Raw genomic sequence first — 56,959 nt, 5'->3', positions numbered from 1 at the left:
TTCGGTGTGTGCCGCCAGGTCCGCGACGGTCACCCCCGGCCGCCTCGGCCGCACTGGGCGGCGACAATCGTGACACGGCATCGAGGAGGACGAGGAATCGCCGGAACGTCACCGCGAGGGCAACCGCCTGCGCGGCCCGCCATGCGACGCACGCACCGCACGACACTGACCCGGCCACCGACGTGACACCGGGGCTTGCCGCCGGCGCCCCGGCCCCGAGCAGAGACAGGAGACCGCCAGTGACCGCCATACCCCAGGACCGCGACTGGACCCGTATGCAGCGCGCCGACTTCGACGACTCCGCCCCTCTCGACCTGGTCGACGAGGCGGTGTGCCGCCCGGTGCCCGCCGTGCCCGACGAATGCGGGACACAAGCACTGTTCGGGCAAGACCCCGAACCCGAGCGCCCGCACCGCGCCCGCACGCCGGCCCCGGCTCCCACCGAGAACGCCGACACCTTGTTCTGAGGGGGACGTGACCGCGTTGCACGGCCTACTCGTCCTCGGTCGCCGCCCTCGCGGTCGCGGCTGCAAGGTGCAGCCGCGCAGGTCTGTCGGCCCGGCCACGGTGTAGTCACCGGTTGCGGTTCCGCAGGCGGGGGCTCCCCTGAGTCTGTCGCCGCACCGCCCTCCCAAGGGATGCCATCAGTGCCGCAGAGGAAAGGTGCCGTTCTCCACCACACAATCGGCAGATTTCGCTGCGGCGTACTCGCCGCGCGCTCGGAGGTCCTCTTCGCTCGCGGCGGGGTGGAACGGGGCCGTGGCCGGTGCGGGCCAGAATTGGATCAGATGGCGTTCTCCGTGATCACCGATGCCGGGTTCGGGGTCGTCGGCATGGCAGTAGAGGCGCATACGCACCGAGCGGTCCCCGTCGAGCAGGGGCTGCAACGGGAGAGGGCGTCGGTCTTCCGGCCAGGCGTCACTGACCTCGCCGGGGTCCAGGGTGGCGAGGTGGATGCCGTCGTTCTCGGCCAGCAGGCTGATCTCTTCCGCGGGTTCCCACTCGCTGCCCGCTTCGGGGGCGGGCCGGCTGTCGTGGATCTGGATGACGAGCTGCAGGGGCCCGGTGTCGGTGGTGGGCAGGACCACGGCGCTGGACGTTCCGGAGGGCCCGCAACGCCAGCCGTAGGGCATCTCCTCCGGGTAGTCGTCGTGCTCGGTGAAGCCGATGAGGTATCCGCTCTCACCCAGGTCGACGGTGAACACCGCTTGACGGACCAGCATGGGCAGCTCCCGTTCCCGCAGCGGAGGTGCTCCTGCCCGAGGCGGCCGGTGAGGAGCACCCGTGGTCCAGTACAGGATGGTGCGGCTTGACAGCGGGCTCCCACGCCCTGGGCATGGGAGTGACGGGCCGTTGGACGGACGTCCCGCCGGAGGGTCGACCGTACCGGTCTCGCGACAAGGCGTCAGGATGTCGGCGGGGCCTGCCTGCCAGAGTGCCGGTCGGGGTCGGTGGCGGACCGCAGCGCGGCTCGGTGTGCCTCCCAGTCGGCGTGGCCGCCCTCGCCCATGACACCGGTGCCGGCCGCCAGGTCGGCGGTCGACGTGCGGCGCAGCTCGCGGCGGGCGATACGGGCGACCAGGGCGGGAAACAGTGGACGCAGAGGCTGGCACCAGCGCAGCCAGGGCGGTGCGTAGACATGGGCGGCGCGCCGGGCGATGCCCGTGGCGAGCCATTCGGCGACCTGTTCGGGGCTGTGCACGCGGCGGGCGAAGTCCGGTTGGCGGGCGCGCAGGGCGCGTAGCACCGGGTGGTCGTCCAGGCCGGTGAGCATGTCGGTGCCGGTCCAGTGCAGGTAGGCGATGCCCACGGCGATGCCGTCCGGTTCGACCTCGCCCCGCAGCGCCTGCGCGAAGGACTCCGCGCCCGCCTTCGACGCGCAGTACGCGCTCATCAGGGGCGCCGAGCCGAACGCGGCCGTGGAGGCCACCTGGAGGAAGTAGCCCCGGGTGCGCGTGAGGTGCGGAAGGAAGGCGCGGGCGGTGTTGGCGGAGCCGACGAGGTTGACGTCGACGACGCGCCGCCACAGGTCTGCGTCGGTGAGGCGGAAGGGTCCGCCTGCCGCGATGCCGGCGTTGGCCACGACCACGGAGGCGGACCCCAGTTCGGCGGCCACCTCACGTGCGGCCTGGTCGAGCGCTTCCGGGTCGGTGACATCGGCCTCGGCGCAGAGGGTGGGGCCACGGAGCGCGGACGCGGCGGTCCGCAGGGTGTGCGCCTCGCGGCCGAGCAGGGCCACCGCCATTCCCTCGCTGGACAGGCGCCGCGCCAGTGCCGCGCCGATCCCGCGGGCAGCTCCGGTGACGACAGCGACGCGGCCGCGCAACGGGGCGTCAGGGGCACTGCGTGCGGAGGTCTTGAGGGGGCGGGGAGTCATCGGGGGTACCTCTCTTTGCGGTGTCGGGCCGAGGTGGCGCCTGGGGCCCGCGGGGTTGCCGGCGTGACCCGTCATTGCTTTCGGTGGCACGCGTCGCTCGTGATGTGCCCAGGGTGTGCCGCAGCCGAGCCTCCCGTGGGACGACGGAGGTGCTCAGCACCGCCGCCGTGTGGCTCGCACACGTCGGCACCGCCGCCGTGTGTGGCTCGCACACGTCGGCACCGCCGTCGTGTGCGGGTGAACGGGGCCGCCGTGGCAAGCCTGAGGCTCAGCGTTGTCCCGGGGGTCGGCGGCTTCCGGTACCGGCGGCGCCCTCGTCCGCCCTCAGCGCGGCCATGGACGCACCGCCGCCGCCCGGTGCGGGGGTCGCCGCACGCCGGGTCCGGGCGGCCGCCCGGACGATGTTGCGGGCCATGCCGCCGAAGACGACCGCGTGGAAGGGTGAGACGCCCCACCAGTACAGGTGTCCCGGAAGCCCCCGCGGGTGGAACAGTGCGCGCTGACGGTAGCGGACCGGCCCGTCCCCCTCGCGCTCCACGCGCATCTCCAGCCAGGCCAGGCCCGGCAGCCGCATCTCGGCACGCAACCGCAGCAGACGTCCGCGTTCGATCTCCTCCACCCGCCAGAAGTCCAGCGAGTCCCCCACGCGCAGCCGCCGGGCGTCGCGCCGTCCGCGTCGCAGGCCGACGCCGCCCACGAGACGGTCGAGCCAGCCGCGCACCGCCCAGGCCAGCGGGAAGGAGTACCAGCCGTTCTCCCCGCCGATACCCTCGATGACCTCCCACAGCGCCTCGGCCGACACGTCGGCCTCGCGCTCGCGCACGTCCGTGTAGAGGCTGCCGCCCGCCCAGTCCGGGTCGGTGGGCAAGGGATCGCTGGGGGCACCGGGTACCGACGCAGACGACCAGCGGGTGGCGACCTGTGCCTCGCGGACCCGCTGGAGGGCGAGGTCGACGGCACGGTCGAAGCCTCTCGGGTGACCGGGCGGGCTGGGTACGTACCGTTCGATGTCGTTCTCTCGGCACACCACCTCGTGCCGCAGCGACTCGGTGAGCGGGCGCGCGATCGAGGCCGGGACCGGGGTGACCAGGCCCACCCAGTGGCTGGACAGTCCGGGCGTCAGCACCGGTACCGGCACCACCAGGCGGCGGCGCAGTCCGGCGACGGCGGCGTACCGTTGCATCATCTCCAGGTAGGTGAGCACCTCGGGGCCGCCGATGTCGAAGGTCCGGTTCACGTCGGCGGGGAGTCGCGCGCAGCCCACCAGGATGCGCAGGACGTCCCGTACGGCGATCGGCTGGATGCGGGTGTGGACCCAGCGCGGGGTGACCATCACCGGCAGCCGCTCGGTGAGGTAGCGCAGCATCTCGAAGCTCGCGGAGCCGGAGCCGATGATGACGGCGGCGCGCAGCACGGCCGTGGGTACGCCCGAGTCCAGGAGGATCCGGCCGACCTCGGACCGGGAGCGCAGGTGGGGCGACAGTTCCTGCTCGGGAACGCCGGGTGGGGTCAGTCCGCCGAGGTAGACCAGGCGGCGCGCGCCGGCCCGGCGCGCCTGCTCGCCGAAGATGTGGGCCGCCTCGCGGTCGGTGCGCTCGAAGTCATGGCCCGTGCCGAGGGCGTGCACCAGGTAGTAGGCGACGTCCACGCCCGCCATGGCCCGCGCCACTGACTCGGCGTCGGTGACGTCTCCCTGTACGACCTCCACCCGGTCCGCCCACGGGTGGTCCCGCAGCTTGCGCGGGGTCCGTACCAGGCAGCGCACCCGGTATCCGGCGTCCAGCAGTTCCGGCACCAGCCGGCCCCCGATGTAGCCGCTGGCACCGGTGACCAGACATGTCGCGGCCTCGCCCGCATCCTCCCGGTCCCCGGCTCCGGTCGTCTCCTCCTCCAAGGGGAACCGCCTCTTTCCAGTGTGATGTCGGGTTCGCCCGCTCGCGTCCCCTGCCGTCCCTGCGTGTCTCTACCTTGCTCTACCGTGCCGCCCGCGCCACCGGATGCACGGAACGGCCGTGGCGATCGGGTGACCTCCGCCCCGGCGAGCGGCCCGCGGCGGTGCCCGTGCGGGGCCTTGTTCAGCGGAGCCGGGCGGGCTTGCTCCCCGTGCCGGTCGAGTGCGGCGTGGCGGCGCCCCTTGCGGCGAGCGGCAGGAGAGGGGCGTACCAGCCGACGGCACCGTCGCCGCGGGCGGCGGACGAACAGACGGCGTGCAGATAGGCGCACAAGCGGCGCACGCGTCCTTGACAAACGGCGTACTGGGCCCACGGGACCTAAACGGCCCGGCACCGGGGAGGCCGACGGCTGACTGCGTCACCCAGTACGGAGCGGACGATCGCCACGGGCCGACCAGCAGGCCCGGCCCAGCGCGGGGCCGCTTTCTCAGCCGAGGTGCTTGCTCGCGAGAGCGCGTGAACCGCCGGCGGGGGTCTTCGAGAGGGCGCGTACAGCGCCGGCGGGGTCGACGGTGGCCAAGGAGCCGGTCGATCACTGAGCCGGGCATGGCTCCGGCCCGGGGCGCGGCGGTCGGCGGGCGGCACGACAGAGGTGCGTTCCGTAGCGCACGGCTCCGGTCTCCGATCGCCCCCGGTCGATCACGGCGCCTCCCACCCGGCGGCTTCCGTGCACCCGCAGCCCGATAGCATGTTCGATCCAACGGTGATCACTTCTATACCTACATCAGAATTCATGCCATATACCGCGAAAAGCCTGCCAGTTCACCCCATATCAATTCGGCCAGACAATTGACATCTCGAACATCTTGGAAGCTCCCCCGAATAAGCGGGAGAAGGATGCCCGCCGGGTGGCGTCTACCCCGTGCGCCGCTGTGGGCCACGGCTGGTCTGGCGGCACTCGGCTGCCTCATCGCGCTGGAGGTCGTCGCGCGTCGCTCCGCCGGCGTACCGGGGCCGTTGACCGAACAGGCCAGAGACACGATATTCGCCCCCAAGCCGGGACCGCTGTACGGCGGCCTGGCCTTGATGATGGTGGTGCTCACCTGGCGGCAACGGTTCATCGCCGCGGGTCTCGCGATCGGCATCGACGTGGTCTTCGCACTGGTGCGATGGGCGATCGACGCCGAGGTGGCCGACGGCCATTCCTTCGGCAACGGCGCGTTGTGGGTGATGCTGGGCTACGCGGTCATCGCCGTCACACGCCGCAGCGGTCGGGAACGCGTCCTGCTGTTGAAGGGCGTCGGACTCGGTCTGCTGCTGGTGATCGGCCGCCAGACCGGCGACAGCTGGCTGCTCATCACAGCGAAGACCCGCCCGGCCGTGCTGGATCAGTACCTGGCAACCGCCGATCATGCACTGGGCAACCCCTCGTGGCTGGTCGGCAGGATCGTCGGGGCCACCGACCCTGTCGGCACCGGTCTCCTCGGCCTGGTCTACGCGCAGCTCGCGGTGGCCGCGGTCGTGGTCGCGCTGTACCAATTGCGCAAGGTGAGGGCCGAAGGCCGCTTCCCGCGCCACCACTTGGTGCGTACCTTTCTGCTGATCGGGCTTCTCGGGCCGGTGATCTACATGCTCTTCCCGGTGGTGGGACCGGTCTTCGCCTACGGCCCGGGCGCCTCCGGCACAGGCGGTGTCCAGTGGGCGGCGGCCAACCTGTGGCCGCACACCGCGCCGCCGATCAGTGCCCCGCACCCGATGCCCTACGACGGGATCACCCCCCGCAACTGCATGCCCAGCCTGCACACGGCATGGGCCACCGCGATCTTCATCCACACCCGCACGGGCCCTCGGATACTGAGGTACGCGGGCACGTTCTGGCTGATCGCCACACTCGGCGCAACGCTGGGCTTCGGCTACCACTACGGCACGGACCTCGTCGCCGGTGTGGTGTTCGCGCTCACCGTCGAGGCGGCCTTGCGCTCGTCCGACCGCGGCTGGGACCGGTCGGGAATCCGGCTCGTCGCTTACGGGACGGTGGTCTTCGCCACCCTTTTGGTGTCTTATCGCTATCTACCGTTGCAGATGGCCGAATACCCGTGGGTGTGCGGACCACTTCTCATACTGGCGATGGGCTCCGTGGTCTACGGCTACGTATACGTAGCCGGTCTCCGGCAGCCGACGGCCGCACCGGCACGACTACCGGAAGCGCAGCCCGAGCCGGTCTGAGATGTCTCACCAGGTGTCACCGCGGAGGCCCGCCGCCACCCGGCCGAGAGAATGCGGGAGCTTCGCCTCTCCCCGGATCCCGCGGCAGGCGTGCGGCAGTTCGCCTGGGCCCTGCCGGCCGCGTGCTCGGCAGGCGCAGACGCCCGCCGGCGGTGTGCGGCACGCGGCGCTGTTGCGACGGATGGCGGGTGCTGGGGCGTTGTGCCGACGGTGAGCGTCCGTGCGCCCGGCACGCTCTCTGCCCGGCGGGCTCGTGGGGCGCGCACGGTCGACGGTGTGGGGACTTCATGGGAAGCGTGTGCGGGCCGCGGGGACGGCACGGACTGCCCGAACGGGGAGGACGAGGTCCTGGTGGACGGGGTGCGGTGCGAGGAGTGCTTGTACTACTGGGAGCTGGATGCGACGGAGCCGGAGCGCCGGCTGGTGACGGATGACGGACCGACCCGGCCGACCGGGGGCTCGCGGGAAGCCGGGCCGGGAACAGCGGCGTAGCACTCAGGCCGTTCCGGCCTTGCCCGTCCTCTTCCGGAGTGCGCGACTGCGGGCGGCTGCGGGTCCGGAAGAGAAAATGGATCCGTGGACGACAGGGCAGGACCGCAGGCGCGACGCGAAGATGCCGAGAGGGCCTGTCGGCGTCGGCCTCGCCCGAGACGCCTCCGGCCGCCGACGGGCCCGCTGCACGCCGGCACGGCGCCCGTCCCGACCTCTCCCCCGCTGATACCGCCCTCCTCGCCCCCTCCCCCGGCTGATGCCGCCCGCTGGTGCCCGGCGAACCGACCGCGAAGCACGTGCGGTGGACTCCGGCCGTCGAAGGACCGGCCCGCACCACGCGGTGCCCCGGTCGGCCATTCCTGCCCGAACTCCTCCTTCACGGCGGTCCAGGTGTCCGGGCGGCGGACGGCAGGTGCCACCATGCGGCCACGCCCACCGGACCATTCGTCATCGAACCGGCCGCAGGTCGATGTCACCGCAGCCGCGTCACCCGTTCCCATGGGGCCACCGCAAGTCCTTCGCGTCCCTGAGCGCGCGTCGGCCGGCGGACGCCTCCTGCCGAAACCGGGGTCTGAGCCGGGAGGAAAACCGATCGGGGCCGGGTGCCGGGGTCGGTGTCCTCAGAGCCAGCCCCGTCGTGCCGCCTGGACCCCGGCCTGGAAACGGGTCGTGGCGCCCAGTCCGGCCAGCAGGGCGGAGACGCGGCGGACGACGGTGCGGCGCCCCACCCCCAGGTGCCTGGCGATCGCGTCGTCGGTGGCGCCGCTGGCCATGAGGGAAAGGATCCGGCGGTCCCGGGCGTCGATCTGCGTACCGGTACCCGCCGCCGACACGGGGACGGCCAGTCGCCACAGCGACTCGAAGACATGGGACAGCGCTTCGAGCAGACTCGACAGGCGGACCACGAGGGACACGACGGCCTGCCCCTTGTCGTCAGCGTCTGCGAGCCCAGCCGGAGCCGATCCCCGCCACGTGCAGCGCCAGAGCGGTCAGCCCCAGCAGCATCACGTTCGTCGAAGAGAACACATCGTTGGTGCTGAGGTCCGCTGCGTTGATCAGGAAAGACACGAAGAACAGTACCGCCGCGACTATGCCGAGCATGAAACGAGCTCCTCTCGAAGGGGTGAAGCCCGTATGCCCGGCCACCGCCCCCGTAGACGTAGGAAGGCTGCACAGCCCGGTTCCCCTGGCTCTATCGGTGAGTCCTGACACCGGTTGTCGATCGGCGGCGACACGGCCCGGCCCGGCACGAGCGGCTCTCACCCCGCACGCAAGGGCCCGGACGGCCACCCGCTATCGCGGTGCGATGGATGTGACCCAGTCTTCGACGGTGACCACGTCTGCCCACTGCGGGAACAGCTTCTCGGTGAGCATCCGGTGCACTTCGGGGTCGGTGTCGAGGCAGGCGTCCGTCAGGACGGTGAGGCCGAAGTCGAGGTCGATGGCGTGCCACAGGGTGGACAGCACCACAGCGCTGGTGGCAATGCCCGTGAGAACAAGGCTGTTGATACCGCGAGCCCTGAGCACCAAGTCGAGGTCGCTGCCCGAGAACGCGCTCCCCCGCCTCTTGGTGACCACGACGTCGCCCTGCTGGGGCGCGACGTCGTCATGGATCTCGGTGCCGGGAGCCCCCTCGGTGAACAGGCCGGCCCGCACGACGTTGGTCATCACCTTGTTGCGGGGGCTGACTTCTGGATCGCCCGGCCGTAACCCGAGGACCACGTAGATCACGGTGATACCTGCGGCCCGGGCACCGTCGATCGCCCTGCGCAAGCGCGGCAGATATCCGGAACCGTCGTCGGCGATGGCCACGACGTCCCGTTGGACGTCCATCACCAGAAGTGCGCTGTTCGCCATGCCGGCCGTCCCTTCTCCGTCGGGTGACGGGAGCGAGTCTGGTGGATCGACCGAGCCGGGGTGGAGGTTTCGGAGATCACCCGAGCGTCGCGCCGCAGCGCGCCCACGGCCGGTGCCGGTTCTCATCGACGTTTTCTCGCCCTGTGAGCACCGAGTGCTGTCCGCACTCGGTGAGCGGATCCGGTGCAACTGCCGCACGGCCCGCAGGGACATGACCGCGCTCGGTCTCCGGTGCCCTGCGCAGCCCTGTGCCCCCGGGCTCGTATCGTTCAGCGGCCGGGGAGTTCTGTCCTGCCGTACCGCTCACTTTGGCTCCCGCTGCACGACGCGTCCCTCGAAGTCACGCCGCACCGCCGCCCCGTCGTCCTCGACCAGCCCCGCGCCGTCCGGAAAGTCCAGAACCGCACCGCAGTGATCGCACAGTCGCCCGTCTTCGGCCGGCGTGCCGCACGCCTTGCAGAACCGGTTGCCGTCGCTGCCATCAGGCTTCTCTGTCATGACTCTCCCCAATAGGTCGGGCTGTGTGTTCAGACGGTGATGAGTGCCGGGTACCCACGGCAGGTGGAGGAAGCCGAGGCGTTCGCAATCGGCCTCACAGGCATCCACCAGCGGCTGAAGCCACTCCCTCGGTGCCCAGAGGGGTCGCTACTGAGGACACGACCTGGGGATGACCACACGAGCAACTGCACGGACGAGGCCCGGCGCAGGGACGGGAGGGTGACCGCCCCCGACGAAGACGCACCCGTCGGTGTCGCGCATCCGGGTCATGGCCTGCTCGGCGTCCATACGGCACTCCCGGGTGCCGTCCACACTGTTCTGCTCGGCGACGCGTCCGCGTCGAGGAGGCCCTCGGCCTTGGAGCCGAGTCCGGTCAGGCGGGCCGGTGCAGTGCCGGTGCGGCCCGGCGAGATTGTCGACACCGGAGTGGTCAGGAACCGGCGCCGGTGTAGCGGCGTACCGGGCCGTGGCAGCCGAAATCGCCGCGAACGCTGCGCCGGTGGTCTCGCGCGCACCGCGAGTCCGCCCGGCGCGCGGTGGGTTGTCGCTCAGGCGGGTCACTCCTCGTACTCGTCGCCCCGGCCGGCCCCGAGAGGCGTCTCGCCCCGTGCGTAGCCCCGTACCCGTCCGCCGTACTGCACCGCGGGTCCTCCCGGCCCAGCACGCACCGGTACCACCCGGCCTCGTCCCGCTCCGGTTCCGCGACTTCGCAGCCCGCCTCCACAGCCGCAATCCTTGCCGCCGTGGAGGCCATGCTGTGGCAGGCGGCGGCGGATCGCACCACGGCGATGTGCGGCGAAGCCCTGTGGTGGCGCTGTCGCCGGGAGCTGATGGGCGACTTCGCCGTTCCGGCCCCGGGCGTCCGCACATCAACTCATGCGCGACGGACGCCTGGTGCCCCCACGCCGGCATCCGGCCCCCGCCTGCACGAGAACGGCCCGCTGGTGAACGACGCCCGCGTGCCCTGAGCCGGCTGCGGCTCCGGGTCGCGGCTCGGCGCTGGACTCTCCCACGGGGGGAGGGTCCACCATGACGGCATGCAGGACGGACTTCTCACCATCGGGCGCTTCGCCCGGCTGTGCCGCCTCAGCGTGAAGCAGCTGCGGCACTACGACGACCTGGGGCTGCTGCCTCCCCGCCACGTGGACGCCGGCTCCGGCTACCGCTACTACGCGCCGGAGCAGGCGCGCGACGCACTGACGATCGCCCTGCTGCGCGAAATGGATCTCCCGCTGGCCGTCATCACCCGGGCCCTGGCTGCCGAACCTGAGGGCAGGGCGCGAATCCTGGGCGGTGAGCGGGACCGGCTGGCCGAGCGGATCCGCGCGGACAGGGCCCGGCTGGAGGTGCTGGAGCGGCTGGCGCGGGACGGCTGGCCCCGCTACGAGGTGACGCTGGGCAGGGAGCCGGAGCGACACCTGGCGGTGGTGCGCGCGGTGTGCACCCCGGCGCAGATCGGCACCACCGTGCAGGAGAGCATGGGCCGGTTGCTGGCCGGGCTCGGCGAGAGGGGAATCGCGGGGCGGTCACCGCTGTGGGGGCTGTACCCGCTCGACCTGGAGGAGCGGATGGAGATCGGCGTCGGAGCAGAGATCCCGCGGGGGGTCGGCGTGCCCGGCCTGGGATGCGAGGCGCTGCCCGGCGGAGCCGTCGCCGAGACCCTGCACATCGGGCCCTACGCCCAACTGCCTCTCGCCTACCACGCACTCTTCGCCGTCGTCCACGAGCGCGGCCTGCGCCCGCTGGCACCCGTGCGCGAGGCGTACCTCGTCGGGCCGGCGCAGGCGCCGCCAGGAGAGCTGACGACCCGCCTGATCGTCCCCGTCGAGGAGAGCACGGCATGACCACGGTCACGGACATCGACACGCGCGGCATGCGGCACTGCGAGACGACGGCCCTGGGGGTGCTGCTCAGGCACCAGGGACTCGACCTGTCGGAACCCATGCTGTTCGGTCTCGGCTCCGGCCTGTCCTTCCTCTACTGGGACGGCAGGACCATGGGCTTCCCCTTTCTCGGGGGACGGGTCAAGCCCTTCGACCTGACCAGGAACCTGGCCGGCAGGCTCGGACTGGAACTGCTGGTCCAGGAGACCACCTCCCCGCGCAAGGCATGGGGACACGTGACAGCCGCCCTCGACGCCGGCCGCCCGTTGGGACTCCAGCTGGACAGCTACCACCTGGACTACTTCGACTCGAAGGTCCACTTCGGCGGCCACATCGTCGCCGTGTACGGCTACGACGACGACAGGGCCTACCTGGTGGACACCGGCCAGCAGGGCGGGGCGGTCTCCGTCAGCCTGGCCGGCCTCGCCCGGGCCAGGGAGGCGCGGGGCCCGATGACCGCCAGGAACCGCTCCTTCACCCTGACCGTGCCACGGGGGTTTTCCGCCCCGTACGGACAGATCGTCCCCGCCATCACCGCGTGCGCCGACGCGTTCCTGAATCCGCCCATCGCCAGCCTCGGCCACCGCGGCATCGAGAAGGCCGGCCGGCTGGTGCGCACCTGGCTCCAGCGCACCGACGACCCACAGCGGGACCTGCCCCAAGCCGCCCTGCTGATGGAGAAGGCCGGCACCGGAGGCGCCCTGTTCCGCAACCTCTACCGCGACTTCCTCGCCGAGTGCACAGAGCTGCTGAACAGTCGCCACCTGCGCACCGGCTACACGCTGTACATCGAGGCGGCCGCCCTGTGGACGCACACGGCGGCACTGATCGCGAAGGCCGGTGAGACGGGCGACGCCCAGTGCCTCGACCAGGCCGGCTCGGTCCTCGGCGATCTCTCCCGGATCGAACGCGACGCCATGCGTGCGCTGAGCCGTCTGGAGAGTGAGCCCCCCGCGTGAGCCGGCCCTGACGCACCGGCCCGCTCGCCGCCACGGGGGCCCGGGCAGGAGCCCCGAACGGCCAACGGGGCGGGGGTGGCCAGGTGGCGCAGGGTGATCGGGACGTCGTTCTTCAGCGGCGGCCGCTCGGCCGGTGGCAGGGGACTCGATCGGACCGCGCAGGCCGATGCGGACTCGGGGTGGTCAGTCCTTCACCGGCCACTGCAGCGGCTCGCTCGTGAAACCCTGGCTCAGTTCCACGGCGGCTGCTTTCTGCCCCTCCGGGATGAGGAAGACCTGACAGATCTTCTCCGACTGCCCCGCCTTCAGCGGCTTGTCCCGGTCGAAGGCCGGGCAGTCGGGCCACTTGGCCTGACCCATCAGGACGATGAGCGCCCTGGTCCGCTGGTCCTTGTCCGTGCGGACGATCAGGTCGTCGTCCATGTCGCCGACGGCCATCGGCTTGCCGCTCTTGTGCGCGAGGGTGGCCCACACGTACACCGGGATCTTGGGGTCGTCGTTCTTGTCCCGCTGCAGACCGGATTTCTCCATGTCGGCCTTGGTTCCGGTCGTCACCTTCGTGGGAGTGACCGTGAACGAGGCCCCCTTGGAGCTCTGCATGGTGCTTTCCTGCGGAGGGCTCGCCTCACCCAGGCGGTAGGTGGACTTGTCCTCCTTCGCGTCCGCCGACGTTGAGGCCGTACCGGCCTGTCCCTTTGCGGAGCCGCTGTCGCTGCAGCCGCTCAACGCCACGGTCAACGTGAGGCCGCACAGGGCAGCGTGTACCGCACGAGACATTCTGCGCATACGTGGTTCCCTTTCCCCGTCTGTGTCCGGCGGCGAGGGAGTCCCGCTCGTCGGACATGCATCGGGTCCGATCTTGGCAGAGCAGAGCCGACTGCTCAAAAACGGGGGGTGTGAGCAGGGCGGTGGCGGCAGGGCCACGGGCCGGGGGCTGCGCCAGGCAGGGGCCTGGTTCGTGGCTTCTTCGGCCACGGGCCGGGGTCCGCGTGCCGGATCGAGGCTGCTCTGCCTGGATGCCTGATCGGTGTCCATGACGTCCTGGCCTGCGAGGAGTTGCCGGTCAGTCGGGGCCGTGCAGCCTGCAGACACGGTACCGCTTCGTCAGGGGCGTCGTGCTCCGGAGGTACCGGTCGTTCCGCGCGTACACCCGGGCCGAGCCGACCATCGAGTGCCACAGGTACTGGTCGGTCGGAGGCGACGGATTCGAGTCGCGTTGGCGCGAGGACCTTCACAAGCGCACCCGGGAAACCCAGGCCACTTCGACAGGAGCAGCGGCCGGCCCTCCGAAGCCCTTCGACGGGCCGTCAGGAGGCCGACAGGCGTCCCGATGAACGTCACCCGGCGGCAGAACCCCAATCTCACACAGCCCCACGGAACCGGACGGCGTCGGCCTGCGCGGCGCCGCTCGCCGGGCCGGTGCTCTACGCCGTGGACGCCGGCTGCGCGGGGGGTGTGCCGGTCGTCCGGAGCAGGAGCAGGGCGATGTCGTCGGTGTGCCGGCCCTGGGGCCAGCTGTGGTGCACCAGGTTGTCGATCAGCCGGCCGAGATCGGACACATCGGTGTGGGCGAGGTGGTCGGCGAGGTCGGCGGTGGTGTCACCGCTTTCCTGTCCGGGGACTTCCACGAGTCCGTCGGTGTAGAGGGCGAGCAGGGTGTTCACGGGCAGCGGCACGGTGGTGGAGGGATACAGGGCGTCGGCGTGGATGCCGAGCAGGGGGCCGGGGTCGACGGCGACGGGGGCGGTACGGCCGTCGGGGCGGCGCATGAGTGGCGGAGCGTGCCCGGCGCTGGCCAGAGTGAGCTGATGGCCGGTGAGGTCGAGATGGGCGTAGAGGCAGGAGACGAGGAGGTCGGGTTCCACATCGGTCAGGACCCGGTTGGTGCGGGCCAGGACCTGGTCGGGAGCGGCTCCGGCGGTGGCATGCGCGTGGACGGCCGTGCGGACCTGCCCCATGAGCGCCGCCGCGGCGGCGCTGTGTCCCTGCACATCCCCGATGACGGCCGCGGCGGTGTGGTGGTCCAGCCGGATGACGTCGTAGAAGTCGCCGCCGATGTCCATGCCGTGGCTGGCGGGAAGGTAGCGGGCGGCCACGTCCAAGCCGTCGATGCGGGACAGCCTCCGGGGCAGGAGCGCCTGCTGCAGGTCGTGGGCGAGCTGGTGTTTGGCGTCGTAGAGGCGGGCACGGTCCAGGGCCTGGGCGATCAGTCCGGCCAGGGAGGTCAGGACGGCGCATTCGTCGGCGGTGAAGATGTGGGGCCGGTCGTAGGAGAGGATGCAGCAGCCCACGGGCCGCCCCGAGACGACCAGTGGCAGGAACGCCCACGCCTGTTTGCCGCTGATCTTCGGTGCCTGCGGGTAGCTGCGGGCCATCACGGCCGGATCGGCGAAGAAGGAGGGCACGCCGCTGGCGATGACCTGTCCGGCGGGGGTGATACCGGTGTCCAGCGGCAGGCCGTCGAGGTATTCGATGACCTCGGGCTCGTACCCCCTGTAGCCGGTGATCTTCAGTCGGCCCGCGTCGGCGACGGAGAGCACCAGGCCCTGGGCGTCGAAGGCGGGCAGGATCTCGGCGGCCACCAGGTCGACGACATCGCGTACGCCCACCGCCTCGGTGAGGATCGCCGACAGGTGCATCAACTGGTACAGGCGGCTCAGCCCGACCGGTGCACTGGCCGTGGGGGGCCTGATGGCCGCCAGGGTCGGTGGCCGGTCGGCGAGCGCGGTCTCGATGACGCGCACGCTGATTCCGTCGTGACCGGGGAAGAGGTAGAAGTCCAGCCAGGTACCCGGCGGGCGCAGGGCGTGGAAGAACACAGGCTCGTGACTGAGGAGTGCGGTCTGGTACTTGTCCCCGTACACCGGGTCGTCCAGCCAGGGCAGGGCCTGCCAGGGCAGCCGGCCCAGCAGCGAGCCGGCGTCGCGGTCCAGCAGGCGGGTGGCTCCCGAGGTCACGAAGACGATCCTGCCCTCGGTATCGAGGGCGAGGCTGCCTCCGGGCAGGCGTTCGGCGAAGCCGAGCGCGGCCTGCGGGGCACGGACGTGCAGGCCGTGGACGTGCGCCACGCGCGGCTGCTCGGGGATGACCGGCGGCTCACCGGCGGCCCTGAGCAGGCCGCTCATGCGGTGGGCTGCGTGCTCGATGCGGGCGCGTTCCCGGTGGCCTGCGCGCGGAGAGCGGCCGGCGGGCCACAGCAGCAACAGGGCACCCCGGCAGGCGCCCGGTCCGGTGACGGGTGCGGCAGCCATGCAGAACCGGTAGGGCAGCGCGGCCGCCGCGCGCGGATAGCAACGGGCCAGTTCTTCCAGGCCGCCGACCCACACCAGGCGGTCCTCGCGTACGGCGTCGGCCACCGGATCCCGGGCGGCCAGCGCGATGCGCGTCCAGGGCTCGGCGTACTCGGGAGGCAGGCCTCCGGTCACCACCAGGCACAGCGCTGTCTGCTGGACGTCCAGCAGGTAGACGCCGCCGCCCGCGGCCCCGGTGCGGCGCACGGCCGTCACCAGCGCTTCGTCCAAGGCCTGATCCGGCGACCTCGCGGCGGCTCGTTCACCGTTGCGGGACATCGTCCGGCCCCGGCCGGGGTGCGAAGGTGTGCCCGCGGGCGCAGCGGGCACGGGCAACCCCGCCGCTGGTGCACGGCGCCCCGCCGGCCTGCGGCCTGCCGGCCGGCACCGCCGGACGCACCAGATGCTCCTCGGAAGGGCGGATGCGGGTGGCGGCCGCGCACTGGGCGGCCTCCTCCGGCGCCCTTACGTCACCGGCGACCATGCCGGTCTGGTCGCGCTCAACCTGCGTCGGGGGCACCGAACGGCCGCGGACCGGGGTGCGCCGGGCGGCCCGCGCCTTGCTCCACCACCGCCGGGCCCGCCAGAGCGCCTGCCCGTTCGGGGCCCGCCAGACCGCCTGCCCGTTCGGGGCCCGCCAGACCGCCTGCCTGTGCCGAGCCGGCCGGGCCGCCTGCCGGTGGTGCCCTGTGTGGCGGTACCGGCGGCCGGCACCGACGGAATCCGCAAGAGCTGTCCCGCACCAGGTGCGGCGTGCGTCACCCATACCAGGACACTACGCCCGCGCAGCGACGACAGCGCCCCCAGCAGCCTCGGTGGAGAAGCACTCCCAGCGGCGTCGGCGCGGAAAGGAAGCGGGGAGACGGTTCGGCGCCGCGATCGGGGTGGGTGGACATGACGGCCGGCACATCGCCGGGGCTCGCCCCGCAGCCCGGACATCGAATGCGACGGCGAACGGCCCGGACAGGCCGCCGTACACGAGGCCGCCGTGCGCGAGACCCGGCTCCACCGTCCCGACGGCCCACGGCGGCGAACACCGGTTGTCACACCCGAGACCGGGCTCACCGGGTTCACCAGGCTCATCTGCCTGTCTTCCGGGGGGCCGGCCGGCGGCGTGGCGCCGCGTCTTGCCACTCCAGGAGCAGCGCACCGGGATTCCCACGTTTGCATGAGCGCTGACGGTGCAGACGAGGAGCTAACACGGTCTTTATACAGCGAGACGGAGACACATCATGGGCATCATCGCGTGGATCATCATCGGCCTGCTCGCCGGCGCCATCGCCAAGGCCCTCATGCCGGGCAAGGACCCCGGCGGCATCATCATCACCATGCTCATCGGCATCGCCGGCGGCCTGCTCGGCGGCTGGCTCGGGAAGGTGATCTTCGGCGTCGACTCCGTCGACGGGTTCTTCGAACTCTCCACCTGGATCGCCGCGATCGTCGGCTCCCTCATCCTGCTCGCTCTGTACCGCCTCATCACCGGCAACCGCCACTCACACCGACACGCGTGACCCACTGACGCGCGCATACGGTCGAACGTCGCTGAATGGCTCCCCCCGATCCTGCGAGGGGAGCCATCGCCGTGTCGGAGCCGACCGGGCCGCGGGGCGTCCGCCGAGGAACACCGGACCGCAGGACGTCCGGGGAGGAACACCGCTGTACGACCGGCCGACGGACGCGGGCGCGGCCGCCCCTTCCCGAACACGGACCCTTGACACTTCGAACTCGCGGCGATCGCCATCGTTGCGACACCCATGTTGTTCCGTGAACCCAGGATGGTGAGCCGTCCGCATCTCGCCCGGCTGCAGGAGTCGGCTCACTGCCCGTCGGTGGAAAGCTCAGCGTATGGGCAAGACTGCACTGATCGTCATCGACATGATCAACACCTACGACCACAAAGACGCCGACCAGCTGATCCCCTCGGCAGAACCGGTCGTAGCGGTATTGACCGAACTACTGCGGCGCGCACGCGATCGCGGGGTACCGGTCATCTACGTCAACGACAACTTCGGAGAGTGGCGCTCACACCACGGTGAGCTGCTGGAGCGGGCTCTGGCCACTCCCCACGCCGATCTCGTCGAGCCTGTGAAACCCGACGCGGACTCGCTCTTCGTACTCAAGGCCCGGCACTCCATCTTCTTCGAGACACCGCTGCACTACCTGTTGCAGCAACAGGGTGTCGACCGTCTGGTGCTCACGGGGCAGGTGACCGAACAGTGCGTGCTGTACTCAGCCCTCGATGCTCACATCCGGCACTTCGACGTCGTCGTTCCGCATGACGCCACCGCCCACATCCACCATGACCTCGCTCAGGCGGCGCTGCGCATGATGGAACGCAACATGGGGGCACGCGTGTGCGAAAGCCGGGAACTCTGGGCTTGAAGCCGGGGTGCCAGGACCGATGGCGTGGTCCTCACCACCCCGCACGTCACCCCGGTCGCGGTCCGGATACGACGCCGGCACTGCGGGAACTGCGCCCGCCGATCACCGTCAACTGGTTGTCCGCCGCGGCCCGCGGGGTCCGCCACGGAGTGCCCCTACCCCTGCACTCCGGGGCGGAGGGGGCCAAGGACACTGGCCGTCCCGGGCCGCGCGGCGGCGGCACGTTCTCCGGTTTCACGCCGCGTGCCGCTGCGTCCAGGGCGGCATCCTCCGCGTGCCCGAGCTGCGCGGGTGTCACCGCCTGGTGCTCGCCGAGGCTCCGGTCCGGCCCCGCATCCGACTCAGCCGAGCCGGGCGCAGGCTCGGCGGCCGTAGCGCTCGCTCGCCCCCCGTCCCATGGCGCCCTCGCGCAGCGCCGTCTCCGTGACCTGCAGGACGCGTGGGGCGGTCGTCAGTTCTGGGTCAGCCGACCGATCTCCTGCGGGTCCAGCCCGGTGAGCTGGACGATACGGGGAGCGGGGATGCCGGCTTGCAACGCCCGGTGAACCAGGGCCTCCCACCCGTCGGTCGCGTCCCGGAAGTCCGAGAGTTGCCGTTCCATGTCGGTGATGGACGCAGGCGCGCACGCTTGCCGTACGTGCACCGCCTCCTCCTCGCTCAGGGGGACGGGCAGCCGCTCCGCGTCCTCAGGGATGAACATCTCCGCGTCGGCCGGAAGGATTCTGACCTGCTCCGAGGAGGCCTGCACATCATGGGCGGAGAGCCAGCCGTGAACGGCCGGAGTCTCTGCGCACTCCAGGGGACCGACCGCGGCCATCGCCGCCCCCAGCAGCGGATGGCGGTCGGGAAGGAGAAACAGGTACGCGTCGTCGGCCATCGGGCGGTGGTGCCTTCCTGATCGTAGCGGCGGGGGCACTGATGCTATCGCTCACGCTCGGCACCGGCCGCCTTGGCACGGCACCGGGTCTCCACGACCTGAGAAGAGTGGCGAGAGGCGTAGCAGCGCACCCATCGCCTTGCGTCTTCGGGCAGCTCTGTGACCGACGGCCGCGGAGCAGTCGGCGACGGGCCGAGGGTCGGGCAGTGGCCGGCGCCGGTGATCGGTCAGCGGACTCGTCATCGCTTTCGCCGCGTTGCTTTTGCCGCGCTGCTTTTGCCGCATCGCTTCGCCGAAGTAGCGGGCGAAGAGGATCCGGTCGCCGCCGACATGGGGCAGCCCCCGCCGGGCACGTTGGTTCTCGGGCTCTACTGCGGCCCGCAACGATCCGTCCTCATGGTCGAAGGGAAGACACGACGTGTTCGTCGACAGTGAATCGGCAGCCCCGGAGGTTGTCACCACGTCTGACGCGACAGCACGCAAGCAACGGCTGCGCCGCCGTCTGGAGCGGCTGATCGGTGTGGCTGCCACCGAAGGCAACGATCTTCTGCCCCTGCGCAACGGCGACGAGATCTTCCCCGCCATGCTCAGGGCGATCCAGTCGGCCCAGTACACGATCGACATGATGACGTTCGTGTACTGGCGTGGCCAGATCGCCCGGGACTTCGCCGTCGCCCTCGCTGATCGCGCCCGGGCGGGAGTACGCGTCCGTCTCCTGCTGGACGGCTTCGGCGCGAAGGAGATAGAGCAGCGGTTGCTGGATCTCATGGACGAGGCCGGTGTGGAGGTGGCCTGGTTCCGCAAGCCCGCCTGGCTGTCACCGTTCAAGCAGAACCACCGTTGCCACCGCAAGGCTCTCATCGTCGATGAGCAGACCGCCTTCACCGGTGGCGTCGGAATCGCGGAGGAATGGTGTGGTGACGCCCGCAACCCGGCGGAGTGGCGCGACACCCACGTCCAGGTGCGCGGACCAGCCGTGGACGGTATCGCGGCCGCGTTCGCGCAGAACTGGGCCGAGTGCCACGACCAGCTCTACGACGATCGCGACCGGTTCGTCGAGCACGCGCAGGCCGGCTCGTCGGTGGTCCAAGTCGTACGCGGCTCGGCCAGCATCGGATGGCAGGACATGCAGACGCTCATCCGCGTCATGCTCACCTCCGCCGAGGAACGCTTCCGCCTCGCCACCGCCTACTTCGCTCCCGACACCTATTTCATCGATCTGCTGTGCCGGACCGCCCGTCGAGGGGTGCGTGTGGAGATCCTGCTTCCCGGCCCGCACACCGACCAGCGCGCCTGCCAGCTCGCCGGCCAGCACTACTACACACGGCTGTTGAAAGCGGGCGTGCATGTCCGCCAGTACCAGCCGACCATGATGCACGCCAAGATCATCACCGTGGACTCGGTCGCCGCCCTGATAGGTTCCACCAATTTCAACCGCCGGTCCATGGACCATGACGAGGAGGTCATGCTCGCGGTCCTGGACGAGGCCTTCACCGCCGAACTCGACCGGGACTACGACGCCGACCTCCAGCGCAGCGTCGACATCGACCTCACCCGATGGAGACGGCGGACCATGCTCCAGCGCGCGAAGGAGGCCGCCGTCACTCCGATCCGGCATTTCCTGTGACGCGACATCTGCCGGGCCAGCCGCGGACGCCTGACGGACACGCCCCTCGATCGGGCTCTCCGCGAAGGGTGTCCGTCCTGCGGCCGACGCACGCTCGTGACCGGCCGGCCCGACGTGATCTTCAAGAACCGGACGGCATGCCGCGCACCTCGATCAACGATCGCGCCACCTGACCGTCCACGGCAGCGAAGACCGCCGACGCACGCATCGCGTCCTGAAGGGACGCTCCACCGCCACCCCGGCCCGCGAGCACGGGTGTCGGCCGCGGCGTCCTTCGCATGGCCGTCGCCGATCTCAGGCCGGACCGCCCCGCGATCGAGCAGCAGGACGTCCCTGCTCCGGTGCTACCGGTCACCTCGACAGGCCGGGCCGGGTCGCCGACGTCCCGCCGACGTCCCCCGCACCACCGACCTGACACCCGTCGAGCGAGTCACGCTCGATCAGGGGGCCGTGCGGCGCGGCCAAGGCCATACCTGCGTGTCGGCACCGCCCGGCTATCCACCGCCTGCTCCTGACTCGCTGTCAGCCCCTGGAAGCCGGCCCGGCCTCCCCCGGACCCCCCTCCCCGGCAATCCCGGCCCGGCGCACAGCTCGTCGCGCGTACGAGAAACGGGCGCAGCACGCTCATGCCGCCCGGCCGTGTTCCACCTCGCCGACAACTGCCGTACCGATGTCCTCCGAGCGCAGGGTGGGTCATCGTTCGATGTGCTCGCGGATGGCGAGGACTCCGAGGGCGAGGGGGTGGGTTCGGGTTCCAGGAGGCGGGAGACCATCTCGATGTAGGTGCCGGAAGTGGTACTAGCCACCGACAGCCAGGAAGTCGCTCAGGCGGCGGTCCAGGGCGGGGGAAGCCGCAGGGGGCAACGCGTGATGGGAGACGTCGGGGACCACGACCGTCTGCACGTCGCGCAGTACCTCCTCCGCCCTGGCCGCCACCGCGCGGGCGTCGTGCGTCCCGCTCCGTGCGGCCACGGCCAGCAGGACCGGCACGTCGAGTGCCCGCAGCGCCTGTGCGTCCGGGCGCGGCCCGGTCACCGGCCTCAGCGCCGGGAAGCCCGCCGCCGCCTCCTGCAGGCGCACCGCGTCGGGGTCGAGCCCCGCTCCCCCGGTCTCCCACTCCAGAAACGCCCGCACCCGGCGCGGGGTGGGCCGCAGCAGCATCGGCAGGGCGCGCAGCAGGTACGCCGCCCGGTACCCGCCGAAGCACTGGGTCGGGTCGAGCAGGAACAGCCGGCGGACGCGCGCGGGGGCGTGCAGGGCGTAGCGCAGGGCGATCCACCCGCCGTACGAATGACCGCCGAGGTCGACGCGGCTGTTCCCACCTGTGCCGTCACCGCCGGAAACGCGCATCCCGCCGGAACCACGCGGCCCGCCGAGCCCCTCGCGTCTGTCGTGTTCGTCCAGACCGTCCAGGAGTGCGTCGAGCCAGGCGTTCAAGTCGGCGGCCGTACGGGGATGACGGCCGGCGGCCGGTTCGCTGCGCCCCGGCGCGCCGATCAGGTCGGCGGCGTACACCCGGTGCGTGCTCGCCAGCCGGGCCGCCTGCGCGTACCAGGACGCCGAGGTCGCTCCCCCGCCGCCGGGCAGGAGCAGGAGCGGCGGGGCGTCGCGGGGACCGCAGGCATGGACGTACGTCGTGCCGAACGGGGTGGGGATCCGCAGGACTTTCCGGTCGCCCGGCCAGCGGGCCATGACCTCGTCGTACGCCGCGTGGAAGGCGTCGCCGTCGTACCCAGCCATGAGTCCCCCTGGACAGCACTCGACATTACCTCGCTCAGCGAGATATTTTCTGCCAAGATACTCGGTGATCGAGACATCTGCCAGGGAGGAGGCGCTCGTATGACCGACGGGGACGGCGCGGAGCCGGGGACCGTGATCGTGCACCTGCTGCGCGCGACGACGGCCGAACTGGCGCTGCACACCGCCCGGTTCGCCGATCGCCACGGCATGCACGCAACGGACGTGCGGGCCCTGATCGCGCTGATGGACGCGGCCCGGGCGGACGAGGAGATGACCGCCGGGCGGCTCGGGGCGGCGCTGGGGCTGAACTCGGCCGGGACGACCGCGGTGATCGACCGGCTGGAACGGGGCGGGCACGTGCGGCGGGTGCGGGGGCGCGGGGACCGCAGGACGGTGGTCGTCGAGGTGGAGGAGCGGGCCGTCGAACTGGGCCGGGCCCACTTCGGGCCGCTGATCCAGCGGGTGGCGGAGCTGTTCGAGGGTTACGACGAGCGGGAGCGGGCGGCGATCCGGGGTTTCCTTGAGGCCGTACGGGAGACAGCCGCTGCGGAGGCCGACTGAGCGGCGGGGCCCGTACCTCCGGGTAGCGTCTTGTCGAGTCGTACGCATTCGGTTTTCCACGCCCCGGTGGCCGATGAGAACGGATGGTTCCCGGTCGTGCTGTTCTCACCCGGGTCGGGCGGAACCCGCACGCAGAACACCGCCTGGGCGGAGGAACTGGCCAGTCACGGCTATGTGATCGCCGCCCTGGACCACCCGTACGACTCCGCCGCCGTCGTCCTCACCGACGGCCGAACGAGTCACACCGAGACCGTCTCCACCGGCGGCCGGGACAAGGACGACAAGCTGGCGGTCGGCCGGACGGCGGTTCGGGCAGCCGCCCTCAGATTCGTCCGACCTCAGATTCGTCCTCACCCAGCTGGACCGTCTGGGCCGAGGTGAGACCCGCGACCCGCTGACCGGACGCCTGGACACCAGCCGAGTCGCGGTGACCGGCCGCTCCATGGGTGGTGACGCCGCCTTGCAAGCGGCCCGGCAGGACCACCGGTTCGACCGTCGCGGTACTGGACTTGAGGGCCTTCACGAGACGGGGAAGCAGCCCGGGTCGGTTGCGGGGGTGATGGCCTGGGTGAGGCTACCGGCTCACGATTCCCGGCGCCGCACACCTCGCCTTCATGGACGGCCCCTGTACCTGCCGCCCGTGTCCTCGACAGTCGGCTCCATAAGCCGCACCGAGAGCCCGCACGTGGTCGCCACGACGCCTTCCTGGACACCACCCTGCGGCACAAACCAGGTGATCTCACTGACGTTCTCTCGGCTTACGGCGACCTCAGCGTCTACCCACCGGGCAACTACCGCTGGTCAGCTTGCCGTGGCGGCCGACGGCACGTCCGTGCCCCGCCCGCCGAACCACCGGCGTCCAGTGGTGGGGAGGTGCGGCCCGGCCCGGCACTGGCCCCAGCGTTCGCCGCGCTGCCGGTCCGCCGGCCTCGTCGGCCTCCAGTCCGGATCGACCGCCGCGCCTCGGCCGTCCGGCCGGGTCGCCTCACAGACCTGGAATGTAGGGCGCGATGCCCACGATGAAGATGTCGCGGTGTCCGTTGTCGGCATGGTCCGCGAGGTGGACGGGGGCGACGTAGTGGCTGACACTGTGGTCGTGTACGCCATATCCGTCCAGCGGCTCGCTCAGGACGAAGCGGGCGTGGATGTCCCCCGGGGCCACGTCACCTGGTTGCCGGCCGGCGCAGTCCGGGGTGGCGATGACGTTCTCCCCGCCGGTGATGCCACGGCGGTCGATCAGGTGGGCGAACGTGCACAGGGCCGGGGAACCACCGTCCTGGTGCAGACAGTTGGGTGAGGACACGGCCACATGCGCCCTGTCCTGAACTGCCAGCCTGATCATATGGACGGCGAGGTAGACGGGTGCTGTGCGCAGTTGGTCCAGCCAGAGTGCTTCGACAAGATCAGCGCGGATGATCGCCCGCACCAGCCGGTTGTCCTGCAACGCCGGGGTGAGGTCGGGCAGTTTCCGCCGGGCGTCGGGGAACTCCGGATTGTGCTCGTCCTGCCAGAACTCCGAGACGGTGCCGTACTCGTCGTCGGGCGTGCCGGGGACGAAGGACAACTCGTCGGTCCACGGCAGGTAGACGGCGTGCGAGTAGCGACGAAACCGGTTGGACTCCGGTGCGTGCGGATCCCGGGGCAGGCTTTCGAAGGCGTCAGCGAGCTGGGCTAGTTCCCCTTCCAGCTCTACCCTGTCGATCCCGAGGTCCGCAGCTCCCAAACGGGCATAGCCGTCGCGGCGCAGTTTTCCCGTGCCGGGGAGCTCGGCAGCGCCGAGGCGTCTGTCGGCCGACTGAGAGCTCGGAGTGGGTCGGGGGGAAGCGGATCCGGTGGTGCCGGATCGGGAGAACGGGTGGGGGGCGCCGTCCACAGGGTCCTCCAAACGTGGTGCCGGGTCGGGTCGGTCGGTTGCTGCGTATCGTTTCCGCCCCCTCCTAGTCTGCTGTCCGTGTACCGCCCTCGTGACCGCCCCGGACCGGGCCGTCGCCGGGAAGCATCCGGGGCCGGGAAGCATCCGGGGTCTTGCGCCGCTTCGGTGGCGGATGGACTCAGCCGGTGTCCGGCTCGCGGCGCACTGGGTACGTTCATGCCGTGGGTGGTGTCCGGTCGGGGGGTGGGGCGGGACCGGAGCGGTCCGGGGAGTGCAGGATGGGCTGTCCCCCTTTCCGGCCTGTGTGGCAAGGCTCTGGGCCGGCGGCGGATACGATCAGGTCGTCCACGACGTGCTGGAGACCGCCGAGACGGTACGCGGCACGCTGGCGGTGGGCACCTGAACCGCGGGTGGCGAGTCGGTCGAAAAAGGCGCTGACCTTGGCAGTGTCACCCAGTTCGTCGAGAGCTTCACGGATGTGGTGCAGTAGCCGGCCCGCGCGTTCGGGTGCGGGCAGCATCGTCCCGGACAGCGCGTCCAGACCGCGCCCCGACCAGCCGTCCCGGGTGCTGTACCAGTAGGCGCCGCGCAGCAACTCGCTGGTGGACCGGGGGCCGGGGTCGCCTCGTTCCACCAGGCGGGCGGACGTTACGACCAGGGCGCGGACCACGGCCGCCACCGCCACGGAGTCGGCTGGGTCGGGGGGCACATCCATGCACCGCACTTCCAGGGTCGGCAGCCGTGGGTGCGAGCGGATGTCCCAGAACGGGAGGTCGGCGAAGGACATCGCGCCTGCTTCGGCCATCGCCGCGGCGGTACGTCGGTAGTCGTCGAAGGACTCGGCATACGGAGGTGGTCCCAGGCTCGGGATGCGCAGGCGGAGCACGGAGCGCCAACTCGCGTACCCGGTGTCACGTCCATCGTAGTAGGGGGAGTTCGCAGTCATCTCGATCAGAAGAGGCAGCCAGGGGCGGAGATGGTTGCCGACCTGGGTCGCCACGTCGCGGTCCGGGAGGAACACGTGGACGTGCAAGGCGCAGAGCGCGAAGTCGTCCATCAGCGACCGGTACAGATCCACACCGGCCCGGTACCGGGGATGATCACCCACCGGTGCGCTGGTGCCGCCGATCACCGGAGTCCCGGAGGGGCAGATCCGTAGGCCCTCCTCGACCGCACAGGCCGCGACCACCGCGCGCAGTCGCACGAGCTGGGCGTGCAGCTCGTCCGTGTCCGTGCACGGCGGGGTACGGATTTCGACCTGCAGGTCGGTGAACTCACCCGCGACCAGGTCCCCGAGTTCCGAGGCGGCCCGGGCAGCCACCAGCGGACCGGCGCCCACCACGGCGCCCGTGTCAGGGCGCACGAGGAAGAACTCCTCTTCCACACCAACGGTTGGCGCCCCTCGCCCAGACCGCCGGCGACCCGGCGGCGCACCGGGAGCAGCCGCGCTTTCACCGTCCACAAACCCACGCTACGTCGCTGCCCGTCGCGTGACCTCGTGTGAGGGGCCGTTCTGGTGAACGGGGCGGTCGGGCGGACTGGAAGGCGCGGTCAGGAAGGCCCGGGCCACGCCCCGGGCGGCGCCCAGGGGCGGCGGACACGGCGACGCGACCGCTCGTCCTCGATACCTACAGAACTCCCCCGCATCCCCGATTGTCGCAGGTCACGGCGCCTAGGCGAGCGGTGCGACCGGAACGGTGGCGCCGAACGCGGCCCTCTGCAACGCCGTGATGCGTTCGATGACGATCCCCAGGAGCACGGCCGCCGCGATCATGAGCGCCTCCGCCACCATGAGGAGGGCCATCGACCCCGGAGCCGCCCGGCCCGCCACCACCAGCACCACCGCGTGTGTGACCCAGGCGGCCCACCAGAGGTTCACCAGCGTCGTGTCCCGCTTCTGCCTCCACGACACGGAGCTCGCTCGCCCGATGTCCAGAACGAACCGGCGCGGAACGAAGAAGTTGACCACCGGTATGAACCAGGCGCCGATTACCCAGCCCCAACCCGGTACCGAGGCCCGAGGGTCCAGCTCCTGGGCGTTGCGTCTGGCCCAGGTGAGCCACAAGAGAAACGACAGGATCGCAAGAGTCATCAGATAGAGGAAGATCGTGGAGAGGAATCCCGACTTGTGCAGGGATGCATCCGTGGGGTGCAGGTAGTGATCCCGGACCGCCCCCGCGCGGAACACGTCCGCCACGGCGGCTGCCACTATCGCACCCTGTGAGCAACGGGCAAGGATCCAGGGGGTTCTGCGAGCGGTACCTGTCATCGTCCTCAACCTGTTTCGGAGACGTGTGCGGCCACAGCGGAGGCCGAGGCGGAGTGATCATAGGCTCTGGTTCGCCGCGTGCGTGTGCGACCATCAGGCGGCGCCGGGATCCCGAGACCCCCGTTCGCGTCAACACCCCGGGCGTCTGGAGGCGGCCCTGGACGGCCCTCTCGTCCTCTCACCGCCGCGCTCGCGATCGTCATCGCGCTGCGGGCGACGGCCCTGCCGCGCTCGACAACTTGCCGCACCTCTCTGGGAGCCGCGGATCACTCCGTCCTGCACCGGGCGCAGAAGCACTGGTGGATGACGAACCCGGCGTCTCTGGTGTCCCTGTCGTCCTACCAAGTCTTGCCACGCTTCGTGAACGGCCCGGACTGCCAGTGCGCGGCCACTCCCGGAGTGACCGGTGCCGCACCCCTCGAAACCGCCGCAGCACAGGCAGGGTGGGCCTGGGATCGCAGGCGATGGCCAGTCGTCTACGGCCCTTGGGGCGCCTCGTGCCACAGCTTGTCCGCCGGGAGCATGTTGATGTGTTCGTGGGTTACCACGCGTTCGGACTGCAGGAATCCGACGACGCCTGCCTTGATCTGGAGTTCCCGGACGAGTTCGACTTCGGTGCGTTCCTGAGCACCCATCCCGGACGCTTGGACATCACCAGCGCCGGACACACCCACACCGCCTCTGTCACCGTCGAGGTATGGGACGGACCCGCGCCCGTGATGCATGGCCCCCTGTCGTGGCGGGAGCGGCCCGGGCCGCTCCCGCCTTGGCGTGGCCAGCCCCCCCCCCCCCCCCCCCCCCACGACGCGGAACAGCCGATGATCTCGGCAGATCCGTCACCACCTGCACAGCTCCTGCGGACGAGGCAGGCGCGGCGACTTCATCCTCAGGGGTCCTGCCCGGCCCCGGCCGGGAGGTGCCGTCGGCCGAAAGGGCCACGGCCGACGGCTTGGGGTCAGTGGCCGCCGCTCGGGGGCTCGCATCCGGTGCCGTCGGGGTAGCCGCCGAAGGCGTCCGCCTTTGTGAAGTCCCTGCTCATCGTGCCCTCCACACACCAGGGAGAGGTGCCGATGTCGACGAGGAAGCCCACTGCGGCGGCCCCGTCCTGATACGCCCGCACCTTGTCCGCGGAGTAACCGAGGCCGGTGAGCGCGACCCGGACGCTGTCAGGGGTGAAGTCGCCGCGCCGGCGCAGTGGTGCGAGCGCCGTCTCGATGCGCCCGACGGCGGCGAGTCCGTCGCATCTGCTCTTGCCGTGGAGCGGCAGGGGGTCTCTGAAGCCGTGGTTCTCGGCGTAGTGGTCGGTCGGCGGCACGGCCGAGCCGGAGGTGGGGGCGGTCGTGGGAGGCGTCGGCCGGGGGCTCTCTCCGGGGCAGCGGTAGTCCTGCGCAGTATTCGGTGTCGATATCCCGGTCGGTGTCGGGTGCGTGCGCCGGTACGCCTCGACGGGGTTATCCGCCCGCTGTGTCCCGCATCCCGTCGCCAGCAACGCCACCGCTGCCCACGACAGCGTCCCGAGCCCGGCTTTCGTCATCCTCGATGTCGTCATGCCCTGATCCTTCACCACGGCCTCGATCGGGGCGGGCGGCGGGGGCGGAGACGTAGTCGAGGAGGACGTCGACGAGGCGGGCTGCGGGGAAGCTCCGGCGGGCTCACCGCCTCCGGTGCCGCACGCTGCTCACAGAACGCTCCCGGCGTCCCCGGCAGCGCCGAGAGCAACGGCGCCTTCGGTTCTCAGGTCCGCCTCGCCGACTTCGACCGCGTCCGCAAGGCAGACCTCGCTGTCGGCCCGGTGTCCGGCGCGTCAGCGTGGCACGGGGCCGCCGGCGTGTCTGCCCGGGGCCTCACGTCGTGACCCGCGGCCGGTGGCCCCGCCGCGGGAGCGGTAGACGACGTAGGGACGGGTCGCGTAGCCGACCGGCACGGCGAAGGCGTGGACGAGGCGGCTGAACGGCCACAGCGCGAACAGGGCCATGGCGAGCAGGGCGTGCAGCTGGTAGACGAGCGGTGCGTGGGCCATGGCCGGCACGTCGGGGTCGAGGGCGAACAGGCTGCGGAACCAGACCGCGACGCCGAGCCGGTAGTCGTAGGGGTTGGTCGCCGACGACGCGGTCGCGGTGAGGCCGGCCAGTAGCACGAGGGTCAGGAGCGGGTAGGTCACCTTGTCGCTGCGGCTGGTCGCGCGGCGTACGGCCGGGACGCTCAACCGGCGGTACAGCAGCAGCGCGAGCCCGGCGACTGCCGCGACGCCCGCGGTGCCGCCCATGGTCAGGGCCACCGCGTGGTACTGCTCCTCGCTGATCCTCAGCCGCCGGGTAAGGGCCTCGGGGACGAGCAGGCCCATGACGTGACCGCCGATGACGAGGAACAGCGCGTAGTGGAAGAGCGGCGCGCCGATGCCCAGCAGCCGGGACTCGTGGAGCTGGCTGGAGCGGGTGGTGAAGCCGAAGCGGTCGTAGCGGTAACGCCAGGCGGTGCCCGTGACCATGGTGGCCAGGGCGAGGTAGGGCAACACGCCCCACAGTGCGATCTCCAGGTGGTTCATCAGCGGCGGGCTCCTTCGTCGGCCGGCGCGTGCCGCAGGGGGTACGGGACCGGGCCGGGGTTCGCTTGGGGAGGCGCGGGGGGCGGCGGCGCGGCGGGGAGGGTGGCGCGGACCGCGTCGATCACGTCGGCGTAGGGACTGCCGTGCGCGGTGAGGCCGCGGGCGAGGAGGTCGAGGGCGCCGCGGTGGTCGAGGAGCGCCGCCCGGCCGGCGTCCGGGCAGCGCGCGGCGAACTCCAGCAGGGCGGGCAGGTGGTCGGGGAGTTCGCCGTCGGCCGGCTCCCAACCGTGCTGGCGGTAGCGGGCCTTGAGCGCGGCGAGTGACGCGCCCCGGCGGCGGGTGTCGCCGTCGGTGTAGTGGGTCAGGTGGAGGGTCCGGCGGCGGCTGCGGTCGAAGGTGGTCACGTAGCGGGCGGCCAGGTCGAGCAGCGGGACGTCGGCGGTGCGGCGGCAGAAGCGCAGCAGCAGATCCGTCTCCGGGCCGGGCAGCGGAGCCAGCGCCTCGGCGACCCGGGCGCGCCGGTCCGGCCAGGTGCTGTCGGGGTAGTGCAGGAGCAGGGAGGCGGCCTGGTGGACCGCCCGGTGCAGGCTCACCGCGGCCCTGCCTTCCGGGCGGGGAAGAGTCCTGTGGGCCGGCCCCGCCCGTTCCAGTTGAGCAGGTTGACCCGTCCGCGCAGCGCGCCGTCCGTGCCGGCGCCCGCGGCCGCCGGGACCGGCGGGGCGTGGAAGGCCGCCGCTGCGTCGGCGCCGTACATGCCGGGGCCGCCGTCGTGGTCCAGGCTGCATCCCGCGTCGGCCCGGTCGTCCGGGTCGGCACCGGCGACGTACGTGGTGGGGACGACGTAGCGGTCCTCGTACTTGGCGATGGCCAGCAGCCGGTACATGGCTTCGAGGGAGCGCTCGTCCATGCCGACGGCGGCGGCGATGCCCGGGTCGCGGGCCTCGCCCAGGTTGATCCGGCGCATGTGTACGCGCATCGCCGCCAGCCGGCACAGCGCGGCCTCCACGGGGGCGGTGTCGCCGGCGGTGAACAGGCCCGCCAGGTACGCCAGCGGGATGCGCAGGGAGTCGATCGCGCCGAACAGCGCCGCCGGGTGCTCGCCGTCGTGTCCGTCGCGTGTGAGGGCCTCGACGACCGGGGACAGCGGGGGCACGTACCAGACCATCGGCATCGTGCGGTACTCCGGGTGCAGCGGCAACGCGATGCGGTAGGTGCTGATGAGGTCCCGGACCGGGGAGCGGCGGGCCGCCGTGATCCAGTCGTGCGGGATGCCGGACTCCTCGGCGGCGCGGACGACTTCGGGATCGTGGGGATCGAGGAAGCAGCCCAACTGCGCCTCGTACAGGTCGCGTTCGTGCGGTACGGCGGCGGCCTCGCCCACCTTGTCGGCGTCGTAGAGCATCACGCCGAGGTAGCGCAGCCGTCCGACGCAGGTCTCCGAGCAGACGGTCGGCTCGCCCGCCTCGATGCGGGGGTAGCAGAAGGTACACTTCTCGGCCTTGCCGGTGGCGTGGTTGAAGTAGACCTTCTTGTACGGGCATCCGCTCACGCACATCCGCCAGCCCCGGCAGCGGTCCTGGTCCACCAGGACGATGCCGTCCTCGATCCGCTTGTACAGCGCTCCGGACGGACAGACCGCCACGCAGGACGGGTTGAGGCAGTGCTCGCAGATGCGGGGCAGGTGGAACATGAAAGCCTGCTCGTACTCCAGGCTGACCTGTTCGCTCATCTTGCGCAGCACGGGGTCGGCGGCGAGGTGTTCGGGGCCTCCGCCGAGGTCGTCGTCCCAGTTGGGTCCCCAGGTGACGGCGGTGGGGCGGCCGTCGATCAGAGAGCGGGGGCGGGCGGTGGGCAGGTCGTCGCCGAGCGGGGCGGCGATGAGGTTCTCGTAGTCGTACGTCCAGGGTTCGTAGTAGTCCTGGAGGGTGGGCAGTTCGGGGTTGGCGAAGAGGCGGGCGAGCCGGCGGGCGCGGCCCCCGGTGCGCGGGACGAGGCCGCCGCGGGCGCCGAGCCGCCAGCCGCCCTTCCACTTCTCCTGGTCCTCGTGCCCCCGGGGGTAGCCCTGGCCGGGGCGGGTCTCGACGTTGTTGAACCAGGCGTACTCGGTGCCCCGCCGGTTGGTCCAGGTCTGTTTGCAGGTGACGGAACAGGTGTGGCAGCCGATGCACTTGTCGAGGTTCATCACCATGGCCACCTGGCTCATGACACGCATGTCAGTACTGCACCTCCTGGGCGCGGCGGCGGATCACGGTGCGTGCGTCGCGCTGGTTCCCGGTGGGTCCGTAGTAGTTGGGGGCGAACGACAGCTGGGCGTAGCCGCCGATGAGGTGGGTGGGTTTGAGCAGGATGCGGGTGAGGGCGTTGTGGACGCCGCCGCGCCGGCCGGTGCTTTCGCTGCGGGGCACGTTCACCAGGCGTTCCTGCACGTGGTACATGAACACCGTGCCGGGCGGCATGCGGTGGGAGACCACGGCACGGGCGACGACGACGCCGTTGGGGTTGACCGCCTCCACCCAGTCGTTGTCGGCCGCGCCGATGGCCTCGGCGTCGGCGACGCTCATCCAGATCACCGGGCCGCCCCGGGCCAGGGTCTGCATGAGCAGGTTCTCCTGGTACTCGGAGTGGATCGACCACTTGGAGTGCGGGGTGAGGTAGCGGACGTCGACCTCCCGTTCGCCGGTGGCGGCCCGGGGGCTGAGGTCCAAAGGCGGCCGGTAGACGGGCAGTTGCTCGCCGAGCTCGGCGATCCAGTCGTGGTCCAGGTAGAAGTGCTGGCGTCCGGTGAGGGTGTGCCACGGCTTGCGGTGCTCGGTGTTGACGGTGAACGGCGCGTAGCGCCGGTCGGGGGCCTCCTTGCCGGACCACTCGTAACTGGTGCCGACCTGCACCGGCCGGTCCTGGGTGTCGGCGAAGACGACGCGGCGTTCGCGGGCGGCCTCGGCGAGGGCGTCGAAGCCGCTGCCCGGCCCGCAGCGCTCGGCGAGCCGCGCGAACCCCTCCGCGGCGAGGCGTCCGTTGGTGGTGCCGGACAGGGCGAGGATCGCTTCGCACAGCTTCACGTCGGTGTCCAGCAGCGGCCGTCCGCGGGCCGGCCCGGAGCCGGCCGTGCCGCAGCGGGCGGCCAGCCAGCGGCCTTCGGGCCCGGGCCGCACGGTGACTCCCTTGACCGTGATCCCGTGCTCCTCGGCCAGCGGTCCGAAGGCGGCGAGTTTCGCGGCGACGGCCGTGTAGTCGCGTTCGACCAGCGTGACCTGGGGGAGGTTGCGGCCCGGCACCGGCGCCCCGTCCGTACGCCAGTCCCGCACCGTGCCGCCGGGCTGTGCCGTCTCCCCGGGGGTGTCGTGCTGCTGGGGGGTGGCCACCAGGTCGTGGGCGGTGCCGAGCCGGCCGACGGCCAGTTCGCTGAACTTCGCGGCCAGCGCGTGGAAGATCTCGAAGTCGGTGCGGGCCTGCCAGGGCGGGCTGATCGCGGGCGAGAACGCGTGCACGTAGGGGTGCATGTCGGTGCTGGACAGGTCGTGCTTCTCGTACCAGGTGGCGGCGGGCAGCACCAGGTCGGCCATCAGTGTCGTCGCCGTCATCCGGAAGTCGAGGGCGAGCAGCAGGTCGAGCTTGCCGCGCGGCGCCTCCTCGTGCCAGGCGACCTCCCGCGGCCGGGCCCCGGGCGGCGCCTGTTCGGCGTGCGCGTTGTCGCTCGCGCCGAGCAGGTGGCGCAGGAAGAACTCGTTGCCCTTGGCGGACGAGCCGATCAGGTTGGCCCGCCACACGGTGAGGACGCGGGGCCAGTTGGCGGGGGCGTCCGGATCCTCGCAGGCGAACGACAGCTTGCCCGCCGCAAGTTGGGCGGCCACCCACTCGCCCGGCTCGTGCCCGCTGGCGTGCACCGCCCGGCCGAGGTCGAGCGGGTTGGCGGAGAAGGTGGGCGCCGAGGGCATCCAGCCGAGCCGCATGGACTGGGCCACCAGGTCGGCGGTGTGCCGTCCGGCGAAGAGGCCCTTTCCCGTGGGTGAGGCGAGCGCGTCGGCGGTGTGCGTGTCGTACCGCCACTGGTCGGTGTGCAGGTACCAGTACGGCGTCCCGGCCATCTGCCGGGAGGGACGCACCCAGTCGGCCGCCGACTGCAGTTGCTGCCAGCCGGCGTAGGGGCGCACCTTCTCCTGGCCGACGTAGTGCGCCCAGCCGCCGCCGTTGACACCCTGGCAGCCGGTGAGCAGCAGGAGGGTGAGGAAGGAGCGGTAGATGGTGTCGGAGTGGAACCAGTGGTTGGTGCCGGCTCCCATGACGATCATGCAGCGGCCACGGGTCTTCTCCGCGGTCTCGGCGAACTCGCGGGCGAGCCGCACCACGGCGCCGGCCGGCACGGAGGTGATCGACTCCTGCCAGGCGGGCGTGCCCGGCCGGCCGGCGTCGTGGTAGCCCTCGGCCCACTCCCCCGGCAGTCCGGCACGGCCGACCCCGTACCGGGCGAGCAGCAGGTCGAACACGGTGGTGACCCGGCGTCCGGCCACCTCCCGCACCGGCACCCCGCGCGTCACGGGCGGCCCGCCGTCGAAGCGGGGCAGCCGGAGGGGAACGGCGTCCCCGCCGGGCCGGTACACGGTGAGTTCCGGTTCGACCTCCCCCAGGTCGAGGTTCCAGCGCCCTTCGCCGTCCTTGGACCAGCGGTCGCCCAGGGTGCCGTTGGGAACGACCGGGCGTCCGGAGCCGGCGTCGAGCAGCACGGGTTTCCAGGCGGCGTACTCGTCGTCCCCGCCGGGTTCGAGCAGTGCCGCGGTGACGAACTTCCCCGGCAGGTACGATCCGTCCCGCTCCTCGATCTCGACCAGGAAGGGCAGGTCGGTGAAGCGGCGGACGTAGTCGGTGAAGTACGGCACCCGGCGCCGTACGTAGCACTCGTTGAGGATCACGTGTCCCATGGCCATGGCCAGGGCGCCGTCGGTGCCCGGGTGCGGGTGCAGCCATTCGTCGGCAAACTTGGTGGCGTCCGCGTAGTCGGGCGAGACGACGACGACCTTCTGGCCGCGGTAGCGGGCCTCGGCCATCCAGTGCGCGTCGGGCGTCCGCGTCACCGGGACGTTCGAGCCCCACAGCATCAGGTAGGCGGCGTCCCACCAGTCCCCGGACTCCGGTACGTCGGTCTGGTCGCCGAACACCTGGGGCGAGGCGATCGGCAGGTCGGCGTACCAGTCGTAGAAGGTGAGCATCGGCGCGCCGATCAGCGACATGAAGCGGGCGCCGACCGCGTGGGAGGCCATCGACATCGCCGGGATGGGCGAGAAACCGGCCACCCGGTCCGGCCCGTGCGCGGCGATGGTGTGCACGTGGGCGGCGGCGGCGATCTCCAGGGCCTCCTCCCAGCCCACGCGCACCAGGCCGCCCTTGCCGCGCGCGGACTGGTAGCGGCGCCGCTTGGCGGGGTCCGTGGTGACCTCGGCCCACGCGGCCACGGGATCGCCGAGCCGGTCGCGGGCCTCGCGGTACATCTCCAGCAGCACGCCGCGCACGTGCGGGTGGCGCACGCGCGTGGGCGAGTACGTGTACCAGGAGAAGGACGCGCCGCGCGGGCAGCCGCGCGGCTCGTACTCGGGCCGGTCGGGGCCCGTCGACGGATAGTCGGTCTCCTGGGTCTCCCAGGTGATCAGGCCGTCCTTGACGTACACCTTCCACGAGCACGAACCCGTGCAGTTGACTCCGTGGGTGGAACGGACGACCTTGTCGTGGGCCCATCGCTCCCGGTAGGGAGCGTCGTTGACGCCCTGGTCCGTACGGAAGACCGCCCGCAGGTCGGGCGTGGTCTCGGTGCGCCGCAGTATGGTCCCGGCCCGCAGCAGCTGATCGGCGGCCAGGGCCGCCGCTCGTTCCGCTTCCCGTCGGGCACCACGCCGTCGCACCGTCTTCACTCCCTTTGCGCAGTCGGTATTCCGCTCCCGCCAGCGTGCAGCATCGCGACACAGCGGAGTTACTTGACTACGGAGAGTTGAGACCCTCTATACGTTGTTTTCCTTGCACTTTGCAATAATTGCTATAGACATGTGCTTTTGCGGGGGCCGTGTTGGTCAGGTCGTTGCCGTCGCCGGTCGCCTCCCGCTCGGGCGCGGGCTGAAGGTCCGCTCGGCATGGTGTGCGGGCAGCGGCGCCGGCCGGAGTGTGGCTCGGGAAGCCCGTGGCGCACGGCGACGCAGGCCGGCGGCCCCGGGGGCGACGGGGCGGGGACTGGGGAACGACGGGGCGGGGGCCGGCGCCCCGGGCGCGGTCGGCGGCGAGCCGGCCGGCCTTCCGGCCCGGCAGAGGCTGCCGCCCGGTGACGCGGACACGGCAGCGAGCTGCCCGATCGGGCGGATGCCGTAGCCACCGATCCTGTCCGGCGGGGGCTGATCCCGATCACGCCGGTCCGGCGGGGGCTGATCCCGTGCAGGACCTCCGCAGCGCAGCCGGCCAATCCGCCACCCAGGCGGAGGCGGTGGCCCGGACGCCCCGCCGGACCGGCGACCTGGGCCGGGGCGGTGGCCGCGACGATGATTGGGGGCCGGACACCGGCCCGGACGCCGACCCCGACGTGTGAAGACCGCTGCGCACTTCCCCATCCGCCTCGCACCGTCGAGGGCAGCGAGCTAACCGGGGCGTGACGGGCTCTCAGGCATCGCCGGAGACGTCGTCGCCCACGCGTCCCCGCAGCCGTCCCTTCGCCTCCAGCCGCTCAAGACGTCGTTGCTCCTTCGCCACCCACCGCCGTACCCGGCCGGGGTCCAGCATGCCGCCGTGCCCCGCGTGCAGTCGCTCGGGGCCCAGGTCGAGCATGCGCCGGAGACTGGCCAGATTGGCGAGGGGATCGTCATGGAACGGCGGGTTCCAGGGCAGGCGGGGCAGCAGCCCCAGGAGCGGTGTCGCGATCAGGTCTCCGGCGACGAGGTCGCCCGCCTCGGTGAGGACTGACACCGACCCGGCGGTGTGGCCCGGGGTGGGGACGATGCGTGCGTCGATGCCGTAGTCCGCCAACGGCGTCTCCCCGCGGACGATGACCTGTGGTGTGAACGGCTCCGCCCGCACGTGGAAAGGCGGGAGCGTGGCCAGAAGCCTGCCCAGAATCCCGGTCGGAAGGTAGGGCTCGCGCACCCGGCCGCTGGTGTACTGCCCAAGATCGTTCACGTGCGCGGCGATCGGCGCCCCGGTCAGACGGCTCAGTTCGGCGGCTCCCCCGAAGTGGTCGATGTGACCGTGGGTGACGACGATCAGGGAGATGTCCTTCGGGTCCACCCCCTGCTCGGCCACATGCTCGTAGACCTTGCGGCCGCTGCCGGGGACACCGGAGTCGACGACGACCGGCCGACGGCCGAGGAGGAGATATGCGGTGACGTTCCGCTTCCCGAGGATCGGGAGGGGGATGACCTTCGTGCCGGGCACGGAGTACTCCGTTCACAGTGAACAGGTTCGGACGCCTCGACGGTACGGGCGCCGATTGAGCCGCTCCATGCTTGTAAGGCGCGTATTGATTGCCGATCGTCTCAGGCGTTCGACTACCCTGTGGGCATGGACGCCCTGGCGGATGTCCTCACCGCAGCCAAGGTCGGGGGCACCGTGCTCGCCCGGGTCGACGTGTCTGCGCCCTGGGGCATCGAGTTCCCGAAGCTGCCGATCGCGGTCTTCCACACCGTCGTCAGCGGTTCCTGCTGGCTGCGCCGCCCGGGGGCCGAACCGGTCAGGCTCTCCACCGGGGACCTGGTCCTGCTGCCCGTCGGCGCCGGCCACGTGATGTCCGGCGCCCCGAGCGGGCCGGCAACCCCGTACGACGACCTCGTGGCCGCGCACCCCGGGCCCGGGGAATCGGAGATCCACATCCCCGGCCCGGGCCCCCGGACAAGGATCGTCTGCGGCGGCTACCGCTTCGACGGGCGCGTCTCACGCCCGCTGCTCACACTCCCACCGCTGCTGGTCCTGCCCGCTGTCGACGGCGAAGCGCCCGAGCGGACCGAACTCGCCGACACCCTCCGGATGCTCACAGCCGAACTCGCCGAACCCCGGCCCGGTTCCCAGACGGTCATCGACCGGCTGACCGATGTGCTGTTCGTCCACATCCTGCGCCGGTGGACCGCGGATCAGGGCGAGCGCGGCACGTCCTGGGTCCTGGGCCTGCGCGACCCGGAGGTCGCTGCCGCGATCTCACTCCTGCACGAGGACCCCGCCCGGCCCTGGACCATCGAGGAACTGGCACACCGGGTCGGCGTCTCCCGCGCCACACTCTCCCGGCGCTTCACGGACCTCATCGGCGAGCCACCACTGGCCTACCTCACCCGCTGGCGCCTGGAACTGGCCGGCCGGCGCCTCCGCGACACCGCCGACACGCTTCCGGCCGTGGCCGGCAGCGTCGGCTACACCTCGGTGTCGGCATTCTCGCGGGCCTTCACCCGTCAGTGGGGAACACCGCCGAGCCGCCATCGCACGGACCATCGCCGTCCATGAGCACCCGAGTGCACATGCGGCCCGATCGATCCTCCGAGGCGCTCGCGGCCTGGCCGGCCAGGCATCGCCACGGGCCGGTCAGCAGGTCGTGTGCGGCCGGGCCTCGTTGCCACTCTCACGGTCGGGACACGGTGCGGGTCGTCACGGCGAGCACGGTGTGACGGACCGGCGTGCGGCTCAGTACGCGGAGTTGACGTTGTCGATGGAACCGTAGCGGTGCGCGGCGTAGTTGGCGGCCGCGGTGATGTTCGCGACCGGGTCGGTGAGGCTGTGGGCGGTTCCGGCGACGTGATAGGCGTTGAACGTCGGCTCGATCACCTGCAGCAGGCCCTTGGACGGGGTGCCCTTCTGCGCGTTGACGTCCCAGTTGTTCTGCGCGTTGGGGTTGCCGCCGGACTCGCGCATGATGTTGCGGTGCAGGCCCTCGTAGCTGCCGGGGATGCCCTTCTGCTTCATGATGGCCAGGGACTTCTTGATCCAGCCGTCGAGGTTGTTCGCGCCGCCGGCGGCGGAGTCGGCTCGGCTGTCTCGCGAGGCAGCGGCAACGCTGTGGGCGCCCTGCGGTGCCTCGGCGGCATGCGCGGAGGTCGGCATCAGGGTGAGGGCAGCGGCCGCGGCGCCGGTCGTGGCGATGCCGGTCAGAGCGAGGGAGCGGAGGCGGGCAAGGCGGCGGGTGGCGGTGATCGCGGTCATGAGAAAGGGACTCTCCTGTGGGACGTCGTTGAAGGCGCCGGCCGGAAGCACCGGTCGCGGCCTGCAGGGCGTCGGCATGAGGCCCTGTGCTGCACGGCGCAGCGGGCACGTCCGGTGATCAACACCCGGTCGGCCCTGCGGCTTGCGGCAACGAGAAACATGTTTAGGTGGCCCGCCGGACCAAGGCAAGAATGTGACGTACTATCCAGCTTCGGAGAAATGCGCTAAAGCGGGCATTTCTCTTCTTTCACGCCTGCTTGCCGGAGCGCGCCTCTACGGCCCCTCTTAGGATGTGACATGGCCCCTATGGGCCGCGTCACCGAATACCCGGATGTATCCGCCCCGATCCGGACACTCCCCCACCCCCGAGCGAGGCGGATACCTGCCGACCGGGGTGCGGACCAGACAGGCGCAGGCCCCCAGAGAACCGAGAACGCGCGGCGCTATACCCGTGTCGGGTCCGGCCGGCCGGCTCTGACCGCGTCACCGCGGGGCGTAACACCCCGCACGGCGCCGGGGGTGGAGCCCACGACCCAGTGGATGTCGAACCACGAAACCGCGTCGACGGCAAACATTCGTATCGCTTCTTCAGCAGCGGCAATGTGACCTCAGACGCTTGGTGTCCCCGGACCGCTGCGGCAGGTGCTCGCCTTCCTGACCTGTGCGGCCGATCGGTGCGGCGTCAATGGCCCTCCCGTCGACACCCTGGGCCTCAGGCCGTGCGCGGCGACGCGGCACGCGGCCGCAGCTGTGGTGACGGACGTCGCGGACCTGCCGGCGGTGACGGGCACACCCCTGGCACGGCTGGCCTGGGACCGTTTGACCGCCGCTTCCGCTCAGCCGCGCGGAAGCCGGTCCTCAGCATGGGCCGAGCTCGCCGCGCGGAAGCCGGTCCTCAGCATGGGCCGAGCTTGCCGCTTTGACAGCCGCGGCCTTGTACGCGCAGGGCGGGGAACGCCCCTCCTGCAGCCGTTGCCGCGCTGCGAACCGCGCGTTCCCGGCTCCTTGCCCGTCTCCTGGTCACGGTGACCGCAACCGCTCCTCCCTGCTGAGGATCGGGGCGTCTCTAGGAACCGCAAACAAAATGGGGTGGACGATGGCCTCTGACCAGGCGAGGATCTCTCACGACTCGCGGACGAAAGGGCAGGCATGGGTGACGGTGCCCCGAGGGAGCTCATCTCCCTTGCCGATGACGAGGGGAACAGCGTCACTGTCAACGTGCTGGGACGCAACCCCAGGTGGACTGCCGGACTGAACGCCGAAATCGTCGTCAGGACGCCCTTCGTGTCCGGCCGTATCGACCTCGCGCTGTGGGTTTCGAGACTGGAAGGCTGGGCCGACGCGCTGGATCGGCTTGACGCCGGCATCGAGGCCTGGATGGAGATGAGCAGGGGGCCGTCCATCTTCATCCAGCTCACCGGCGAGCGTGGCTGCCCTGAGGTTGTTGTGGAGGACGAGTCGGGATCCATGGTCACCGTGCGTGTCCCGCTCGTCCCGCCGGACGACTGGATTGCCGACCACCGGCAGCGCCTGCGCCAAGTGATGGATCACTGGGTTCCGATGCTGTCAGGGTAGGGAGACAAGCCGCCGCCGGCAGATGAGCGCGCAGCCCAGCGTGAAGAAGCGCAGCGGCACGGGCGCGAGGAGCGACAGGCCCGGGCCGCACGGACGTAGTCACGCGCCGACCTGGGCGCGAAGGGCCCCGGCCTCCGCGTCAGCACCGCCTGCGCGCCCTTGCCGGGTTCGCGGCACCGTCCCGACAGGGTCGGAACCCGTCCCGCGGGCACGGTCGGCATGCCGCTACGGAAAGCGGAGCAGGCCGAGGAGGCGGCCGGCACGGTCGGCGCCGCGATGTCTGCCCGTCCGCGGACGAGGATGTTCGCCTCTGCCGGTCGCGGCCTTGGCGATGTCGTCGGGGCCGGTCGCGGCCCTGGCCACGTCGTCGGGCGCCGATCAGGACTGGTTGGTCCTCGCTTCGGACGCGGGACCGCGTACCGGTACCGGCCCCCACGTCCGCTCCGACGATGCCGGCGATCGTGAGGGTGCGTGCCGTGCTGACGCGGTGCTTTCGCATCGCTCCGGTCGTCGTCACTCCTCGGTCGGCAGCCAGCTGCCGTGCAGGCCCAACGGCACTCGTACGGGGATGCGGACCCGGGCGACAGGACCCTGGGCGGGGTCATCGGCGGGCAGGACGAGCAGCCAGCTGGTGCTGTCGGTGCGGTCGGTCGCGAAGGTCATCCAGTAGCCGCGCTCGCTGCCGGACGCTCCGGGCACGGGGGCGAACACGGGCTCGCCGACCGACAGGTTCCCGGCGTTCCACGACTGCGCCGACGCGCGGTTCACACCTACCTCGTACCAGCGCAGGGCATCGTACTCACCGGGCAGGAGACCGTCGGTCCGGCCGCTGTCGGAGGCGACGGCGAGACACTGGTGCGGGCTCGTCAGGGCTCGATCGTCGATGCGGGGCAGTTCGACCCGGGCGTCGTCCAGCAGCGTGCGTCCTACCGTGCCCGCGACCGGGTCGATGAGGGCTCGTGTCAGGCCGTGCTGTCCGATTTCCCGGGACCGGCTCTCGGGGGAGCCGGGGCCGAGAGTGAGTGACGGCCACTGGACGAAGTCGAGTACCACACGTCCGTCACGATCGTCATAGGCGTTGACCGTGTGCCACAGCCAGAACGCGTCGTCGTCCGCCCACCGTACGGGCCCGCCGTCACGGGGGATCAACGCTATGCGGGTGCCTCGGTCCGGGCGCCAGGTGATGAAGGAACCCCCGGCCATGGCGGCCTCGATGTCGAAGAACGCCGGCGCCAGGACCAGGACGACATACCGGCGGGTCAGGGCCATGTCGTGGATCATCTGCGCTTCATCGACACCGTCCACCGGTGTGGGGCCTTTGCGGACGACGCCGTCCGGGCCTATGACCGCCCAGGTCAGATAAGGGGGGCTGAGCGCGTAGCAGAAGACGGCCATGTCCCCGGTCACCGGATCGATCTTGGGGTGGGCGGTGATGCCCGCGGGCAACTGCCCGCCGAACGTCTCCTTGCCGAGCGTGGCGAGGTCCGGGCTCATCAGGTAGGGGCAGTCGGACTCGGCGAGGGCGAGGAGGCGGCCGGCGTGCTGGACGACGTTGATGTCGGGCAGCGGCTTGAACGTGTTCGCCAGTACGTCCCCGACCTCTTCGACCCCAGGAAGGATCATGGACTCCAGTCCGCCCCACAGCGCTCGACCCGCCTTTTCCTCCGCGATCATGGCCGGCGTGCGGACGAAGCGGTTGCGGTACCGAGCACGGCCGGCGGACAGCCACACGCCGTGAACCATTCCGTCACCGTCGAGCGGATACAGGTAGCTGCCGATCGGTGTGAAGCGTGGATTGGGGCCATTACGCAGATAGACACCATCGAGGTCAGCGGGCAGCTCCCCCGTGACCTCGAGATCCACTGCGTCGACTTCCTCCGTCACAGGGGCGAACCGGCCGGTGAGATGAGCGATACGCGTCGGATCGAACGCGTCAGCGGGTGCGGCCACGAGATCACCCCCGGATGGAGCAACGGCACATGACCAGTCAAATGCCGATCGGCCGCCACTGCCACTCCGAGCGCGGGCAACACCGCCTCCTCATCAGGTGATGCCGGCCCATGGTCGTTGTCGACGGACAGGACGCTGACGCCCCTGCGCCGTCCACGCGGAACACGGTGGCGTTGGTCCGGCCCAGCCAGGCCGGTCGCCGTCACCCCCCGCCTCACGCCCACGGCACACGAGCGACCACGAGCCACTTCGAGCGACTCGGCGACGACACAACGGGCCGATCGCGATGTGGTGGTGCTCGACTCGACGCCGTCATCCCGCCTCACGCGGTCCAGGCACGGTGTGCGACCGCGTCGGCGATCCTCCTGCTGTCCAGTCACACGTCGAACGTGCCCGGCAGGGGGGCGCTGCGCTCGCAAGCCAGCGGGCAACCGGCGAGAGCGGGCCCGTCGGCGCGAAGACCCATGGATTGTGCGACATCCCGTGAGTTCCCCTGAGCCCCGCTGAGTCCCTGGGCCCGTGGCCAGGGGGTTCTTCCTCCTTCGTGTGCTCTGTCGACTTGTGACGTAACTTCGGGATTCTTGAAGCGTTCTCATCTCGTCCGACCGATTCGCAGTCGGGTCGAAGGTGAGGGGGCTCGGGTTGGCGGCGCTGGCAGTCGTACGAGACCTGCGTGAGCATTGGGCGCCAGCGTCGGCTGAGGAGCTGGAGCGGTTCGAGACCGATGTGCTGTCCGGGTTCGTCCTGGCACGGGCCTCAGCAGGGCTGGCGGACGGCACCGTCCGCGGGGACGTCGGTCACCTGGATCAGATCAGGACCTGGTTCGGCCGGCCCTTGTGGGACATGGAGCCCGCTGACGCGGACGTGCACTTCGGGAAAGTGCTGCGGCACTCGCCGAGCGGCACCCGGCTGGGCCGGTCGCAGGCGTTGAGCACGTATTTCATGTTCTTGGAGCTTCGGCACAAGGTCGAGATCCATCGGATGACCGGCCGGGTGGTCGAGTGCCCGATCGACGAGATGAACCGGCCGCGCGGGGCCAAGGACGCCCAGCTGCGGATCCCGCCGAGTGAACCGGAGATCGGGACGTTGTTCACCGGCTGGGGCGGCGAGCTGGCCACCTGGGGGAAGTTCGCCCCCACCGCCCGGAACTACACCGCCTCGAAGCTGATGTCCCAGGTCGGTCTGCGGGTGAGCGAGGCATGTGGGCTCGACCTGGACGACATCAAATGGGACCTGGGCCGCTTCGGCAAACTCCACGTCCGCCACGGCAAGGGAGCCCGCGGCTCGGGGCCGCGCGAGCGGATGGTTCCGCTGATCAACGGTGCCGTCCGGACACTGCGGTGGTTCATCGAGGACGTGTGGGGTCAGTTCGACGACGATCACACTCGCCCGGGTGCCCCACTGTTTCCCTCCGAGCGCAAGAACACCGACGGCACCGCCCACAGGGTCGGCGACGACACCCTGCGCAACGGGCTCGACAACGCGGTCCACGCTCATCTGCCGAGCTGGACAGACAGGTTGACACCGCACGTCCTGCGGCACTTCTGCGCGTCCCAACTCTACGGAAACGGGCTGGGCTTGCTCGCAATCCAGGAGGTTCTCGGACATTCCTGGATCGCCACGACCATGCGGTATATCCACGTGCAGCAGACCCGGGTCGAGGACGCCTGGGTCGCCGGGATGGAACGGGCCGCGAAGCGGCTGGAAGGACTGGCCCGATGAGGTGGAACCTGCGGCTGACCGCCGCGAACAAGGGTATCTGGAAGGCGTCCGAGCTCCAGCGGAGCCTGGCCGAGCACGGCCTGGTGATCTCGGCCGGCAAGATGTCCGGGCTGTGGTCCGGCCAGCCGGTCTCCCTCAAGCTGGAGGACCTGGACGTCATCTGCGTGGTCCTCGACTGCGAGATCGGAGACCTGCTGATCCCCGAACCGGAGAAGGTTCACCGCCCCGGCCAGGCAGAGGGGACCGAACGGGCCGCGGTCGGCGCGGGAACCGCCGCACCGAAGGTGACCCCCAAGCGCCGGGACGGCCGGTCGCTGCCGCCGGAGTGAGCCGATGGCACGGTTCCCGAAGGGCTACGTCAAGCCCACCGACTCCTGCGACAGCTGCCTGGCCTGGGGAAACTTCAGCGGCCGCCTCTGCCCCACCTGCTACTGTTCGGCCGCGGCCACGATGCGGCCGCATGCACCGGCTGCCGCCGCGTCCAGCCGCTGAAGTGGAACTACTGCCGCCTGTGCTGGTGCCAGGCCCGCCTCAGTGCGAAGCACATCGGCGGCCAGCCCACGGACGAGACGGACGTGCGGAACCGGCTCGCCGCCGTCCGGCATCACCACCTGTTCTTCGTCGGGATGCACTACCGCAGGAGACCGACCCCCGCGGCTCGGACGCGCGGAGAACGGCGGGGAGCCCCGCGCAAGCCGCCTCCTTCACAGGCCTGGCGCCCGGATCCTGGCTGGCGGCAGCTACCGCTGTTCGCACAGATCCCCCGTGACTACAGCCGGCTCGCCCTGGCCGACGCCGACCTGGCCAGCCCGTGGCTGGCCTGGGCAAAGTACCTCTCCCACCGGCTCGCCGAGACCCGCGGCTGGGGACGCAACATCCGCTTCGCCGTCAACCGCGGCCTGGCCCTTGTCCTCACCGGCTACGTCGAGGGCGACGTCATCCGACACACGGAGATCTTCGCCCCGCTGCGGGCCCTGGACCTGCCGGTCGGCCACACCGTCACGGTCCTGGACGAGATGGGGATCTTCGAGGACGACAGCGAACCCTCCTTCGAACGCTGGCTCGCCGAGAGGCTGGAGGGTCTCGAACCCGGCATCCGCTCGGAGGCCGAGCGCTGGACCCGCGTCCTGCGCGACGGCGGCCCCCGCAGCCTCCCGCGACGGGAAGGCACGGTCTGGCTCTACCTCAACCGAGTCCGCCCGGCCCTGCTGGAATGGTCGAACCCCTACGACCACCTGCGCGTCGTGGACGACGACGTCATGTACGAGTCCATGATGGCCGGCGCCCGCGAACCCGCGACGACGTCCTCACCTACGTCAAGACACTGCACGGTCACCAGCGCCACGACCAACTCGTCGCCTTGCGCTCGCTGTTCACATGGGCCAAGCGGAACGGGCTGATCTTCAGCAACCCCACCAGCCGGATCAAGGTCGGGCAATACGAGTACGCCGTGCTGCAACCGCTTTTCCCCGCCCAGGTCGACCGCTCCGTCGCGGCTGCCACCACCCCGGCGACGCGGCTCATCCTCGCCCTCGCAGCGGTCCACGCCGCCCAGGCCGCCCAAATCGCCAACCTCATGCTCGACGACGTCGACCCCGGCAACCGACGGCTGACCATCGCCGGACGCGTCCGCCCGCTCGACGACCTCGCCCTGAAACTGCTGCTGGACTGGCTGGAGCACCGGCGAAACCGGTGGCCGAACACCGCGAACCTCCACCTACTGATCAACAACCAGACCGCAACCAAGACCAGCCGCGCCGGCAACCACTGGATCAGCGCCGCGACGCGCGGCCAGGACGCGACGCTGGAGCGGCTCCGCGTCGACCGGCAGCTCGAAGAGGCCCTGACCCACGGGCCCGATCCGCTTCACCTCGCCGAGGTGTTCGGGCTCGACGAGAAGACCGCGATGCGCTACGCGGACTCCGCACGGGCACTACTGGAACAGGCAGCCGAGCACTCGGCATCGCCCCTGGGAAAAGAACTTGGCCCGGATTGACGAGACTTGAAGAATGACGGCCATGCAGACTCGACAGGCATGGCCTGATGACGCATCAGCGGTCGCCGGTGTTTACGTGCGCTCCTGGCAGGCGGCCTTTGCCGGTCTTGTTCCCCAGCCCTACCTCGACGCCATGGACCCAAGCCGCGAAGAGTCCGAGTGGAAGACACGCATCGCGGAGGCACGATGGCCATCGTCGGGAGTACTGGTAGCCGAGACCGAGGCGGGGATCGTCGGATTCGCAGGTTTCGGCCCGTCTCAGGAGACCGCTGCCGCCGCAGAAATCGGCACGCTTTACGCGATGCCCGAGGTCTGGGGCACTGGGATCGGGAAGCACTTGATGCTGGCCATGTTGCCGACTCTCCGACAGGCCGAGTACGCGCAAGCCGCCTTGTGGGTCCTGGAAGACAATCGTCGCGCCCGGCGCTTCTACGAAGCTGCCGGCTGGCGCGCAGACGGAACAGCCGTGGAAGACAACACCGGTGGGGCTTCTCTCAACAAGTTGCGCTACCGCCGCCCTCTTGGCTAACCCGCTCGGCGTCTTACCCGTCCAGGGGACCAGGAACAGCAAGGTCGCGAGTTGTCCTGGAACCCACGGAAGCAACTCCGCAGAGCCCGACGACGGACCCTTGAGTTCCCACCGAGAACCCTTCAGTTTGCGTGAACTCGCGGGACTCGCCGGGCTCGGGGAACATCGGTACAGCGGTCGACGCCAACCCGATGATCATCGTCCTCCAGCTCGGTCGCGTGGAGGAAGGCGGCGACCTCGCCCGGCATGTCGAGGGTGGCCGGCAGCTCCGGGGCGGATGCCTCCTCGTCAGCGGCGGTGTGGTCGGGCGTGAGGTCCGCGACGACCGTGGGGATCGCGCCGCGGCTGACGCCGTGGTCGCGGGCGAGGCGGCGATCGAACGGCCCTCCAGTTACGCGGTGCGCGCGGTGGCGAATCCCCATCGAGTCTGATGGGAATCGGGCCGCCGCGCTCCCCTGATTGCACGGGTTCATGGGACGCGTCGGGGGTGTAGTCGGGACGGACTGCTGTCTGCCATCGGTGAACACCGCCCCGAGCGGGCGCAACGGTCACTACCGTCCAGTCGCATGACGACGGTCACAACCCGTACGGTCGAGTACCCGGCCGACAACCTGACGATGATCGGATACCTCGCGCTCCCGGCCGGTGCCGAGCGCCGGCCCGCAGTCCTGATCGGACCCGAGGGGACGGGGCTCAGCGATGTCGAGCGCCGGCGGGCCGAGGCTCTGGCCGAGCTGGGGTACGTGGCGCTGGCCTTCGACCTCCACGGCGGACGCTACCTGGAAGACCCGGAGGAGATGCTGGCCCGTTGCATGCCGCTGCTCGCCGATCCCGACCGCATGCGAGGAATCGGTCACGCCGCGCTCAACGTGTTGCGCGCCGAACCACGGGCCGATCCCGACCGGACCGCCGCCATCGGCTACGGCACCGGGGGTGCGGTCGCACTGGAACTCGGTCGCGACGGCGTCGACCTGCGCGCGATCGGGACAGTCAACGCACTGACCACGGGCCGACCGGGCGAGGCGGCACGCATTCGCTGCCCGGTATGGGCCGGGGTCGGCTCGGAAGACCCGATCATGCCGCCCGCGCAACGGGAGGCGTTCACCGCAGAGATGCAGGCCGCCGGCGTCGACTGGCGCCTCGTGGTCTACGGAGGAGCCCTGCACGCCTTCCACCACCCACCGGTCGACCACACCGTGCGTCCCGGCGTCGGCTACCACCCACGGCACGCACAGCGAGCCTGGCGTGACATCGTCGCCCTGCTCGCCGAGTGCCTGCCCGTCACGAACTGATCCGATCGGCTCCCGACACTCACTCCTGCCCGCCGTCGTCGTCTTCGTCCAGCTCCGGCGCATCCGGGTCGCGCAGCGGGTGCAGGGCACCGGAGGCGGGGGTGGAGGCGGTGAAGCTGCCGCCGCTGGATGTCGTCCACCGGGTCGGCCACCCGCAGCAGGTGCTCGGTCTTCGCGACCCGCCCGTGCCCCGCGCACTCCGCATCCAGCGGAGTCGGGCACCCCTCGTGTCCGAACATGCGCCACAGGCCGTAGGCGCGGACCTGGATGGTGACCAGGGACCCGGCAACCTTCAGCATGTCCGGCCAGTGCGTGATCACCTTGTTCAGGTTGCCGTACGACGCCGCTTGTTCGTCGGACACGAAGAGTTGCTGACATCGCCCGAGCGGTACCGGTACGGTTGCGCGCTGTCGTCCGTCGGTGGTCGCCGCTACCTTGCCCCGTCGCTGGTCACTGGTCGCTGGTCGCTGGTGGCTGCGAAGGGTGCGGACGGCTGTACGGGGGCATCGTCGGTGTGGAGGGCCGGTGGGCCGGCGGGGAGCGACGGCGCCGATCCGCAGGCTCGGACCACCCCCCTGCCTCGGGACGTTACCGCGCCGGGCCGCAGCCTGCTCCACCCTGGCAGCCGGCGTACGGGCCCACCCCCGGCTCGGCCCCCGCGGCGGCGACCGAGCGGTCGTACTCGCCTGCGCACCCCCGCTGTTGCGCGCCGTGGGACGACCGGACCCGCCGTCGCCGTCGCCGTCGCCGTCGCCGTCGGCAACGTCCTGCCCGTGTAAGGCGCGGACGCGCGATGACACATGTCGCGGTGCTAAACCCCAATCAACTGATTGTCACCGCTTCGAGGTAAGCATCTGGTCTTCCTGATGGCTGCGGCGCGTCCAGCGGCTAGCTTTCTGCAGGTGAACGGATGCACGTGATTCCTCCCGCTCCTCGCCCACCCCTCCCTGTCTCCCGGTCGGCGCCCCCGTGTGCGCCGGACGACCCGTCGCACAAGGAGAAAGCCCTCCGATGTCCGTCGACAGCATCCCGGAAGCTCGGACCACACCCGAAGCACCGCAGCAGTCCCTGAGCACCGCCGCCGCCCGCAACCTCGCCACCACGACCAAGTCCGCTCCGCAGATGCAGGAGATCACCTCCCGGTGGCTGCTGCGGATGCTGCCCTGGGTCGAGGCCAAGGGCGGCGCCTACCGGGTCAACCGGCGGCTGCGCCACACCCTCGGCGACGGACGCATCGAGTTCGTCCAGGAGGGCGCCACGGTCCGGGTGATCCCCTTGGAGCTCGGTGAACTGGCCATTCTGCGCGGGTTGGAGGACACGGACGTCCTCACCGCTCTCGCCGACCGCTGCACACAGCACGACTTCGCGGCGGGCGACGTGCTCGCCGAGCGTGGCAGCCCCGCCGACCGGATCCACCTGATCGCCCACGGCCGGGTCAGGCAGACCTCCGAGGGCAAGTACGGCGGAGAGGTCGCCATCGCGGTGCTCGCGGACGGCGACCACTTCGGTGAGAACGCGTTGTCGGACCCCGACGCCCGCCACGCCTGCACGGTGACCGCCGAGACCTCCGGCACCCTTCTGACTCTCTCCCGCGCCGACTTCACCGCCGTCCAGGCCTCCGCGCCCCACCTCCGTGCGCATGTCGAGACGTTCGGCTCCCGCGCGCGGCAGCGGCAGAACAAGCACGGTGAGGCCGAGATCGCCCTGTCGGCCGGTCACGTCGGCGAGGCCGATCTGCCGGGCACCTTCGTCGACTACGAGCTGAAGCCGCGTGAGTACGAGCTCTCCGTCGCACAGACCGTTCTGCGGATCCACACCAGGGTCGCCGACCTCTACAACGGTCCGATGAACCAGAGCAAGGAGCAGCTCAGGCTCACCGTCGAGGCGTTGCGGGAGCGCCAGGAACACGAGCTGATCAACAACCGAGAGTTCGGACTGCTGCACAACGCCGACTTCAAGCAGCGCATCCAGCCCCGCTCCGGTCCGCCGACCCCGGACGACATGGACGATCTGCTCTGCCGCCGACGTGGCACCAAGCTGTTCCTCGCCCACCCCAGGACCATCGCCGCCATCGGCCGCGGCTTCAACGCCTGCGGTCTGTACCCCGACCACGTCGACCTCGGCGGGCAGTCCGTCCCCGCCTGGCGTGGGGTCCCCATCCTGCCCTGCAACAAGATCCCGATCAGCAAGGAGCAGACCAGCTCCATCATCGCGATGCGCACCGGCGAGGAGAACCAGGGCGTCATCGGCCTGCGGCAGACGGACTTGGAGGACGAGTACGAACCGGGTCTCTCCGTGCGGTTCATGGGCATCAACGAACAGGCGATCACCTCCTACCTCGTCAGCACCTACTACTCGACCGCGGTGCTCCTGCCCGACGCCCTCGGCGTGCTCGAGAACGTGCAGATCGCCCCGGGACCGCGGTGAACGCCGGGCCGCTGCAGGTGCACGCCTGACGCCCCGCGCGCAACGGAGCGCCCATCCCATCGCAACTAGGAGCAACCGATGCCCGACTCCGGGCCCCTCGGGTCATCCCACCGTGAGCAACGGCCGACACCGCCCACAACAGTGCCGGACGCCCCGGCGCCGGCGGCCCCGGACCTCCCGGTCATGCCGGCCGCGCCCGACTTCCTGGCAACCCTGCATCCGACGGTCACGCTCCCGGCCACCCAGTCGCCACCCCGAACGTCGCTGCCTTCACCACCTTCGTTGCCATCACCGCCTTCTCTGCCCTCGACACCGTCACTGCCCTCGGCGCCGTCATCGCCGCCGATGCCCGTCTCCGTCGTACCGGAGGCGCCGGACCCGAGGGCGCCTGCCACCGCCGTACCGGAGGCGCCGGACACGCGTGCGGCCGGCTCCGCTCTTCAGGGCATCCTGCGCGGACCGACCGGACTGGGCACGAGCTCGCTCGACCTGGCCGGGAGGTACAAGCCCCCGCTTCCGGATCCGGTGTCCGCGGCACCCGCTCCACCCGCTGCGGGGCGGGCCGTCCCCGGCCTCTACTACCACCCTGTACCGGAGCCCGACCCGGTGCGCGTCGAGGAGGTGAGCCGCCGGATCAAGTGCTGGGCCGAGGAGGAGGTCCAGCTCTATCCGGAGGAATGGGAGGGGCAGTTCGACGGCTTCTCCATCGGCCGGTACATGGTCGTCTGCCACCCCGACGCCCCGACGGTCGACCACCTGATGCTCGCCGCCCGGCTGATGGTCGCGGAAAATGCGGTGGACGACTGCTACTGCGAGGACCACGGCGGGTCACCCGTGGGTCTCGGCGGCCGCCTCCTCCTCGCGCACACCGCGCTCGACCACTTCCACACCACCGCCGAGTACACGCCGGCGTGGCAGGAGTCCCTCACCTCGGACGCCCCGCGCCGGGCGTACCGCAGCGCGATGGACTACTTCGTGCGCGCGGCCTCACCCTCCCAGGCCGACCGCTACCGGCACGACATGGCCCGGCTGCACATGGGCTACCTCGCCGAGGCGGCCTGGGCGCAGATCGGCCACGTCCCGGAGGTGTGGGAGTACCTGGCGATGCGCCAGTTCAACAACTTCCGCCCCTGCCCCACGATCACCGACACGGTCGGCGGCTACGAACTGCCCGCCGACCTGCACGCCCGGCCGGACATGCAACGGGTCATCGCCCTCGCCGGCAACGCGACCACCATCGTCAACGACCTCTACTCGTACACCAAGGAACTCGACAGCCCGGGCCACCACCTGAACCTGCCGGTGGTGATCGCGGAACGCGAGCATCTCTCCGAGCGCGACGCGTATCTGAAGGCCGTCGAGGTCCACAACGAACTGCAGCGAGCCTTCGAGGCCGCCGCAGCCGACCTCGCGGAGGCCTGCCCCCTGCCCGCCGTCCTGCGCTTCCTCCGGGGCGTGGCCGCCTGGGTCGACGGAAACCACGACTGGCACCGCACCAACACCTACCGCTACAGCCTGCCCGACTTCTGGTAGAGAACGGATATTTCTTTGAGCACTGACACGACCTTCACCGCCACCCCGAAGATCCCGGCCCCGGCCACGCCGTACCAGGAGGACATCGCCCGCTACTGGAACAACGAGGCCCGGCCGGTCAACCTCCGCCTCGGGGACGTGGACGGGCTCTACCACCACCACTACGGCATCGGCGCCGTGGACCGGGCCGCGCTCGGCGACCCCGCTCACAGCGAGTACGAGAAGAAGCTCATCGCGGAGCTGCACCGGCTGGAGTCGGCCCAGGCGGAGCTCCTCCTGGACCATCTTGGTGCCATCGGTCCCGACGACACCCTGGTCGACGCCGGCTGCGGGCGCGGCGGGTCCATGGTCATGGCGCACCACCGCTTCGGCTGCAAGGTCGAGGGCGTCACCCTGTCAGCCTCCCAGGCCGACTTCGGCAACCGTCGCGCGCGTGAACTCCGTATCGATGACCACGTCCACTCCCATGTGTGCAACATGCTCGACACGCCCTTCGAGAAGGGCAGCATCGCGGCCTCGTGGAACAACGAGTCGACCATGTACGTCGACCTGCACGACCTGTTCGCCGAGCACTCCCGCTTCCTGAAGGTGGGCGGCCGGTACGTGACGATCACCGGCTGCTGGAACCCTCGCTACGGCCAGCCGTCGAAGTGGGTCTCCCAGATCAACGCCCACTTCGAGTGCAACATCCACTCCCGTCGCGAGTACCTGCGCGCCATGGCCGACAACCGCCTTGTCCCGCACACCATCATCGACCTCACCGCGGACACCCTGCCCTACTGGGAGCTGAGGGCCACGTCCTCGCTGGTCACCGGGATCGAGGAGGCGTTCATCGAGTCCTACCGGGACGGCTCCTTCCAGTACGTTCTGATCGCGGCCGACCGCGTGTGAGACCGAGCCTCGCGGGGCCGGGGGGCTGGGGGCCGGGTCGGCCACCCCGGCCCCCCGGTCCGTCACCGGGGCCCCCGCTCCGCGAGGTGCACGCCTGTCAAACGCGGCCCGGGCCCGGTCGGTGGGTCCGTACACCGGGTAGGCCATGTGATCCTCCCGAGCCTGATGACGGCATGCGTCAGGACCTGTCGCTGCTGCTGCGCGCCTCCGAGGCCGGACGGCCGATGTCCGGACTCTCCGGGGAGGCGGCCGCCGCCGCGTTCGGCGTGGACGCCACCGACGTGACCGTCAAGGAGACCGTCCGGCAGTAGGGAGGGAAGGCGGGCCCCTACTGGAAGGAGGTCGACGTCGCTCCCGACGCGAACGAGCGGCGTCGTATGGTCCCCACCGCCCGTGAGCGGTGGGCGGGCCGGATCGGTACCGTCCGGGCTCAGGGCCCGGTTCGGAGCTCGTCCAGGAGGTCCGCGACGAGAGACGCAAGCTCACTCATCACATCGCTCAGGTCCCCGACGAGACGGGCGAGCCGTGCGTCGACAAGCACAGCCTGTGGGACCCGACCCGCCCCGGCCGGACTCCTCGACCGCATGCGCCAGGTCGGTGATTCCCGCCGTCTTCGGCAAGACTGTCGCGATGGTGGCGGCGATGCACGCCTGGCGTTCCGGTGGTCAGCAGGCGGCATTCAGCCGGAAGACACGCTGTTTCCACGTCGATTCAGCAGAGTTCCGCCTCGTGCCTACTTCACACTCACGCGTCGGCGTCGCCTCGGTATGCGCCGTGGCTTTGACGTTCTCAGGACTGGTCGCCACCGGGCTGTTCACCGCTCATCCTGCGGCTGCCGCCGACCCGGCCGGCTACCAAAACGTACGCATCAACGAGGTCACCTCCTCGAGCAACGACACGGTGGAGCTGTACAACACCGGCTCTACCGCGGTGAGCATCAACGGCTGGAAGATGTCCGACGACGGCTTCTCGCCGCGGTCGTTCACCCCGTCCGCCACCACGATCACCGCCGGCGGCTACGTCACCTTCAACTCACCACAGGGCCTTGGTGACTCGGACAAACTGGTGATCTACACGGCCGGCGGTGCGGTGGTCGACCGCGTGGAGTGGGTCACCGACAGGGCGAAGCCGGCGATGGCGCGCTGCGGGGGCGATGGCACCGGCGCGTGGGTGACGACGACCACGGTGACCACGTTCGGCGCCGCCAACGCCTCGGGCTGCCCGTCGTCGATCCCGTCGGCGAGCCGGGTACGGATCAACGAGGTCACCTCCGACGGCTCGGACACCGTGGAGCTGTACAACGGCGGTGCGAGCCCGGTCGGCATCGGGTCGTGGAAGTACGTCGACAACGACACCAGCCACTTGCCGGTCTCGATCTCGTCCTCCTTCCCGAGCGCAACCAGCATCCCTGCGGGCGGCTACGCCACGTTCGACTCCACGCTCGGTCTGGGCGACAACGACTCGTTCTTCCTCCTTGACGGCAACGGCACCACCGTCGACTCGGTGACCTGGGCCACCGACGGCGCCAAGCCGTCGGACGAGCGCTGCGCCAACGGCACCGGCTGGTTCCAGCCCTCCACGACCGCGACGCTCGGCAGCGCCAACTCCTGCTCCGGCGGTGGTGGCGGTCAGACCGGCCGTCTGCTGGGCGGCGGGGGCTCACCGACCAGCGGCTGCACTCCTGAGGCCCCCTCCGGCACGGGCGCGACCCCGGCGGGCCTGTCGGCGTGGCCCGGCGGGCTGGACGTCACGATCACCGACAACGTCTGCGTGTTCACCACGTCCACCGGCCCCGAGGGCCGCGACGTGAGCGGGCTGGCGTTCGACCCGGCGAACCCGTCGGTGCTGTGGGCCGCCAAGAACAAGAACCGGCTGTACAAGCTGGTCAAGAGCAACGGCAAGTGGGTCCCGGACCCGTCGTGGAGCGCCACCGGCAAGCAGATCCGCTTCGCGGACGGCTCGGGCCAGCCGGACTCCGAGGGCGTAACGGTCGGCGACAACGGCCACATCTACGTGACGTCCGAACGTGACAACGCCGACAACACGGTCCCCAAGGACACGATCATGGAGTTCGACCCCGCCGTGACCGGATCGGCTCTGACACCGGTCCGCCAGTGGGACATGACGTCGCAGTTCCCCCAGCTCGACACCGGAAGCAAGGACGACGCCAACCTCGGGTTCGAGGGCGTCGGCTATGTGCCCGACAGCTGGCTGACCACGAACGGCTGGGTCGACCCGCTCACCCATGCCGTCTACAACCCGGCGAACTACCCGCTGCACGGATCCGGCCTGTACGTCACCGGCCTGGAGTGGGACGGCACGCTGCACGTCTACGGGCTGAACTCCGACGGCTCGTTCACCACGTTCGGCGCGATCTCGACCGGCATGGCGTCCGTGATGGACGTGATGTTCGACCCCGGGACGCAGCGCATCATCGCGACCTGTGACAACACCTGCGGCGAGACGCACACGTCCATGAAGGTCAACACCGCCGGCACGATCGTTCCGGATGCGACCTACGGTAACCCGGCCGTCATGCCGATCGACAACCTGGAGGGCTTCGCCATCGCGCCGACGTCGACCTGCGTCGACGGTTTCCGCGAGGCGGTCTGGAGCGATGACGGCATCTACGGCTTCGGCGCCGGAAGCTCCTCCTACGGCCACGCCCTCTACAGCGGCACTTTCCCCTGTTGATCCCCCTGGCGTAGATCTCCTTCTGGTGGAAGGAGGCGGCATCGAACCTCATCGACGATCCGGGCCGTCGTCCAGAGTGGGCGGCGGTCTCAACACCGATACGTAGGCTGCCCGTTCGGCCAGGTCAACGCAGAAGGGGCCCGCGCTTGCGGACCCCTTCCTCTCGTAGCGGGGACAGGATTTGAACCTGCGACCTCTGGGTTATGAGCCCAGCGAGCTACCGAGCTGCTCCACCCCGCGTCGGTGATGCCACTCTACACGGTGGATCAGGCGGGGTCGGACCGGAGGTCAGCCGCCGCGGACGATGTTCTCAGCCTGGGGGCCCTTCTGGCCCTGGGTGATGTCGAAAGTGACGGTCTCCCCCTCAACCAGTTCCCGGTACCCGTTGCCCGTGATGTTGGAGTAGTGCGCGAAGACGTCCGGTCCGCCGTCCTGGGCGATGAAACCGAAGCCCTTTTCGGCGTTGAACCACTTCACCGTGCCGCTGGCCATGCTGCTGTCCTTCGTTCTCGCTGGGAAACCCAGTCGGGTGAGATGAGGGCCTTCCAAGGCGAAGACACCCGACGTCCGTCCTACCCCGCTCACAGCCCGGTTATCCGATCATTATCTTCGGCGAGCTGACACGGCCGGCGGCGGGCACCGGGACGGCGCGCCGTTCTCAGACGCGGCCCTCGCGGAGAGCGCCGCCCACCAGGGCGCGGATTGCCCCGGCGGCATCGGCGCAAGCGGCGCCGCGAGCAGTACGGTCTTGCGGCTCGCCGTTCTCGCAGTGGTGGACGCCGCCGGCTACGGCCCGGGCCACGCCTCGCCCTACGAGACGGCGAGCCACTGCGAACGAGGCGTAGTGGGCGGTCGTTCGCTCGTTCGCCGCGCCCCGGACGATCCTGTCAGCCGCCTTTGAGCTGGCCCCCCATGTCGTCACTGCGCGGCTCCGTACGGTGGTCGAAGTACGCCCACGCGAAGATCCCGAGCAGCGCCACGACGCCCGCTGTCAGGAACTGCACCACCGTGGGTGCGTTCCGGGTGACGTATCCGGCACATCCTGTTGCCAACGCGCCACACAGCATCAGCATGCGACTGGCGAAGCGTTGCCACGGATTGATGCCCTCACGTTCGGAGAACAGGCCCTTCGCCGCCGCTTTCGCCGGGCGCGCGATGCCTCTGCGCTTCTTCGACCGGTACTCCAGCCCGTAACCGAACAGCAGGTAGAGCGCGAAGATCGCGGCGATCCACGCCCAGTCGGACGGATCGTCCGTGCCACCGCGTGCCAGTGAGACCCCCAGCCCCGATTTCATCCATGTCCCCCTTCCGCGTAGGGACCGAATGCCCTGTCGGCGAGGTCGTATGTGAATCAACTTCCGCTGTGAACCTGATGCCTTTGAGGGCCGGGCGGTGGTTGAGCCACCGGTCACGAGTCGGGTCTCAGGGCGGTGGCGACGATGCGATCACTGTCCACGCGGCGTCAGAGTCCTCCATGAGCGTGCGCCGCTACCCCGGCCTTCTCCCGCCCGGCCTGGTGGAGGCCGAGGTGGTGTGGGAGGTGGCCGTCGATGTCGCCCGGGCACTGTTGGACGGCGCGGCGCCGGCCCGGGCCGACCGTGCCCACACCCACGTCGGTCCAGGGCGGGGCGGCTACCGTTGTTCGGCCAGGACCCTACCTCGCCATGAGCCCTACGCCGTGGTCGGCTTCGTGGTCGGGCCGACCACGGTGGGGAGCTTCTGGCGGAGGTCGAGTGGCAACGGCCCCGGACAGCCGGCTAGGACTTGTCCGGCCGATCATGTGACTACTCCGCACTCGTGTCGTTGATGTGGACATGGGGCGGGGCGATCTGACGGATGCCGAGTGGGAACG

The 56,959-nt window shown here is 70.7% G+C and carries 50 protein-coding genes, 1 tRNA gene and 2 pseudogenes; 24 read left to right on the top strand and 29 right to left on the bottom strand.

Annotated elements, in window-relative coordinates; translation table 11 throughout:
- Positions 1-239 precede the first annotated feature (239 nt).
- Positions 240-467, top strand: a complete 228-nt coding sequence (locus ACZ7N4_RS32625) for a hypothetical protein (RefSeq protein ID WP_471365719.1) — start codon at positions 240-242, stop codon at positions 465-467.
- A 177-nt stretch (positions 468-644) separates the two neighbouring features.
- Here the strand turns inward: ACZ7N4_RS32625 and ACZ7N4_RS32620 are convergent, their stop codons facing one another.
- The 4 genes from ACZ7N4_RS32620 to ACZ7N4_RS32605 all read right to left on the bottom strand — a co-directional run bounded on the left by ACZ7N4_RS32620 (position 645) and on the right by ACZ7N4_RS32605 (position 4,611).
- Positions 645-1,223 carry a hypothetical protein gene (locus ACZ7N4_RS32620; RefSeq protein WP_471365716.1) on the bottom strand — a complete coding sequence of 193 codons (579 nt, stop codon included), beginning with the start codon at positions 1,221-1,223 and terminating at the stop codon, positions 645-647.
- A 182-nt stretch (positions 1,224-1,405) separates the two neighbouring features.
- Positions 1,406-2,377 (bottom strand): SDR family oxidoreductase, encoded by a 972-nt coding sequence (locus ACZ7N4_RS32615; RefSeq protein WP_471365712.1) that lies wholly within the window; start codon positions 2,375-2,377, stop codon positions 1,406-1,408.
- Between the two features lie 268 nt (positions 2,378-2,645).
- Positions 2,646-4,271 (bottom strand): SDR family oxidoreductase, encoded by a 1,626-nt coding sequence (locus ACZ7N4_RS32610; RefSeq protein ID WP_471365709.1) that lies wholly within the window; start codon positions 4,269-4,271, stop codon positions 2,646-2,648.
- A 181-nt stretch (positions 4,272-4,452) separates the two neighbouring features.
- Entirely contained in the window at positions 4,453-4,611 is a 159-nt protein-coding gene (locus tag ACZ7N4_RS32605; protein WP_471365706.1) for a hypothetical protein, read from the bottom strand.
- A gap of 555 nt (positions 4,612-5,166) precedes the next feature.
- Between ACZ7N4_RS32605 and ACZ7N4_RS32600 the strand changes: the two genes are divergently transcribed.
- A complete protein-coding gene (locus ACZ7N4_RS32600; protein ID WP_471365703.1) occupies positions 5,167-6,495 on the top strand; it encodes a phosphatase PAP2 family protein in 1,329 nt (442 codons plus the stop codon).
- Positions 6,496-7,607: 1,112 nt separating this feature from the next.
- Here ACZ7N4_RS32600 and ACZ7N4_RS32595 read toward each other — a convergent pair.
- The 4 genes from ACZ7N4_RS32595 to ACZ7N4_RS32580 form a co-directional block, all read right to left on the bottom strand.
- Positions 7,608-7,901, bottom strand: a complete 294-nt coding sequence (locus tag ACZ7N4_RS32595; RefSeq protein WP_471365700.1) for a helix-turn-helix domain-containing protein — start codon at positions 7,899-7,901, stop codon at positions 7,608-7,610.
- 19 nt (positions 7,902-7,920) lie between these two features.
- Positions 7,921-8,088: a hypothetical protein gene (locus ACZ7N4_RS32590; protein ID WP_199808327.1), complete on the bottom strand. Its 168-nt coding sequence runs from the start codon at positions 8,086-8,088 to the stop codon at positions 7,921-7,923.
- 192 nt (positions 8,089-8,280) lie between these two features.
- Complete coding sequence (locus ACZ7N4_RS32585) at positions 8,281-8,844, bottom strand: cysteine hydrolase family protein (protein ID WP_471365697.1); 564 nt, start codon at positions 8,842-8,844, stop codon at positions 8,281-8,283.
- 303 nt (positions 8,845-9,147) lie between these two features.
- On the bottom strand, positions 9,148-9,342 hold the full coding sequence (locus ACZ7N4_RS32580; protein ID WP_471365694.1) for a hypothetical protein: 195 nt from the start codon (positions 9,340-9,342) through the stop codon (positions 9,148-9,150).
- 743 nt (positions 9,343-10,085) lie between these two features.
- On the opposite strand from ACZ7N4_RS32580, the gene ACZ7N4_RS32575 reads away from it, so the two are divergent.
- The 3 genes from ACZ7N4_RS32575 (at position 10,086) to ACZ7N4_RS32565 (ending at position 12,184) form a co-directional block, all read left to right on the top strand.
- Entirely contained in the window at positions 10,086-10,310 is a 225-nt protein-coding gene (locus ACZ7N4_RS32575; RefSeq protein WP_471365691.1) for a hypothetical protein, read from the top strand.
- 69 nt (positions 10,311-10,379) lie between these two features.
- Complete coding sequence (locus ACZ7N4_RS32570; RefSeq protein ID WP_471365687.1) at positions 10,380-11,186, top strand: MerR family transcriptional regulator; 807 nt, start codon at positions 10,380-10,382, stop codon at positions 11,184-11,186.
- Positions 11,183-12,184 carry a BtrH N-terminal domain-containing protein gene (locus ACZ7N4_RS32565; RefSeq protein ID WP_471365683.1) on the top strand — a complete coding sequence of 334 codons (1,002 nt, stop codon included), beginning with the start codon at positions 11,183-11,185 and terminating at the stop codon, positions 12,182-12,184. Before ACZ7N4_RS32570 ends, ACZ7N4_RS32565 begins: the two co-directional genes overlap by 4 nt.
- A gap of 183 nt (positions 12,185-12,367) precedes the next feature.
- Here ACZ7N4_RS32565 and ACZ7N4_RS32560 read toward each other — a convergent pair whose 3' ends face one another.
- From ACZ7N4_RS32560 to ACZ7N4_RS32550, 3 genes are all read right to left on the bottom strand, one after another.
- Positions 12,368-12,784: a hypothetical protein gene (locus tag ACZ7N4_RS32560; RefSeq protein WP_471365680.1), complete on the bottom strand. Its 417-nt coding sequence runs from the start codon at positions 12,782-12,784 to the stop codon at positions 12,368-12,370.
- Between the two features lie 824 nt (positions 12,785-13,608).
- Positions 13,609-15,753, bottom strand: coding sequence for a SpoIIE family protein phosphatase (locus tag ACZ7N4_RS32555; protein ID WP_471365677.1), 2,145 nt, complete (start codon positions 15,751-15,753; stop codon positions 13,609-13,611).
- Positions 15,737-16,240 carry a hypothetical protein gene (locus ACZ7N4_RS32550; RefSeq protein ID WP_471365674.1) on the bottom strand — a complete coding sequence of 168 codons (504 nt, stop codon included), beginning with the start codon at positions 16,238-16,240 and terminating at the stop codon, positions 15,737-15,739. The genes ACZ7N4_RS32555 and ACZ7N4_RS32550 overlap by 17 nt, the downstream gene beginning before the upstream one ends.
- A gap of 466 nt (positions 16,241-16,706) precedes the next feature.
- Here ACZ7N4_RS32550 and ACZ7N4_RS32545 point away from each other — a divergent pair, with 466 nt between their 5' ends.
- The gene (locus ACZ7N4_RS32545; RefSeq protein WP_467931034.1) at positions 16,707-16,985 is read left to right on the top strand and encodes a GlsB/YeaQ/YmgE family stress response membrane protein; all 279 of its coding nucleotides are present in this window, start codon (positions 16,707-16,709) and stop codon (positions 16,983-16,985) included.
- Positions 16,986-17,319: 334 nt separating this feature from the next.
- Positions 17,320-17,856, top strand: a complete 537-nt coding sequence (locus ACZ7N4_RS32540; protein WP_471365671.1) for a cysteine hydrolase family protein — start codon at positions 17,320-17,322, stop codon at positions 17,854-17,856.
- Positions 17,857-18,307: 451 nt separating this feature from the next.
- On the opposite strand, the gene ACZ7N4_RS32535 is transcribed toward ACZ7N4_RS32540, so the two are convergent.
- Positions 18,308-18,733 carry a DUF6003 family protein gene (locus ACZ7N4_RS32535; RefSeq protein WP_471365668.1) on the bottom strand — a complete coding sequence of 142 codons (426 nt, stop codon included), beginning with the start codon at positions 18,731-18,733 and terminating at the stop codon, positions 18,308-18,310.
- Positions 18,734-19,151: 418 nt separating this feature from the next.
- Between ACZ7N4_RS32535 and ACZ7N4_RS32530 the strand changes: the two genes are divergently transcribed.
- The gene (locus ACZ7N4_RS32530; protein ID WP_471365664.1) at positions 19,152-20,360 is read left to right on the top strand and encodes a phospholipase D-like domain-containing protein; all 1,209 of its coding nucleotides are present in this window, start codon (positions 19,152-19,154) and stop codon (positions 20,358-20,360) included.
- 798 nt (positions 20,361-21,158) lie between these two features.
- On the opposite strand, the gene ACZ7N4_RS32525 is transcribed toward ACZ7N4_RS32530, so the two are convergent.
- On the bottom strand, positions 21,159-22,100 hold the full coding sequence (locus ACZ7N4_RS32525; RefSeq protein ID WP_471365661.1) for an alpha/beta fold hydrolase: 942 nt from the start codon (positions 22,098-22,100) through the stop codon (positions 21,159-21,161).
- 99 nt (positions 22,101-22,199) lie between these two features.
- Here ACZ7N4_RS32525 and ACZ7N4_RS32520 point away from each other — a divergent pair, with 99 nt between their 5' ends.
- Positions 22,200-22,661, top strand: coding sequence for a MarR family transcriptional regulator (locus ACZ7N4_RS32520; protein WP_471365657.1), 462 nt, complete (start codon positions 22,200-22,202; stop codon positions 22,659-22,661).
- A gap of 36 nt (positions 22,662-22,697) precedes the next feature.
- Positions 22,698-23,459: pseudogene (locus tag ACZ7N4_RS32515) on the top strand (alpha/beta hydrolase family protein); the annotation flags it as partial.
- Positions 23,460-23,646: 187 nt separating this feature from the next.
- Here ACZ7N4_RS32515 and ACZ7N4_RS32510 read toward each other — a convergent pair.
- From ACZ7N4_RS32510 to ACZ7N4_RS32465, 10 genes are all read right to left on the bottom strand, one after another.
- The gene (locus ACZ7N4_RS32510; protein WP_471365654.1) at positions 23,647-24,384 is read right to left on the bottom strand and encodes a 2OG-Fe dioxygenase family protein; all 738 of its coding nucleotides are present in this window, start codon (positions 24,382-24,384) and stop codon (positions 23,647-23,649) included.
- 364 nt (positions 24,385-24,748) lie between these two features.
- A complete protein-coding gene (locus ACZ7N4_RS32505; RefSeq protein ID WP_471365650.1) occupies positions 24,749-25,918 on the bottom strand; it encodes a carboxylate-amine ligase in 1,170 nt (389 codons plus the stop codon).
- 288 nt (positions 25,919-26,206) lie between these two features.
- A complete protein-coding gene (locus ACZ7N4_RS32500; protein ID WP_471365646.1) occupies positions 26,207-26,731 on the bottom strand; it encodes a DUF4328 domain-containing protein in 525 nt (174 codons plus the stop codon).
- A gap of 548 nt (positions 26,732-27,279) precedes the next feature.
- Positions 27,280-27,438: a hypothetical protein gene (locus ACZ7N4_RS32495; RefSeq protein ID WP_471365643.1), complete on the bottom strand. Its 159-nt coding sequence runs from the start codon at positions 27,436-27,438 to the stop codon at positions 27,280-27,282.
- A gap of 320 nt (positions 27,439-27,758) precedes the next feature.
- Positions 27,759-28,352, bottom strand: coding sequence for a hypothetical protein (locus ACZ7N4_RS32490; protein ID WP_471365639.1), 594 nt, complete (start codon positions 28,350-28,352; stop codon positions 27,759-27,761).
- Between the two features lie 255 nt (positions 28,353-28,607).
- Positions 28,608-29,348 carry a respiratory nitrate reductase subunit gamma gene (gene narI / locus ACZ7N4_RS32485; protein WP_471365636.1) on the bottom strand — a complete coding sequence of 247 codons (741 nt, stop codon included), beginning with the start codon at positions 29,346-29,348 and terminating at the stop codon, positions 28,608-28,610.
- Positions 29,348-29,941: a nitrate reductase molybdenum cofactor assembly chaperone gene (narJ, locus tag ACZ7N4_RS32480; RefSeq protein ID WP_471365633.1), complete on the bottom strand. Its 594-nt coding sequence runs from the start codon at positions 29,939-29,941 to the stop codon at positions 29,348-29,350. Before narJ ends, narI begins: the two co-directional genes overlap by 1 nt.
- Entirely contained in the window at positions 29,938-31,560 is a 1,623-nt protein-coding gene (narH, locus tag ACZ7N4_RS32475; protein ID WP_471365630.1) for a nitrate reductase subunit beta, read from the bottom strand. The genes narJ and narH overlap by 4 nt, the downstream gene beginning before the upstream one ends.
- Position 31,561: 1 nt before the next feature.
- The gene (locus ACZ7N4_RS32470; protein ID WP_471365627.1) at positions 31,562-35,239 is read right to left on the bottom strand and encodes a nitrate reductase subunit alpha; all 3,678 of its coding nucleotides are present in this window, start codon (positions 35,237-35,239) and stop codon (positions 31,562-31,564) included.
- Positions 35,240-35,981: 742 nt separating this feature from the next.
- Entirely contained in the window at positions 35,982-36,749 is a 768-nt protein-coding gene (locus ACZ7N4_RS32465) for an MBL fold metallo-hydrolase (protein WP_471365623.1), read from the bottom strand.
- Between the two features lie 126 nt (positions 36,750-36,875).
- Between ACZ7N4_RS32465 and ACZ7N4_RS32460 the strand changes: the two genes are divergently transcribed.
- Positions 36,876-37,805 carry a cupin domain-containing protein gene (locus ACZ7N4_RS32460; protein WP_471365619.1) on the top strand — a complete coding sequence of 310 codons (930 nt, stop codon included), beginning with the start codon at positions 36,876-36,878 and terminating at the stop codon, positions 37,803-37,805.
- Between the two features lie 177 nt (positions 37,806-37,982).
- Here the strand turns inward: ACZ7N4_RS32460 and ACZ7N4_RS32455 are convergent, their stop codons facing one another.
- Complete coding sequence (locus ACZ7N4_RS32455) at positions 37,983-38,498, bottom strand: transglycosylase SLT domain-containing protein (protein WP_471365616.1); 516 nt, start codon at positions 38,496-38,498, stop codon at positions 37,983-37,985.
- 1,149 nt (positions 38,499-39,647) lie between these two features.
- On the opposite strand from ACZ7N4_RS32455, the gene ACZ7N4_RS32450 reads away from it, so the two are divergent.
- A complete protein-coding gene (locus ACZ7N4_RS32450; protein WP_471365612.1) occupies positions 39,648-40,073 on the top strand; it encodes a DUF5959 family protein in 426 nt (141 codons plus the stop codon).
- 513 nt (positions 40,074-40,586) lie between these two features.
- Here ACZ7N4_RS32450 and ACZ7N4_RS32445 read toward each other — a convergent pair.
- Complete coding sequence (locus tag ACZ7N4_RS32445) at positions 40,587-42,023, bottom strand: carotenoid oxygenase family protein (protein WP_471365609.1); 1,437 nt, start codon at positions 42,021-42,023, stop codon at positions 40,587-40,589.
- A gap of 642 nt (positions 42,024-42,665) precedes the next feature.
- Here ACZ7N4_RS32445 and ACZ7N4_RS32440 point away from each other — a divergent pair.
- The 7 genes from ACZ7N4_RS32440 to ACZ7N4_RS32410 all read left to right on the top strand — a co-directional run bounded on the left by ACZ7N4_RS32440 (position 42,666) and on the right by ACZ7N4_RS32410 (position 47,562).
- Positions 42,666-43,745 (top strand): tyrosine-type recombinase/integrase, encoded by a 1,080-nt coding sequence (locus ACZ7N4_RS32440; RefSeq protein WP_471365606.1) that lies wholly within the window; start codon positions 42,666-42,668, stop codon positions 43,743-43,745.
- On the top strand, positions 43,742-44,074 hold the full coding sequence (locus ACZ7N4_RS32435; protein WP_471365602.1) for a helix-turn-helix domain-containing protein: 333 nt from the start codon (positions 43,742-43,744) through the stop codon (positions 44,072-44,074). Before ACZ7N4_RS32440 ends, ACZ7N4_RS32435 begins: the two co-directional genes overlap by 4 nt.
- Positions 44,075-44,320: 246 nt before the next feature.
- A complete protein-coding gene (locus tag ACZ7N4_RS32430; RefSeq protein ID WP_471365599.1) occupies positions 44,321-45,145 on the top strand; it encodes a hypothetical protein in 825 nt (274 codons plus the stop codon).
- Positions 45,106-45,741 (top strand): hypothetical protein, encoded by a 636-nt coding sequence (locus ACZ7N4_RS32425; RefSeq protein ID WP_471365596.1) that lies wholly within the window; start codon positions 45,106-45,108, stop codon positions 45,739-45,741. The genes ACZ7N4_RS32430 and ACZ7N4_RS32425 overlap by 40 nt, the downstream gene beginning before the upstream one ends.
- Positions 45,742-45,763: 22 nt before the next feature.
- Complete coding sequence (locus tag ACZ7N4_RS32420; protein ID WP_471365593.1) at positions 45,764-46,270, top strand: GNAT family N-acetyltransferase; 507 nt, start codon at positions 45,764-45,766, stop codon at positions 46,268-46,270.
- Between the two features lie 191 nt (positions 46,271-46,461).
- A complete protein-coding gene (locus ACZ7N4_RS32415; protein ID WP_471365588.1) occupies positions 46,462-46,701 on the top strand; it encodes a hypothetical protein in 240 nt (79 codons plus the stop codon).
- Between the two features lie 135 nt (positions 46,702-46,836).
- Positions 46,837-47,562 (top strand): dienelactone hydrolase family protein, encoded by a 726-nt coding sequence (locus ACZ7N4_RS32410; protein ID WP_471365584.1) that lies wholly within the window; start codon positions 46,837-46,839, stop codon positions 47,560-47,562.
- A 107-nt stretch (positions 47,563-47,669) separates the two neighbouring features.
- Here ACZ7N4_RS32410 and ACZ7N4_RS32405 read toward each other — a convergent pair.
- A pseudogene (locus ACZ7N4_RS32405) lies at positions 47,670-47,900 on the bottom strand (Tn3 family transposase); the annotation flags it as partial.
- A 673-nt stretch (positions 47,901-48,573) separates the two neighbouring features.
- Between ACZ7N4_RS32405 and ACZ7N4_RS32400 the strand changes: the two are divergent.
- From ACZ7N4_RS32400 to ACZ7N4_RS32380, 5 genes are all read left to right on the top strand, one after another.
- The gene (locus ACZ7N4_RS32400; RefSeq protein ID WP_471365581.1) at positions 48,574-49,989 is read left to right on the top strand and encodes a family 2B encapsulin nanocompartment shell protein; all 1,416 of its coding nucleotides are present in this window, start codon (positions 48,574-48,576) and stop codon (positions 49,987-49,989) included.
- 78 nt (positions 49,990-50,067) lie between these two features.
- Positions 50,068-51,522: a family 2 encapsulin nanocompartment cargo protein terpene cyclase gene (locus ACZ7N4_RS32395; protein WP_471365577.1), complete on the top strand. Its 1,455-nt coding sequence runs from the start codon at positions 50,068-50,070 to the stop codon at positions 51,520-51,522.
- Positions 51,523-51,537: 15 nt separating this feature from the next.
- Complete coding sequence (locus tag ACZ7N4_RS32390) at positions 51,538-52,413, top strand: geranyl diphosphate 2-C-methyltransferase (RefSeq protein WP_471365573.1); 876 nt, start codon at positions 51,538-51,540, stop codon at positions 52,411-52,413.
- Between the two features lie 173 nt (positions 52,414-52,586).
- Positions 52,587-52,724 carry a hypothetical protein gene (locus ACZ7N4_RS32385; RefSeq protein ID WP_471365571.1) on the top strand — a complete coding sequence of 46 codons (138 nt, stop codon included), beginning with the start codon at positions 52,587-52,589 and terminating at the stop codon, positions 52,722-52,724.
- 463 nt (positions 52,725-53,187) lie between these two features.
- A complete protein-coding gene (locus ACZ7N4_RS32380; RefSeq protein ID WP_471365567.1) occupies positions 53,188-55,107 on the top strand; it encodes a lamin tail domain-containing protein in 1,920 nt (639 codons plus the stop codon).
- Between the two features lie 166 nt (positions 55,108-55,273).
- On the opposite strand, the gene ACZ7N4_RS32375 is transcribed toward ACZ7N4_RS32380, so the two are convergent.
- The 3 genes from ACZ7N4_RS32375 to ACZ7N4_RS32365 form a co-directional block, all read right to left on the bottom strand.
- Positions 55,274-55,347: transfer RNA gene (locus tag ACZ7N4_RS32375), tRNA-Met, on the bottom strand.
- A 48-nt stretch (positions 55,348-55,395) separates the two neighbouring features.
- Positions 55,396-55,599, bottom strand: a complete 204-nt coding sequence (locus ACZ7N4_RS32370; RefSeq protein ID WP_471365565.1) for a cold-shock protein — start codon at positions 55,597-55,599, stop codon at positions 55,396-55,398.
- Positions 55,600-55,994: 395 nt separating this feature from the next.
- A complete protein-coding gene (locus tag ACZ7N4_RS32365; protein ID WP_471365563.1) occupies positions 55,995-56,402 on the bottom strand; it encodes a hypothetical protein in 408 nt (135 codons plus the stop codon).
- Between the last annotated feature and the right edge of the window lie 557 nt (positions 56,403-56,959).

It is taken from the genome of Streptomyces sp. NPDC107654 (assembly GCF_055639035.1).
Note: the sequence above shows the minus strand (reverse complement) of the source record. Positions and strands in the feature narration are given on the sequence as shown.

What these genes read in the sequence shown, in the direction of transcription:
- ACZ7N4_RS32520 (WP_471365657.1), top strand. Translation starts at nt 22,200, where the DNA reads ATGACCGACGGGGACGGCGCGGAGCCGGGGACCGTGATCGTGCACCTG.
- ACZ7N4_RS32570 (WP_471365687.1), top strand. Translation starts at nt 10,380, where the DNA reads ATGCAGGACGGACTTCTCACCATCGGGCGCTTCGCCCGGCTGTGCCGC.
- ACZ7N4_RS32420 (WP_471365593.1), top strand. Translation starts at nt 45,764, where the DNA reads ATGCAGACTCGACAGGCATGGCCTGATGACGCATCAGCGGTCGCCGGT.
- narH (WP_471365630.1), bottom strand. Translation starts at nt 31,560, where the DNA reads ATGCGTGTCATGAGCCAGGTGGCCATGGTGATGAACCTCGACAAGTGC.
- ACZ7N4_RS32585 (WP_471365697.1), bottom strand. Translation starts at nt 8,844, where the DNA reads ATGGCGAACAGCGCACTTCTGGTGATGGACGTCCAACGGGACGTCGTG.
- ACZ7N4_RS32590 (WP_199808327.1), bottom strand. Translation starts at nt 8,088, where the DNA reads ATGCTCGGCATAGTCGCGGCGGTACTGTTCTTCGTGTCTTTCCTGATC.
- narI (WP_471365636.1), bottom strand. Translation starts at nt 29,348, where the DNA reads ATGAACCACCTGGAGATCGCACTGTGGGGCGTGTTGCCCTACCTCGCC.
- ACZ7N4_RS32495 (WP_471365643.1), bottom strand. Translation starts at nt 27,438, where the DNA reads ATGGGTGCTCAGGAACGCACCGAAGTCGAACTCGTCCGGGAACTCCAG.
- ACZ7N4_RS32560 (WP_471365680.1), bottom strand. Translation starts at nt 12,784, where the DNA reads ATGCAGAGCTCCAAGGGGGCCTCGTTCACGGTCACTCCCACGAAGGTG.
- ACZ7N4_RS32455 (WP_471365616.1), bottom strand. Translation starts at nt 38,498, where the DNA reads ATGACCGCGATCACCGCCACCCGCCGCCTTGCCCGCCTCCGCTCCCTC.
- ACZ7N4_RS32600 (WP_471365703.1), top strand. Translation starts at nt 5,167, where the DNA reads ATGCCCGCCGGGTGGCGTCTACCCCGTGCGCCGCTGTGGGCCACGGCT.
- ACZ7N4_RS32545 (WP_467931034.1), top strand. Translation starts at nt 16,707, where the DNA reads ATGGGCATCATCGCGTGGATCATCATCGGCCTGCTCGCCGGCGCCATC.
- ACZ7N4_RS32370 (WP_471365565.1), bottom strand. Translation starts at nt 55,599, where the DNA reads ATGGCCAGCGGCACGGTGAAGTGGTTCAACGCCGAAAAGGGCTTCGGT.
- ACZ7N4_RS32395 (WP_471365577.1), top strand. Translation starts at nt 50,068, where the DNA reads ATGCCCGACTCCGGGCCCCTCGGGTCATCCCACCGTGAGCAACGGCCG.
- ACZ7N4_RS32535 (WP_471365668.1), bottom strand. Translation starts at nt 18,733, where the DNA reads ATGGCCGACGACGCGTACCTGTTTCTCCTTCCCGACCGCCATCCGCTG.
- ACZ7N4_RS32615 (WP_471365712.1), bottom strand. Translation starts at nt 2,377, where the DNA reads ATGACTCCCCGCCCCCTCAAGACCTCCGCACGCAGTGCCCCTGACGCC.
- ACZ7N4_RS32550 (WP_471365674.1), bottom strand. Translation starts at nt 16,240, where the DNA reads ATGGGTGACGCACGCCGCACCTGGTGCGGGACAGCTCTTGCGGATTCC.
- ACZ7N4_RS32450 (WP_471365612.1), top strand. Translation starts at nt 39,648, where the DNA reads ATGGGTGACGGTGCCCCGAGGGAGCTCATCTCCCTTGCCGATGACGAG.
- ACZ7N4_RS32540 (WP_471365671.1), top strand. Translation starts at nt 17,320, where the DNA reads ATGGGCAAGACTGCACTGATCGTCATCGACATGATCAACACCTACGAC.
- ACZ7N4_RS32565 (WP_471365683.1), top strand. Translation starts at nt 11,183, where the DNA reads ATGACCACGGTCACGGACATCGACACGCGCGGCATGCGGCACTGCGAG.
- ACZ7N4_RS32415 (WP_471365588.1), top strand. Translation starts at nt 46,462, where the DNA reads ATGATCATCGTCCTCCAGCTCGGTCGCGTGGAGGAAGGCGGCGACCTC.
- ACZ7N4_RS32555 (WP_471365677.1), bottom strand. Translation starts at nt 15,753, where the DNA reads ATGTCCCGCAACGGTGAACGAGCCGCCGCGAGGTCGCCGGATCAGGCC.
- ACZ7N4_RS32410 (WP_471365584.1), top strand. Translation starts at nt 46,837, where the DNA reads ATGACGACGGTCACAACCCGTACGGTCGAGTACCCGGCCGACAACCTG.
- ACZ7N4_RS32435 (WP_471365602.1), top strand. Translation starts at nt 43,742, where the DNA reads ATGAGGTGGAACCTGCGGCTGACCGCCGCGAACAAGGGTATCTGGAAG.
- ACZ7N4_RS32385 (WP_471365571.1), top strand. Translation starts at nt 52,587, where the DNA reads ATGCGTCAGGACCTGTCGCTGCTGCTGCGCGCCTCCGAGGCCGGACGG.
- ACZ7N4_RS32620 (WP_471365716.1), bottom strand. Translation starts at nt 1,223, where the DNA reads ATGCTGGTCCGTCAAGCGGTGTTCACCGTCGACCTGGGTGAGAGCGGA.
- ACZ7N4_RS32580 (WP_471365694.1), bottom strand. Translation starts at nt 9,342, where the DNA reads ATGACAGAGAAGCCTGATGGCAGCGACGGCAACCGGTTCTGCAAGGCG.
- ACZ7N4_RS32490 (WP_471365639.1), bottom strand. Translation starts at nt 28,352, where the DNA reads ATGACGACATCGAGGATGACGAAAGCCGGGCTCGGGACGCTGTCGTGG.
- ACZ7N4_RS32525 (WP_471365661.1), bottom strand. Translation starts at nt 22,100, where the DNA reads ATGGCTGGGTACGACGGCGACGCCTTCCACGCGGCGTACGACGAGGTC.
- ACZ7N4_RS32365 (WP_471365563.1), bottom strand. Translation starts at nt 56,402, where the DNA reads ATGAAATCGGGGCTGGGGGTCTCACTGGCACGCGGTGGCACGGACGAT.
- ACZ7N4_RS32400 (WP_471365581.1), top strand. Translation starts at nt 48,574, where the DNA reads ATGTCCGTCGACAGCATCCCGGAAGCTCGGACCACACCCGAAGCACCG.
- ACZ7N4_RS32460 (WP_471365619.1), top strand. Translation starts at nt 36,876, where the DNA reads ATGGACGCCCTGGCGGATGTCCTCACCGCAGCCAAGGTCGGGGGCACC.